Annotated in this window: 53 protein-coding genes, 1 tRNA gene and 1 pseudogene; 21 read left to right on the forward strand and 34 right to left on the reverse strand. The window is 70.8% G+C overall.

Features of this window, described 5'->3' with window-relative positions; genetic code table 11:
* Positions 1–91: 91 nt before the first annotated feature.
* The gene (locus AB0C25_RS13180) at positions 92–631 is read right to left on the reverse strand and encodes a type 1 glutamine amidotransferase domain-containing protein (RefSeq protein WP_357372762.1); all 540 of its coding nucleotides are present in this window, start codon (positions 629–631) and stop codon (positions 92–94) included.
* 154 nt (positions 632–785) lie between these two features.
* Between AB0C25_RS13180 and rfaE2 the strand changes: the two genes are divergently transcribed.
* Both rfaE2 and AB0C25_RS13190 read left to right on the forward strand, forming a co-directional pair.
* Positions 786–2,606 carry a D-glycero-beta-D-manno-heptose 1-phosphate adenylyltransferase gene (gene rfaE2 / locus AB0C25_RS13185; RefSeq protein WP_357372764.1) on the forward strand — a complete coding sequence of 607 codons (1,821 nt, stop codon included), beginning with the start codon at positions 786–788 and terminating at the stop codon, positions 2,604–2,606.
* Complete coding sequence (locus tag AB0C25_RS13190; RefSeq protein WP_357372766.1) at positions 2,603–3,481, forward strand: glycosyltransferase family A protein; 879 nt, start codon at positions 2,603–2,605, stop codon at positions 3,479–3,481. The genes rfaE2 and AB0C25_RS13190 overlap by 4 nt, the downstream gene beginning before the upstream one ends.
* A 1-nt stretch (position 3,482) precedes the next feature.
* On the opposite strand, the gene AB0C25_RS13195 is transcribed toward AB0C25_RS13190, so the two are convergent.
* From AB0C25_RS13195 to AB0C25_RS13205, 3 genes are read right to left on the reverse strand one after another with little or no spacing between them, the layout of a single operon-like run.
* On the reverse strand, positions 3,483–4,583 hold the full coding sequence (locus AB0C25_RS13195) for a glycosyltransferase family 9 protein (protein WP_357372768.1): 1,101 nt from the start codon (positions 4,581–4,583) through the stop codon (positions 3,483–3,485).
* A 7-nt stretch (positions 4,584–4,590) separates the two neighbouring features.
* Positions 4,591–5,142 (reverse strand): Hsp20/alpha crystallin family protein, encoded by a 552-nt coding sequence (locus AB0C25_RS13200; RefSeq protein ID WP_357372770.1) that lies wholly within the window; start codon positions 5,140–5,142, stop codon positions 4,591–4,593.
* Positions 5,142–5,645, reverse strand: a complete 504-nt coding sequence (locus AB0C25_RS13205; RefSeq protein ID WP_357251767.1) for a DUF2231 domain-containing protein — start codon at positions 5,643–5,645, stop codon at positions 5,142–5,144. The genes AB0C25_RS13200 and AB0C25_RS13205 overlap by 1 nt, the downstream gene beginning before the upstream one ends.
* 167 nt (positions 5,646–5,812) lie before the next feature.
* Here AB0C25_RS13205 and AB0C25_RS13210 point away from each other — a divergent pair, with 167 nt between their 5' ends.
* Positions 5,813–6,430 (forward strand): pyridoxamine 5'-phosphate oxidase family protein, encoded by a 618-nt coding sequence (locus AB0C25_RS13210; RefSeq protein ID WP_357372772.1) that lies wholly within the window; start codon positions 5,813–5,815, stop codon positions 6,428–6,430.
* 61 nt (positions 6,431–6,491) lie between these two features.
* On the forward strand, positions 6,492–7,376 hold the full coding sequence (locus AB0C25_RS13215) for a class I SAM-dependent methyltransferase (RefSeq protein WP_357372774.1): 885 nt from the start codon (positions 6,492–6,494) through the stop codon (positions 7,374–7,376).
* 85 nt (positions 7,377–7,461) lie between these two features.
* Here the strand turns inward: AB0C25_RS13215 and AB0C25_RS13220 are convergent, their stop codons facing one another.
* The 3 genes from AB0C25_RS13220 to AB0C25_RS13230 form a co-directional block, all read right to left on the reverse strand.
* Positions 7,462–8,052: a hypothetical protein gene (locus AB0C25_RS13220; RefSeq protein WP_357372776.1), complete on the reverse strand. Its 591-nt coding sequence runs from the start codon at positions 8,050–8,052 to the stop codon at positions 7,462–7,464.
* Positions 8,053–8,163: 111 nt separating this feature from the next.
* Positions 8,164–8,493, reverse strand: coding sequence for a hypothetical protein (locus AB0C25_RS13225; RefSeq protein WP_357251751.1), 330 nt, complete (start codon positions 8,491–8,493; stop codon positions 8,164–8,166).
* 665 nt (positions 8,494–9,158) lie between these two features.
* Entirely contained in the window at positions 9,159–9,983 is an 825-nt protein-coding gene (locus tag AB0C25_RS13230) for an SGNH/GDSL hydrolase family protein (protein ID WP_357372778.1), read from the reverse strand.
* Positions 9,984–10,293: 310 nt separating this feature from the next.
* On the opposite strand from AB0C25_RS13230, the gene AB0C25_RS13235 reads away from it, so the two are divergent.
* The 3 genes from AB0C25_RS13235 (at position 10,294) to AB0C25_RS13245 (ending at position 12,679) form a co-directional block, all read left to right on the forward strand.
* Complete coding sequence (locus AB0C25_RS13235; RefSeq protein ID WP_357372780.1) at positions 10,294–10,689, forward strand: helix-turn-helix transcriptional regulator; 396 nt, start codon at positions 10,294–10,296, stop codon at positions 10,687–10,689.
* Between the two features lie 66 nt (positions 10,690–10,755).
* Complete coding sequence (locus tag AB0C25_RS13240) at positions 10,756–11,667, forward strand: aminopeptidase (protein WP_357372782.1); 912 nt, start codon at positions 10,756–10,758, stop codon at positions 11,665–11,667.
* Between the two features lie 247 nt (positions 11,668–11,914).
* Positions 11,915–12,679, forward strand: coding sequence for an LPXTG cell wall anchor domain-containing protein (locus AB0C25_RS13245; protein ID WP_357372784.1), 765 nt, complete (start codon positions 11,915–11,917; stop codon positions 12,677–12,679).
* 77 nt (positions 12,680–12,756) lie between these two features.
* Here the strand turns inward: AB0C25_RS13245 and AB0C25_RS13250 are convergent, their stop codons facing one another.
* The gene (locus tag AB0C25_RS13250) at positions 12,757–13,278 is read right to left on the reverse strand and encodes a hypothetical protein (protein WP_357372786.1); all 522 of its coding nucleotides are present in this window, start codon (positions 13,276–13,278) and stop codon (positions 12,757–12,759) included.
* Positions 13,279–13,611: 333 nt separating this feature from the next.
* On the opposite strand from AB0C25_RS13250, the gene AB0C25_RS13255 reads away from it, so the two are divergent.
* A complete protein-coding gene (locus AB0C25_RS13255) occupies positions 13,612–14,184 on the forward strand; it encodes a GNAT family N-acetyltransferase (protein WP_357372788.1) in 573 nt (190 codons plus the stop codon).
* 181 nt (positions 14,185–14,365) lie between these two features.
* Here AB0C25_RS13255 and AB0C25_RS13260 read toward each other — a convergent pair whose 3' ends face one another.
* Positions 14,366–15,337, reverse strand: a complete 972-nt coding sequence (locus AB0C25_RS13260) for an EamA family transporter (RefSeq protein ID WP_357372789.1) — start codon at positions 15,335–15,337, stop codon at positions 14,366–14,368.
* 88 nt (positions 15,338–15,425) lie between these two features.
* Between AB0C25_RS13260 and AB0C25_RS13265 the strand changes: the two genes are divergently transcribed.
* The 6 genes and pseudogenes from AB0C25_RS13265 to AB0C25_RS13290 all read left to right on the forward strand — a co-directional run bounded on the left by AB0C25_RS13265 (position 15,426) and on the right by AB0C25_RS13290 (position 19,605).
* Positions 15,426–16,343 carry a LysR family transcriptional regulator gene (locus AB0C25_RS13265; RefSeq protein WP_357372791.1) on the forward strand — a complete coding sequence of 306 codons (918 nt, stop codon included), beginning with the start codon at positions 15,426–15,428 and terminating at the stop codon, positions 16,341–16,343.
* 959 nt (positions 16,344–17,302) lie between these two features.
* Positions 17,303–17,659, forward strand: coding sequence for a hypothetical protein (locus tag AB0C25_RS13270; protein WP_357372793.1), 357 nt, complete (start codon positions 17,303–17,305; stop codon positions 17,657–17,659).
* Between the two features lie 140 nt (positions 17,660–17,799).
* Positions 17,800–18,288, forward strand: a pseudogene (locus AB0C25_RS13275) (replication initiator); the annotation flags it as partial.
* The gene (locus tag AB0C25_RS13280; RefSeq protein ID WP_357372795.1) at positions 18,285–18,470 is read left to right on the forward strand and encodes a helix-turn-helix domain-containing protein; all 186 of its coding nucleotides are present in this window, start codon (positions 18,285–18,287) and stop codon (positions 18,468–18,470) included. The pseudogene AB0C25_RS13275 and the gene AB0C25_RS13280, both read left to right, overlap by 4 nt.
* A gap of 485 nt (positions 18,471–18,955) precedes the next feature.
* On the forward strand, positions 18,956–19,129 hold the full coding sequence (locus AB0C25_RS13285; RefSeq protein WP_357372797.1) for a hypothetical protein: 174 nt from the start codon (positions 18,956–18,958) through the stop codon (positions 19,127–19,129).
* A gap of 50 nt (positions 19,130–19,179) precedes the next feature.
* A complete protein-coding gene (locus AB0C25_RS13290) occupies positions 19,180–19,605 on the forward strand; it encodes a site-specific integrase (RefSeq protein WP_357372799.1) in 426 nt (141 codons plus the stop codon).
* A 17-nt stretch (positions 19,606–19,622) separates the two neighbouring features.
* Here the strand turns inward: AB0C25_RS13290 and AB0C25_RS13295 are convergent.
* Positions 19,623–19,696: transfer RNA gene (locus AB0C25_RS13295), tRNA-Thr, on the reverse strand.
* Between the two features lie 143 nt (positions 19,697–19,839).
* Between AB0C25_RS13295 and AB0C25_RS13300 the strand changes: the two genes are divergently transcribed.
* Complete coding sequence (locus AB0C25_RS13300) at positions 19,840–21,576, forward strand: metallophosphoesterase (protein WP_357372801.1); 1,737 nt, start codon at positions 19,840–19,842, stop codon at positions 21,574–21,576.
* Between the two features lie 13 nt (positions 21,577–21,589).
* Here the strand turns inward: AB0C25_RS13300 and ricT are convergent, their stop codons facing one another.
* The 6 genes from ricT to tmk form a co-directional block, all read right to left on the reverse strand.
* The gene (ricT, locus tag AB0C25_RS13305; protein ID WP_357372803.1) at positions 21,590–22,429 is read right to left on the reverse strand and encodes a regulatory iron-sulfur-containing complex subunit RicT; all 840 of its coding nucleotides are present in this window, start codon (positions 22,427–22,429) and stop codon (positions 21,590–21,592) included.
* 275 nt (positions 22,430–22,704) lie between these two features.
* On the reverse strand, positions 22,705–23,376 hold the full coding sequence (locus tag AB0C25_RS13310; RefSeq protein WP_357372805.1) for a hypothetical protein: 672 nt from the start codon (positions 23,374–23,376) through the stop codon (positions 22,705–22,707).
* Positions 23,376–23,681, reverse strand: coding sequence for a hypothetical protein (locus AB0C25_RS13315; protein ID WP_357372807.1), 306 nt, complete (start codon positions 23,679–23,681; stop codon positions 23,376–23,378). Before AB0C25_RS13315 ends, AB0C25_RS13310 begins: the two co-directional genes overlap by 1 nt.
* Position 23,682: 1 nt before the next feature.
* Positions 23,683–24,012, reverse strand: coding sequence for a YbaB/EbfC family nucleoid-associated protein (locus AB0C25_RS13320; protein WP_355027350.1), 330 nt, complete (start codon positions 24,010–24,012; stop codon positions 23,683–23,685).
* A gap of 122 nt (positions 24,013–24,134) precedes the next feature.
* On the reverse strand, positions 24,135–25,424 hold the full coding sequence (locus AB0C25_RS13325) for a DNA polymerase III subunit delta' (RefSeq protein WP_357372809.1): 1,290 nt from the start codon (positions 25,422–25,424) through the stop codon (positions 24,135–24,137).
* Positions 25,424–27,487: a dTMP kinase gene (gene tmk / locus AB0C25_RS13330; protein WP_357373352.1), complete on the reverse strand. Its 2,064-nt coding sequence runs from the start codon at positions 27,485–27,487 to the stop codon at positions 25,424–25,426. Before tmk ends, AB0C25_RS13325 begins: the two co-directional genes overlap by 1 nt.
* A gap of 344 nt (positions 27,488–27,831) precedes the next feature.
* Between tmk and AB0C25_RS13335 the strand changes: the two genes are divergently transcribed.
* Positions 27,832–29,037 (forward strand): amino acid deaminase/aldolase, encoded by a 1,206-nt coding sequence (locus AB0C25_RS13335; protein ID WP_357372811.1) that lies wholly within the window; start codon positions 27,832–27,834, stop codon positions 29,035–29,037.
* Positions 29,038–29,050: 13 nt separating this feature from the next.
* Here AB0C25_RS13335 and AB0C25_RS13340 read toward each other — a convergent pair whose 3' ends face one another.
* A complete protein-coding gene (locus tag AB0C25_RS13340) occupies positions 29,051–29,653 on the reverse strand; it encodes a TetR/AcrR family transcriptional regulator (protein ID WP_357373354.1) in 603 nt (200 codons plus the stop codon).
* Between the two features lie 226 nt (positions 29,654–29,879).
* Between AB0C25_RS13340 and AB0C25_RS13345 the strand changes: the two genes are divergently transcribed.
* Positions 29,880–31,196, forward strand: a complete 1,317-nt coding sequence (locus tag AB0C25_RS13345; protein ID WP_357372813.1) for a D-arabinono-1,4-lactone oxidase — start codon at positions 29,880–29,882, stop codon at positions 31,194–31,196.
* Between the two features lie 174 nt (positions 31,197–31,370).
* Here the strand turns inward: AB0C25_RS13345 and AB0C25_RS13350 are convergent, their stop codons facing one another.
* The 7 genes from AB0C25_RS13350 to AB0C25_RS13380 form a co-directional block, all read right to left on the reverse strand.
* Entirely contained in the window at positions 31,371–32,336 is a 966-nt protein-coding gene (locus AB0C25_RS13350) for a DUF559 domain-containing protein (protein WP_357372815.1), read from the reverse strand.
* Positions 32,337–32,454: 118 nt separating this feature from the next.
* Entirely contained in the window at positions 32,455–35,334 is a 2,880-nt protein-coding gene (gene topA / locus AB0C25_RS13355) for a type I DNA topoisomerase (RefSeq protein WP_357372817.1), read from the reverse strand.
* A 397-nt stretch (positions 35,335–35,731) separates the two neighbouring features.
* The gene (locus tag AB0C25_RS13360; RefSeq protein ID WP_357372819.1) at positions 35,732–36,469 is read right to left on the reverse strand and encodes a hypothetical protein; all 738 of its coding nucleotides are present in this window, start codon (positions 36,467–36,469) and stop codon (positions 35,732–35,734) included.
* A complete protein-coding gene (locus AB0C25_RS13365) occupies positions 36,460–36,999 on the reverse strand; it encodes a hypothetical protein (RefSeq protein WP_357372821.1) in 540 nt (179 codons plus the stop codon). The genes AB0C25_RS13360 and AB0C25_RS13365 overlap by 10 nt, the downstream gene beginning before the upstream one ends.
* A gap of 103 nt (positions 37,000–37,102) precedes the next feature.
* Positions 37,103–39,460 (reverse strand): sodium-translocating pyrophosphatase, encoded by a 2,358-nt coding sequence (locus AB0C25_RS13370; protein WP_357372822.1) that lies wholly within the window; start codon positions 39,458–39,460, stop codon positions 37,103–37,105.
* A gap of 317 nt (positions 39,461–39,777) precedes the next feature.
* Positions 39,778–40,215, reverse strand: a complete 438-nt coding sequence (locus AB0C25_RS13375; protein ID WP_357372824.1) for an ATP-binding protein — start codon at positions 40,213–40,215, stop codon at positions 39,778–39,780.
* Complete coding sequence (locus AB0C25_RS13380) at positions 40,212–40,568, reverse strand: STAS domain-containing protein (protein ID WP_357251696.1); 357 nt, start codon at positions 40,566–40,568, stop codon at positions 40,212–40,214. Before AB0C25_RS13380 ends, AB0C25_RS13375 begins: the two co-directional genes overlap by 4 nt.
* 140 nt (positions 40,569–40,708) lie before the next feature.
* Between AB0C25_RS13380 and AB0C25_RS13385 the strand changes: the two genes are divergently transcribed.
* From AB0C25_RS13385 to AB0C25_RS13395, 3 genes are all read left to right on the forward strand, one after another.
* Complete coding sequence (locus tag AB0C25_RS13385) at positions 40,709–43,129, forward strand: DEAD/DEAH box helicase (RefSeq protein WP_357372826.1); 2,421 nt, start codon at positions 40,709–40,711, stop codon at positions 43,127–43,129.
* Positions 43,130–43,227: 98 nt separating this feature from the next.
* Positions 43,228–43,437, forward strand: coding sequence for a hypothetical protein (locus AB0C25_RS13390; protein WP_357251693.1), 210 nt, complete (start codon positions 43,228–43,230; stop codon positions 43,435–43,437).
* Positions 43,438–43,593: 156 nt separating this feature from the next.
* Positions 43,594–44,172, forward strand: a complete 579-nt coding sequence (locus tag AB0C25_RS13395) for a hypothetical protein (RefSeq protein WP_357372828.1) — start codon at positions 43,594–43,596, stop codon at positions 44,170–44,172.
* Between the two features lie 78 nt (positions 44,173–44,250).
* On the opposite strand, the gene AB0C25_RS13400 is transcribed toward AB0C25_RS13395, so the two are convergent.
* From AB0C25_RS13400 to AB0C25_RS13445, 10 genes are all read right to left on the reverse strand, one after another.
* Complete coding sequence (locus AB0C25_RS13400; RefSeq protein WP_357372830.1) at positions 44,251–44,649, reverse strand: Rv3654c family TadE-like protein; 399 nt, start codon at positions 44,647–44,649, stop codon at positions 44,251–44,253.
* Positions 44,649–44,963, reverse strand: a complete 315-nt coding sequence (locus tag AB0C25_RS13405; protein WP_357373356.1) for a TadE family type IV pilus minor pilin — start codon at positions 44,961–44,963, stop codon at positions 44,649–44,651. Before AB0C25_RS13405 ends, AB0C25_RS13400 begins: the two co-directional genes overlap by 1 nt.
* 122 nt (positions 44,964–45,085) lie before the next feature.
* Positions 45,086–45,253, reverse strand: coding sequence for a DUF4244 domain-containing protein (locus AB0C25_RS13410; RefSeq protein ID WP_081883916.1), 168 nt, complete (start codon positions 45,251–45,253; stop codon positions 45,086–45,088).
* A 22-nt stretch (positions 45,254–45,275) separates the two neighbouring features.
* Positions 45,276–45,917: a type II secretion system F family protein gene (locus AB0C25_RS13415; protein WP_357372832.1), complete on the reverse strand. Its 642-nt coding sequence runs from the start codon at positions 45,915–45,917 to the stop codon at positions 45,276–45,278.
* Positions 45,914–47,209 (reverse strand): hypothetical protein, encoded by a 1,296-nt coding sequence (locus tag AB0C25_RS13420; RefSeq protein ID WP_357372834.1) that lies wholly within the window; start codon positions 47,207–47,209, stop codon positions 45,914–45,916. Before AB0C25_RS13420 ends, AB0C25_RS13415 begins: the two co-directional genes overlap by 4 nt.
* Positions 47,206–48,417, reverse strand: coding sequence for a TadA family conjugal transfer-associated ATPase (locus AB0C25_RS13425; protein WP_357372836.1), 1,212 nt, complete (start codon positions 48,415–48,417; stop codon positions 47,206–47,208). Before AB0C25_RS13425 ends, AB0C25_RS13420 begins: the two co-directional genes overlap by 4 nt.
* Positions 48,414–49,517, reverse strand: coding sequence for a septum site-determining protein Ssd (gene ssd, locus AB0C25_RS13430; protein WP_357372838.1), 1,104 nt, complete (start codon positions 49,515–49,517; stop codon positions 48,414–48,416). Before ssd ends, AB0C25_RS13425 begins: the two co-directional genes overlap by 4 nt.
* A gap of 404 nt (positions 49,518–49,921) precedes the next feature.
* Complete coding sequence (locus tag AB0C25_RS13435) at positions 49,922–51,187, reverse strand: glycosyltransferase (RefSeq protein WP_357372840.1); 1,266 nt, start codon at positions 51,185–51,187, stop codon at positions 49,922–49,924.
* A gap of 8 nt (positions 51,188–51,195) precedes the next feature.
* Positions 51,196–51,828 carry a tetratricopeptide repeat protein gene (locus AB0C25_RS13440; protein ID WP_357372842.1) on the reverse strand — a complete coding sequence of 211 codons (633 nt, stop codon included), beginning with the start codon at positions 51,826–51,828 and terminating at the stop codon, positions 51,196–51,198.
* Positions 51,825–52,184 (reverse strand): hypothetical protein, encoded by a 360-nt coding sequence (locus AB0C25_RS13445; RefSeq protein WP_357372844.1) that lies wholly within the window; start codon positions 52,182–52,184, stop codon positions 51,825–51,827. Before AB0C25_RS13445 ends, AB0C25_RS13440 begins: the two co-directional genes overlap by 4 nt.
* 84 nt (positions 52,185–52,268) lie before the next feature.
* On the opposite strand from AB0C25_RS13445, the gene AB0C25_RS13450 reads away from it, so the two are divergent.
* On the forward strand, positions 52,269–53,342 hold a 1,074-nt coding region (locus AB0C25_RS13450; protein ID WP_357372846.1), incomplete at its 3' end, for a hypothetical protein.

Below are 53,342 nucleotides of genomic sequence, written 5' to 3' on the forward strand. Positions count from 1 at the left end.
GCCGCCTAACCACCGCCACACCACGACCCATCCCACGCCGCTTCGCGACGCGGGATGCTGCCGCGTGTCTACGCACGGTTCGATTTTCGAGTTAGGTGGCGAAGGTTTTGGTGATTTCTTCGCAGAAGGCGGGGAGGTCGTCGGGGTTACGGCTGCTGGTCAGGTTGCCGTCGGTGACGCACTCCTCGTCGACCCAGGTGGCGCCGGCGTTCGTCAGGTCGGTACGCAGGCTGGGCCACGACGTGATCCGTCGGCCGCGCACCACGTCCGCCTCGATCAGGGTCCACGGACCGTGGCAGATCACCCCGACCGGCTTGCCCGCCTCGAAGAACGCCTTCACGAACTGCACCGCGTCCGGGTCGCTCCGCAGGAAGTCCGGGTTCGCGACACCTCCGGGGAGCACGAGCGCGTCATAGCCGTCGGCGTCCGCCTTGTCCGCGGTCACATCCACGTCGTACGTCTTCGACTGGTCCAGGTGGTTGAAGGACTGGATGGACCCAGGCTTGAGCGAGACCAACTCGACGGTCGCGCCGGCGTTCTCGACCGCCTCACGCGGCTGGACGTACTCGACCTCCTCGACGCCGTCGGCGGCCAGGAAGGCGATCCGCTTGCCCTGTAGTTGCGCTGCCATCTCGGGACATCTCCTTTCCGGGGTTACCTCATTCCCTTCCCGCCTCCGGACGGCCGAAACGACCCAGCCGGGCGCTAAGGGCACGGTGGGGACACAGCCGCAGGTCAGGCGCGGGTCAGGTTTGGCCCGGAGGGCGCTGGGGACCCGGGGAGGCATGGCAGGAGCAGCAGCGGAACAGCGCCGGCTCGCCACCGTCGTGGAGAGCTGGCTCGAACGCCCAGTCCTGATCGTCGGTGACGCCATGTTGGACGAGTGGCGGTTCGCCGACTCCGACCGGCTCTGCCGAGAGGCGCCCGCACCGGTCCTCACCCTGCGCCGACGGATCTCCGCCGCCGGTGGGGCCGCGAACACCGCGGTGAACGTCGCCGCCCTCGGCGGCCGGGCGGTGCTGGTGGCACCGGTCGGCGCCGACGTGGCCGGTGACGAGTTGCACGACTGTCTGGACCGCGCGGGCGTCTGGGACCGCACGGTCAACCAGCCCGGACGGCCCACCCCGGTCAAGCGGCGGATGTTGGCCGGCAACCAGATCCTGCTCCGCGAGGACTCCGGAGACCCGGACGACGCGCTCGACCCGGAGGGCGTGACCCGGCTGCTCACCGCCCTGAGCTGCGCGACCGAGGAACTGCGCGCCGCCGCCGGTGGGGAGGCGCCGACCCTGGTGGTCTGCGACTACGGCCTGGGGGCGCTGCCCGCGCCGGTCCGCGCGTGGCTGGTCGAGCAACGCGAGCGGTACGCCACCGTCGCGTTGGACGCCCACGACCTGGCCGACTGGCGGGGCCTCGCACCGACAGTCGTCACGCCCAGCTTCGCCGAGGCGACCCGGCTGCTGGCCCGGGCCGGCGCGCCGACCCGACCGACCACCGGCATCGACCTGCACCTGGAGCACCCACACGGCGACCCGTCCGACGGCCCGTCCGAACTGAGCGTGGGCGCGGCCCCGGGCGGGGTACGCGCCGACGACGTCACCGAGAACCACCCGGGACCGGTCGGTGAGCCCACCCCGGGCGAGGGCCGGGTGGCTCTCACCGGCGACGGGCTCAGCGTCACCGGCACCGGCGTCACCGTGAACACCCGCGCCGGGGAGGGCGTCGACCGGGCCGTCCTGGCGGAGTCGCGCCTCGCGGAGCTGCGCGCGCACACCGGCGCCGACGTGGTCGCGGTGACCCTGGACACCGAGGGGGCGGTGGTGGGTGGCGCCGACGGGGAGCCGCGGCGCAGTCACAGCACGCCGGTCCCGGCGAGTCACGCCGTGGGCGCCGGCGACGCGTACCTGGCGGCGATGACGTTGGCCCTGGCCGCCGAGGCGCCGCTGACGACCGCCGCCCAACTCGCCCAGTTGGCGGCCACCATCACCGTCTCCGACACCGGCACCTGCGTGTGCCGGCGCGAGGATCTGCTCACCGCGCTCGGCCAGCCGACCGAGACGATGAGCCATCCCGCGCTGGTCGGCACCGACGAGTTGGACGCGATCGTCGCCGAGTACCGCGAGGCGGGACGATCGGTGGTCTTCACCAACGGCTGCTTCGACGTGCTGCACCGGGGGCACGTGCGCTACCTGGAGCAGGCCCGCGCACTGGGTGACCTGCTGATCGTGGCGGTCAACTCGGACGGCAGCGTACGCCGGCTGAAGGGTCCGGACCGGCCGGTCAACCCGGTCGAGGACCGGGGTGCCCTGCTCGCCGCGCTCGCCTGTGTGGACCACGTGGTGGTCTTCGAGGAGGACTCACCCGCCGCGCTGATCGAGGCGGTCCGGCCGGACATCTACGTCAAGGGCGGGGACTATCCGCCGGAGCTGGTGCCGGAGGCGCCGCTGGTGCGCCGGCTGGGCGGCCAGGTGCACACCCTGGGGTACGTGCCGGACCGGTCCACCTCGGCGATCATCGAGCGCATCCGGTCACACAGCCAGGACCCGTCGCCGCCCACCGGTGAGCGGGAGCCCGACCCGTCGCTCAGCTCCCGTACCCAGGCGTCGTGAACCGCCCCCTCGACCCCGGCACCCCGGCGGAGTTTCGCACCGACCGGTTGGTCGACGTGCTGATTCCGACCCGGAACCGGCCCGCCGAGTTGGCGGTCACCCTGGGCGGACTCGCCGCCCAGGACGGGGTACCCGGCTTCGGGGTGGTGGTCAGCGACCAGTCCGACGGGGATCCGGCGTACGCGCATCCCGCCGCGGCCACCATGGTCCGGGCGCTGCGGCACCGGGGGCACCCGGTGCTGCTGACCCGCCGGTTGCCCCGCCGTGGGTTGGCCGAACACCGGGCGTACCTGCTCGCCGCGTCGACCGCCCGGTACGTCCTCAGCCTCGACGACGACATCTGGCTGGAACCGGGGACGCTGCACCGGTTGGTGACGGCGATCGGAGAGCTGGGCTGCGGATTCGTCGGCAACGGAGTGCACGGGCTCTCGTACACCGATGACGTGCGGCCGGACTCGCACGGGCACTACGAGGAGTGGGCCAGCCCGCCCACGCCGGAGCGGATCCGACCCGACACCCCGGAGTGGAACCGCGCCCGGATCCACTCGGCGGCGAACCTGCTGCACATCACCGAGCGGCTGGCGCTGCCGCCGGGGGCGTGGCGGGCGTACAAGGTGTCCTGGATCGGCGGCTGCGTGCTCTACGACCGGGCCAAGCTCGTCGACGCCGGCGGCTTCGACTTCTGGCGTCGGGTGCAGGAGAAGCACCAGGGTGAGGACGTGGCCGCGCAGCTCGCGGTGCTGGCCCGGTACGGCGGTGCGGGCATTCTGCCCAGCGGCGCGTACCACCTGGAGTCCCCCACCACGGTCGTCGACCGGGACGTGGAGGCGTGGGAGGTCGTCCTCGCCGACGAGGACAGCCCGCAGCCGGCCTGAACTACGGGGTGAGCAACTCCCGGGCGGCTTCCAGCACCTCGATCACCGGAACGTCGGCGACGAAGGAGTCCCGATGCGGGCACTCACCGTCGCCGGGCCGGTGCGGATAGATGCCCGGTGTGCAGTCCACCCCGCAGACCGGGCAGTGCACCGTCCACGAGCTGATCGGCCGGTGCCGGCCCCGCAGCGGGCTGGCCCCGTTGATCAGGTTGCCCACCCAGAAGATGCCCACCGTGGGCGCGCCCACCGCGGCGGCCACGTGCAGCGGGCCGGTGTCGTTCGAGATGACCAACGCGCAGTCGGCGTAACAACCGACCAGCCCACCCAGGCTGAGCGTGCCCACCTGTGGGCGCACCGGCACCCGAGCCGCGGCGACGACCCGGTCCACCACCTCCTGCTCGGCGGGCGTGCCGGTGACCAGTACCTCGTAGCCGTCCCCGTGCAGCGCACGCGCCACCTCGGCGAACTGCTCGGCGGGCCAGCGGCGGCGGTTGTCGGTGGCGCCCGGGTGCAGCGCCACCCGCGGACGGTCGGTCGGGCCGAGCACCCGGGCGGCCTCGGCCCGATCGGCGTCGGTCACCGCAAGCGTCGGCGTGATGGTGGTCGCCGGCGCTCCCACCAACCCCACCACCTCCAGGTAGCGGATCACCTCGTGCTGGTAGTAGACGTAGCGGAGCCAACGGTCCAGCGGCGGCGCGTCGTCGGCGCGCAGGCCGACGGTCACCCGGGCGCCCAGGCGACTGATCAGCGGGTTGGAGTTGGCGCCACCGCCGTGGATCTGCACGGCCAGGTCGAACCCGGTCGCGGCGGCCAGGAAGTCGTCGATCGACGACTCCGGCTCGCCGGGCTCGGGAACACGGATGCCGGGCGCGGGCGGCACCACGAGCACCCGGTCCACCGGGCCCGGCCGGTCGCGCAGGAGCTTCGCGTGCCACGGCGCTCCGAGCAACACGATCTCCGCCGCGGGGTACGCGGCACGCAACGCGTCCAACGCCGGCAGGGCGAAGATGAAGTCGCCAAGGGCGTTGGCGCGCAACACCGCGATGCGGTGCACGTCTTCGACGCGCCCGGCCGTCGGGCCGAGCAGGGACGGAGTGACCACGCAGCCGCTACGTTCGGTCGACCTCGCCGGCGGTGTCCGGGCGGTGCAGCTCCCGGTCCGCGGCGGGGTCGGCCGGCATCGGCGTACCAGTGGAGAGGTCGCCGGAGCGCGGCCCGGTGCGACCGACGGTGATGGTGCGCGGCGCTGGTCGGGTCGCCCGGGGCAACCGGACCCGGAGCAGGCCATGGTCCATGACCGCGTCGATGGCCTCCGGGTCGACCCGCGATGGCAGGTTGATGCGGTATTCGAAGCCTCGCGTCTCGAAGCCGCCAGGAATGCCCTGGTCGGCGTTGACCTCCGCCTCGGAGCGGGCCCGTACGCACAGTTCGAGGTCGTCCAGCTCGACCGCCACCTCCTCCGGCGCCACCCCGGGCAGCCGGACGACGGCCTCCCAGCCGTCGGCGGTCTCGGTCAGCTCGACGTCGGACGCACCGGCCCGGCCACCGACCAGGCGGCTCAGCTCGGCGCGCAGTGACTGCAGCTCCCCCATCGGATCCCAGCCCTGCTGCCGGCCACTTCGCCAGCCCCGACCGAATCCGCCGTTCTGCTGCTCACTCATCACACCTCTCCGATCCGCTGCGTGGCCGTGGGCGGCCGTAGTGAGCTGGGCGCGTCCAGGCCGGCGTCCCGGTCGACGCCCACACCGAGCCGGTCGACCAACTCGCCGCCCAGCCAGGCGCTGATGCCGAGGATTCCTACGGCGACCACCTCGATGGCGACAAGAGCGCCGCCCGCGGCCCGGGAGTCGGCGTTCAGCCGGACGGCCCACACGGCGGCGAAGAGCAGGATCACCGCGACGTTGGCGGCGGCGTGCAGCAGACCCACCCGCTTGGCCCGGGTGCCGGTCGGGATGGCCAGCAGGTCGAACGAGCCGGCCGCCGCCGCGAGGAGACCGCCGATCAGGCCGACGGTGATGTTCCAGTACGCGACCTCGCCGAGCAGGTCGGGGCCACCGACGGTGTCGACCACGTCGAACAGCACCGCGGTGGCCAGCAGCGCGACCGGGAACATGACGAGCATCGGATGGACTGGGTGACCCAGTACCTTGAGTCGGCTCTCCATCTCCGGGCCTCCACGTGTCGGCGTCCTGCGGAACGGTTCTCGTGCGGCGGGCGCGTCGGGTGAGGCCCTACCCCCGGCGACCGGGCACAAACCTCACCCTGGTCACGGCGGCCTAGGCTGACAAGCGGCGGTGCCCGCCAACGGGTCAACGCCTGAGGGAGGATCACGTGACGGTGGAGATCACTTCGCACGAGGAGCTTCGCGACCTGCTTGGGGAACCGACCGCTCGGGCAGCCAACAAGGATCGCCGTCGCCTGCACGAGCGGGACCGCGAGTGGCTCGGCGCGTCGCCGTTCTGCCTGCTGGCCACCGCCGGCGCGGACGGCAGCTGCGACGTCTCGCCCAAGGGCGACCCGGCCGGCTTCGCCCTGGTGCTGGACGACACGACAATCGCCGTGCCCGAGCGGCCGGGCAACAGGCGCGCCGACGGTTACCGCAACATCCTGGACAACCCGCACGTCGGGATGCTCTTCCTGATCCCGGGCCGCACCGACACACTGCGGATCAACGGGCGCGCCCGCCTGGTACGCGACGCTCCCTGGTTCGACGACATGATGGTCAAGGGGCACCGGCCGGTGCTCGCCGTGGTGGTGGAGATCGAGCAGATCTTCTATCACTGCGCGAAGGCGTTCCTGCGGTCCGCGCTGTGGCAGCCGGAGACCTGGCAACCCGACGTGCTGCCGTCCCGCGCCCGCCTGATCAAGGAGGTCGAGGCGCCCATGGTGAGCCTGCAGGATCTGGAGCGGCACTACGGCCCGGAGTACGCCAAGAACATCTACACCTGATCCCGTCAACCTGCGCTCACCGAGGGTCACGGTGATGAGGCTCGCCTGGTAGCTTCCGTCGATGAGCTCGTCAACTGAACGAGGCGCGGCGGGCCACGTTGATCGCGTCGCCGACTACTACGACAACAACACGCGTCGGTTCCTCCTGGTTGCCGAGAGCCCCGGCAGTGACGCGATCCACCGGGGCGTCTGGACTCCGGATGCCGTGACCTCCGCAGATGCCATGGACACCGTCAACCGCCTGCTGATCGAGCGTTTGCGCGGGCACGTGCCTCCGGGAGACGCGAGGGTGCTCGACGTTGGCTGTGGCGTCGGCGCGACGATGGTTCGCCTGGCCCGGGAGGTGGACGGCTTGATCTCTGGCGTGACCATCAGTCGGGTGCAGGCCGAGATCGCAGCGAAACGGTTCGCCCGCGAGGGACTGACCGACCGTTGTCAGGTGATCTGCGCCGACTTCGCCGAACTGCCCGCGGAACCGCACTACGACGCCATGGTCGCCGTGGAGGCGGTGGTCCACTCGCCGTCGCTGAAGGATCTCCTCCCGTCCCTTGCGGACCGGCTGCGCCCCGGGGGGCGCCTGATCCTGTGCGACGACTGGCTGACCGACAAGGATCGCGGGCTCGCCGCGCGTGAGCGCTGCCTCGACCAGTTCCGCGCCGGCTGGCGGATCGGGAGTTTGCACACTGTGGCCGAGCTGGACGCCATGTCTGAGCACGCTGGGTTGCGCGTGGTCGAGGACCTGGATCTGACCTCGTATCTGCGCCTCGGTCGACCCCGCGACCGCGTGGTCAAGCTGGCCGTGGGCGCCACAGCCGTCGTGCCCCGCCTTCGCGACCGTCTTGTCGAGATACCCCTGTGGGCCAACATGGTTGGCGGGTCCGCGTTGCAGGCTGGATTGGCGCGGCGTTGGCTGGAGTATCGCCTGATCGTGCTCGAGAAGGCCTGAGCTTCGGTCAGGCCGACAGCGCCATCGCGAGGATCGGTACGACGAGAGCCCCTGTCAGCCCCTCGATCGCCGCTGCTGGCCCGAACTACGTACCGGCACGAACCAGCAACGGCCTCTGCTCCGGATACGCCGGGTCCGGCGCCGCACGACGCCACCGAAAGAAGGCGTTGGCGGATGGGAGCGCGAGCAGGATGATGGCGACCAGCAGTGCGGGCGACGCCACGAGCCCCGAAACGGTGCTCACCGGCTCGACCCACCCGGGCATCAGTTGGTCCGCGATGTCATTGACCCGGTCCCAGTCGGTGCTGTCCGGGACGTCGCTGGTGTCAATCGGGAGGAGGCCCAGGATCAGCCACCCGGCCGAAAACGCCACCGTCACGCCACCCAGGACCCAGGTGACGATCCGGGTCCAGTTCCGGCCGGCGAGGTTGGCCAGCGCCAGCGCCAGGATGGCGAGGGCGGTCAGCGCAACGACCAGGCCGACACTCATTTGGAACACCATCGGCAGGGCACCGAAGCCGCTTGGCGTGCCCGCTTTCTCGTGCGCCCTCTGGTAGGTGTTCTGATCCACCGCCTCGGCGGCTACCTGCGCGAGCCGGGCCAACCCACTCAGCCCCAGCAACACACTGGACGCGGTGACGACGCGCACCCCTGGCCTACTGACCCCCGTGTTCATGGTCGGATGCTAGCGCCGGTCGCCGCCCGTCCGCTGTCCGTAGCGACGTCGGCCAGGGGCTACACCAACGGCACCGGGACCACGTCAGGACGGCGCGTCGTACGCCCGAGGTCAGTAGCCGATGCTCATCAAATCGGGGGTGTCGTCGTCACCACCACCGGGTCGCGTGTCGGTGCCCCGGTCCTGATAACCCCGCCAGTACGCCTGCTGGGGTGCCCGGGCCACCGAGATGACCACGACCTTGATGCCTCCGGCCAACTGCCGACTGTTGACGATGACGGCGGCGACCGAAGCGGCGGCGGCGATGGCCCCAACGGCGAAGGCTCGGCCGGACACCGCGCCGTCCCAGTCGATCGCGGCGACCAGCACAGTGGCCAGCCAGCAGAGTCCGGCGACGGCGATGACGACATTCGCGGCCTTTGACTGAGTGCGAGTATCCACGAGGGGCTCCGATCTGCGCTGGGGCGGCGGTACGAGGGGATCTGAGGTCGGGTCACCTCCAGCCGGGCGCACACCGGGCGGCTGGCATCGGTCACGCCACCCGTCACGCGGCGGGTGAGCCACATCGGGCCGGGAGAGGACCCAGGTCCGGTCCTGCCACCTACGGGACATCGGAGCGGGGCAGCAGTCGGCAGAGACGCTGCGCGAGGGACGGAACGTACGCAGCGACCTGGATGCTCGGCGGGTGCGCGGCGCGGTCACCGTGCCGCCCACCCCCGGTGCCCGGGCAATGGAACGACGGCGCACCGCGAGGGCTGGGGTCAGACCAGGCCGCGGCGGCGATGCCACACCAGAAGGGGCGATGCCACCCTGTTCGAGCCACATGCAGCCTCCCCCCGGTAGGCGTCGTTCCGATCCACGTGAGGTACCGATCTGCCGCACCTGACCTGCCCGGATTGGGCCGGAGGAAAGATCGGCAGACAAACATGATCTCGCACCCGTCCAGCCGAAGCGAGCCCACTGCACGGACACACGCTTTCGTCAGCGGGCTGGTTGCGCTCATCGACCAACGACGAAGCCGGCCCTACCCAGGACGGGCAGAGCCGGCAGAAGGTGGTCGCTGCCCGGTGGCGCGTCGGGTCACCACCGTGACCGGACCCGCCTCGTCAGTTGAGGTTCATCCTGGCGCAGGGAACCCAGTGGCCGACCGGGTAGCCCGGCCGCCGGCCCACCAAGCCGCACGGCAGCGGTGCCTGCGGGACGCCCAGCCGGGGGGCGATCGCGTTGTAGGCCAGCCGACCCATCACGTCGTAACCGCCCGGCGTGGGATGCACGCCGCACTGGTCCAGATAACCCTCGGGGATGGACTGGTTGTCGATGAAGTTTGGTACGCGGTCGCCGTACTCGTCGATCACCCGGATGCTGCGGTAGATCGCGTCGTTGACCTTGGCTTCGCTCGCGGGGAGCCAGGCAGGGCTTGGACCGGGTGGGGTCGTACAGCCGTCGGTGCCGTGTCCGGAGCTGTACTGCACCCAGGACGGGTACATGATGACGTTCGGGTCCAGATCCAGTGCCGTGTCGAAGAGCGCCCGGTAGGTGGCCTCGAAGGCGGCGATCTGCGCCGAGGTGGCGTTCGACAGGTTGTTGTTGGTCCCGCAGTTCAGCAGGATCAGGTTGGGTCGGTACGTGGTGACCAGGTCCGCCATCCGCGCTAGCCAGAAGTTGCAGGTCGTTCCTCCGACCGCCGAGACGACAAACTCGTACGGTACGCAGAACTGGTCGAGCAGTCCCCCCAGCTCCTTGCGGTAGCCGATGGTCACCGACTCGGTCATCGTCGAGCCCAGGGTGATCGAATCGCCCACGGTCAGAATCTTCACCGTGGGTCGCGCCGGCTCGGGGCAGGCGGCGGCAGCCGCGGCCTGGGCGGCGACCGGTGTCCCCGACGGAATGGACAGGCCGACTGCCACGAGGACAAGGGCGGTTGCACTCACCAACACAGGACGTAGTTTCATCGGCTCTCCCCCGTCACGCACGCGGCGACTCGCTCACCACAGACCAGTCATGGCACTGGTAATGCCATGCGTGGCACTGACGGTACCGCGTCCACCACTCAGTGCCAAGTATGGCACTGGGACGTACTTTCGGTTCGTGGTGTTGGATCCTTGCTGGCGGCACTGCTCTCCGTAATCGCAGCAGGAAGGGGCCCCTCAAGCCGCCCCACCGACCAATAGCCGGAGCCGAATCTGGCACTACAGTCGGGTCCGGCAACGGAGTCCCACACGCGGCACTTACGATCACCCTGTGTCAGCGAGTGCCAGCCAGGATCCCCGCGTCATCGCGTTCGCGCGGTTCATCAAACGCGCCCTCGATGAGGCTGTCCGAGAACGCGCCATGTCCATCGAGGACGTCGAACAACGCACCGGCATCGGCCGATCGACGATCTACCGATGGCGCCGGGCCGAGATAGCCAACCCGCAGCGCACCCAGGTCCAACAGTTCTGCGACGGCCTCGGCATCCCGCGCTCGGTGGCCTCGCAGATACTGGGCTGGGACGGCGCGCCGCCATCACCCACGCCCGACCCGAGCACCGACCCGGACCTGCGGGCGGTCGCACGCATCCTGATGGACCCCAACGTCTCGACGGAGGAGAAGACCGTCATCCGCGCGACGCTGCAACACCTGGCCCGCCGAAGGTAGCTCCGGTCGACGGGTGGGCCTCCCGCCGGGCTACGCACGCCCGACTCACGTGTCACGATCTCGGCCATGCGTCTTCCGTTCGGCCTACTCGTCGCATCCGTCGCGGGCGGTCTGCTCTCGGCCACGGCGGCGCTGCTCGCCATGCGAGCCGCGTCGTTGCAGTTCGGCCTGGTGATGCTGCTCGCCCTGCTCGGCTACGTCCTGCTGGATCGCGGCGCGCGCCGGGTGCGGTGGGCCGTCGCCGCCGGTGTCGGGCTCCTCGCCGTGGTGGCGGCCATGAGACTGCTCTGGCATCAGGAGCAGGTCGTCGACGTGGGCTGGGTGACCTACGGGCCAGCGGCAACGGAGACGTCCATCCTGGGGCCGTGGCGGGACTCCATCGACAGGCAACGGCTCGCCGCGCTTGGCGTGGCGCTCGGCGTTGTCTGTTTCGCGGCCGGCGTGTTGGCACTACCGTCCCGCGGCAGACGGCGAGGTGCGGCGACGGCGGTCCTCGCGCTGCTGCTGCTCGCCTGGTTCGGGCTGGACTCGACCCGGGAGTTCGTCGACTATCCGCTGCCGGACCTGCTGGGGACGGTGTGGCCGGCGCTGCTCGCCACCCTCGTGAGCATGTTGGCGCTCGCGCTGTCCGGATGGCGGGCCGACCGCCGGTGGCTGCTCCCGGTGGGGCTGTTCCTGCTGTCGCTCGCAGCGGCGAACGCGTACGCGGATCTCGCCGGAGCGTGGTCCGGGTGGTGGGAGATGGACCACCCTCACCAGACCGCCTTCCTGCAAATGGGGATGGCGGTGGGCACGTCGTGGGAAGACTCCCTTCAGGTGTCGTCGGCCGCGGAGACGGCGATCGCGCTCGCCGGGGCGGGGCTGACGACCGTCGGCGCGCTGCACAGCTCCAGCGGGGCCACGGATCGGACGGGTTTCCCGCTGACCAGCGACGAGGGCCTGGACGACGCCGACGGTGACGATGCCTTCCCGGCGTAGCGCACCTCGATCAACGCTGTTGATCACGAAAGTAGGGAAATCAGACTCTGGCCCTTTTTCCTACCGAACCCTCAGCCCCATTGGGTCAGCGCATGAATGCGAAGCGTAACCATGGCCCGCCCTTTTTTGCGGTCTATAGGTGCGGCCTTCTCTATTGCACGGTCCACAGCGGCCAGCGCTTCTTGCGCTCCCGCTCGCCGTCGATAATATCTTCATGTTTTGATCTGTTACGGGGAGGAAGACCATCATGCGATTGAAGTTCCCGGCCGGCGCCCTCATAGCGCTGGCGCTTTTGGTTCCGGCGGCACCGGCGGCGGCTCAAGCTGGGTCGCCCGGGTCGAGCGCGACCTGCCAGACGGTCGAGCGCAAGGTGTACAAAGATATCCGCGAGCTTGTCACCATCGATCTGGACACCGCCACCGTTGTCCAGGTGCGGGTGCTGGCCTCTCAGATACTGGCAGCGGCAGGAAAGGACAAGCTGCCCACTCTGGAGGACGCCCTCCAGAAGCCGCTGGATGGCACCTCGGCAGAGCTGCGGGCCTTCCTCAAGTCGAACGTTTACACGGCCTGGTCAGTGGCTCTGCGGATCGCGGTGAACCAGACGATGACGGACGCTGGCGCCAACGTGAAGGAGGCCGCGCAGAAGACGCTCGGCACCGATTCGGTCGACACCTACCTGGCCTACCTGAACAACGGCCTGTACGCCGCACGTGCGGCTGACTGCGCGTCTCAGCCCACGCCGACGCCGAGCGCCACGTCCAGTGTCACGCCGATCGCGACGCCGAGCGCGACTACCACCGCCACGCCGAGCGCGACTACCAGCGCGACGACGACCGTTGCACCGACCCCGACGTCCTCCGCCAGTGGGGCCGCTGCCGGCGGTGACGGCGGCGGGCTGCCCGTGACCGGTGCCAACACCATGATCGTGGCCAGCGTTGGCGCTGCGCTTCTGCTCCTCGGCGGCGCGGGCTACCTGATCGGGCGCCGGCGCCGTGCCCGCTTCGTGGCATAACTAGTTCAACGCGCCCGGCTCGATGATTCGTCGAGCCGGGCGCGATCGGCGCCGGTCGCGCCGAGGCCGGAGAGTGTTCAGAAACGCCCACTGATGGAGGCGGCGATAATCCACTGGACGTCCGATTCGGAGATCTGGTATGGAGCTGGCAGAGGCCGCCACAGCAGGACGAAGTACGTCCGATTGCGGATCCACTCCGCCTGCTGAACGCCCTCGCCGTCGGCCGTTCGGTAGACGCGAACCTCAACGCCGTTGACACGCAGATACTCCGGCGCGACATCGTCCACGCGATCCCGCAGCGTCGTGATGGCGGGATCCCGGACCAGGCTTAGGAAGCCACCGCGTTGGTAGGTCGAAGGCAGTAACTTGTCGCTGATGTCCGACTGATATGCCCCGTCGAATGGCTTCTCGCGGCCCCTGACGAAGCGCTTCGCCGGCTCCAGGCGCGCGATCGGGCTCGCGGCGGTGGAGGCCACCGGTCCAGGCGACGTCGCCGCAGCCGTGGGGGCCGCTGGCTCGCGCGGCGGCCGTGACTCCGGCGAACGATTCGACGGCGCGGCATCGAAGCCCAGGATGACCGCGACGGCAGCACCGACCACCAGCAAGGTGCTTCGCCCGCTGCGGGGTCGCTCCCCGTACGCCAGGATGGTGGAGCCGTCAGATGACGCAGTGGTGGCGTCCCGCGGAGCAGGCTGCATGTGGGCCATATTGGCATCAAGTCGCAGCTGCGGTGGTCCGCACGGCGGGTCGGCGGGCGTTTCCGCGTGCTGGTCTTTGGCGGGGGCGACTGCACGCCGAGCGCCCTGAGTCCGAGCACGAGGGGTGCCCGCCCGGAGCGGCAACGTCCGACATCGGGGACGGTAGGTCGTCCAGCCGGTGATGAGCCCACCAGACTGGTAGTCGTTGCGCGGGTTAAAAGTCTTCGCACGCTGATGGCGCAATACGCGATACTTCCCGTCATGAACCGCCATGACCTTGTGGAGTTCAAGCAGATCTGCCACCCGTCCGAGATCAGTGGCCGCCAGGCACGCGAGTTGGTCGAGTGCTGGATCGCGGTGGCGAACATGGGCGGTGCTGTGGGTTTCGCGTTCCCACCCGTCGGATCGGAACAGGTCGCACCCGTGGCCGAGCGCCTCATCGCCGACCTTGACCCTCAGCGCAGCAGGCTCCTGCTGGCGGTGGTCGACGGGTCACTGGCAGGTTGGCTGCACCTGTCCCGTCACGAGGATCCGCTCGTGGCTCACTGGGGCACCGTCAACCGCGTTCAGACACATCCCGACCACCGCGGTCGCGGGATCGGCGCAGCGATGATGCGTCGAGTTCGGCAGATCGGCCGGGACGAGATGGGGTTTGAACAACTGCACCTCAGCGCGCGAGGTGGGGCCGGCCTGGAAGACTTCTACGGTCGGCTCGGCTGGAAGGAGATCGGCAGGTGGCCTGGGGCGCTGCGGTTTGGCGAGGGCGATGACCGGGACGAGATCCTGATGATCCTCACGCCGCTGTGACGTGTTCGGATCACAGTGTCAGTGGTGCCACTCCGGCCGTGACACCAATTGCCGAGCTGACTACGTGGACGCAGTCGTCAATCGGCGGGACGGCGGTTCCGCCGAAGAACCGCGGTCGGTGCTCCCACCGCGGTGTCAACGGACTCGGCGGGATCCCTCCGCTGACCCTCCCCCGACCGAGCTAGGGCCGGTGACGCGCCGTGAGGGCCGGCACGGGTTCGTCCGTGCCCGCGAGCGCCGCGGTGTCCCCGGCCGGGGACCGTCTGCGCCGGCGCACCGCACCGAGCGCGATTCCGGAGATGATCAGTACGCTGGCCAGGATCGTCACGGCGGTCATGGGCTCACCCTGGAAGACCGCCGCGGCACCCAGACCGAACACCGGGATCAGCAACGCGTACGGGGCCACTGGTGTGGCTCCGTGGACCCGGATGAGGTAGCCCCAGACCGCGTAACCTAGCAGCGTGGCGGCCCAGGCCACGTACACGGCGGCGACCACACCTGTGACCGACAGGGAGCGCAGCGCGGCGAGGTCTTGCTCGACGCCCTCGAAGAGGGCCGACAGGATGAGCAGTGGCAGGGGAGGGACCACGCTGACCCACACCATGAATCGGAACATGTCCGGCGGGTTCGCCTTGCGGGTCGCGATGTTCGCCAGCCCCCAGCAGACGGCGGCGGCCAGCACGAGTAGGAAGCCTGCGACCGGCGTCGTCCCGCCGAGACGCGTACCAACCAGGACGATCCCGGTCATGGCTACTCCCATGCCGGCCAACTGCACCGCCCGGGGCCGCTCGCGCAGCAGCAGAGTGGCGAAGACGACGGTGAAAGCCGCCTGGCTCTGCAGCACCAGCGAGGCGAGGCCGGCGGGCATGCCGACGTGCATTCCAACGAAGAGGAAGCTGAACTTCAGCACGCCCAGCACTATTCCGACGATGAGGACCCATCGCCACGCCACACGTGGCGAGCCCACGAAGAACACAGCCGGAATTGCGGCCAGGATGAAGCGCAGTGCGGAGAAGAGCAACGGCGGGAAATCTTGCAGGCCGACGTCGATGACGACGAAGTTCACACCCCAAACCGCAGCGACGCAAATGGCCATCGCAACGTGACTCGGCTTCATCCAGCAACCCCCGACCGGCATCCTTTCACCCGGCATGCGTCGCCGGATCCCGACACATGATGTCGTGTCCGGCGACCCTGTCGAGGATCCGGAGGCTGACACTTACTAATGGGAGCTCGTTAGCGTGGCTTCACTACACGATCTGAGCAGGCTGCGCGCACTTCATGCCGTGGCTGCCTTCGGTTCCATCAGCGGGGCCGCGACGGCGCTGGGCTATACGCCGTCCGCCGTGTCCCAGCAGATCGCCAAGCTGGAACGGGAGGCCGGGGCAACCCTTCTGGACCGCGAGGGCCGCCGTGTCGCCCTGACGCCGGCGGGCCAGATCCTCGCCCGGACCGCGGGGGAGGTGCTGGCCACCCTGGAGCGTGCGGAGGCCCTGCTGGAACTCCAGCACGGGACGCCGAACGGCCGGCTCCTGCTCGCCACTTTCCCGACGGCCTGCCGCGGACTCCTGCCGGACGTGCTCGTGGACCTGACCCGCCGTCATCCCGCCCTGGACCTCCGGGTGCTCGAGGTCGACCCGTTCCGGGCTATCGAACTGCTGGCTGAGGGCGAAGTGGACGTCGCGGTGGTGCACGACTGGCACAACACGCCCTTGGTGCTCCCCGAAGGAGTGCACTGCGCCACGCTGGGTGACGACGTTGCCGACGCGGTCCTGCCCGCAGGGCACCCACTGGCCTGCCGGGATAACCTCTCGGCCGACGACCTGGCCGCCGAGCGGTGGATCAGTCAGCGGCCGGGGTCGATGTGTTACGCCTGGCTGATGCGGACCTTCGCCGAACAGAGCCGGGAACCCGAGGTCATCTGCCATGTCGACGAGTACCAGTCCCAGCTGTCGCTGGTGGCTGCCGGGCTGGGCGTCGCCCTGCTCCCCCGGCTCGGCCGCGGGCGCCTGCCCGCGGAGGTCGTGGCCTTGCCGCTGCGGCCCGCCAGCTCCCGCCAGATCATGGCCGCCTGGCGAGCCAACACCTCGGAGCGGCCGGCCATCACCGCGGCACTCGCCGCGCTGCGTGATGCGTGGGCCGCCCACACCCGGCCGTGATCGATCTCGGAATGTCGTGCACGTCGTCGCGACGGTTCACCGGCGGGGTCGACCAGGAGGCTTTCGGCGATTTCCGATAGGTCGAGGTGATGCATCGGCCATCGATTCGCTCGGAATCCGAGACGGTGGGCTGTCCACCTCGGCCGGCTACTCCATTGTGGTGATCGGACTGGTCGGCGGACGGGATGGCAATTGGGGTTCGAACACACATGAGCCTTGGTCAGCGGCCGTTCCGGGAGAACTTGACCACGCCGCGCGATCCGCCCTGCCCGTGCGCCTTCGACGACGCCTCGCAGGAATCGTTGCTGCCGGCTGCGCGCGACCGGATCACATACTTGTCGAGAGATTTCCGAGGACCGGGTGCGCGGTGTCAGGCGGGACTCCACTCGTCGTGGGTGTCGAACTCGCCGAAAGGGTCCTCGGCCCAACCCCAGATCACCCGCGGCGATCTCCGCCCGCCATCGTTGCACCCCTTGACCTGCCTGTCCTTCGGCGACCGCCATGGCCAGTTCTGTTCTCCCCAGCGCTCGCGATTTGGATGGACCACTCGTTGACGGCGGCGAGCAGGTGTCGGGGCTCGGCCTGACGGCGGCGAGCAAAAGGCCCAGGTCATGATCGGCGATCAAGCCGGTGACCTGGGCCTTTCAGTGGAGCCGCCTGACGGAATCGAACCGTCGACCTACGCATTACGAGATCAAGATGGGCGTTCCGGCGACCTGGACACTTGGGCCTCTACCAGCGGAAACACCTCTCGACATCTCTCACCACTCCCCCGCCGTCCGTCGACCTCTTGCGGACTGGATGCGGACCGCTAGGACCAGCTGACGGCCTGGGGATTAGAAGAAGATCGCGGATGACTGATCGGGCGTCTTGGCTCCTGGTCAGCCCGTCCGTCGTTGTCAGGCAGCGTCGGCGTCAGCGGGCCGGCTTGGCTGTACGGATGGCTGTACCGTCACTGCGTGGAGCGCGAGGAATTGATATCTCTGCTTGCTGGACAAGGTCCAGTCACTGAGGCGTGCCGACAGGCCCTTGAGCAGGGCGCATCCTTCAATATCTGGGACGGATTGGTTCCTGCGAGCAATCTTGCGCCCACCTACCGGGTGCGGGAGGCGATCACCAGGGATCGGGGCATCACCACGCTCGGTTTCGCAGCAGCCGTCGAAACCCTTCACGCGCTCGGGGAACAGCCTGTGCGGATTGGTCGCGTGACGCAGCTCGATCCCCCATACCACTTCCAACTCTTCTTGGCAGCCGATGCGGCCTCGGTGCTTGCGTGCATTGGTGTGGATCAACAACATCAGGTGCGAAGGAGCTGATCTCCTCGTCGGGCAGTTGTAGACCGTCCAGCCTCCCCGGACGGGGACAAGGTGGAGCGCCCTACTGGACGAACGACCTTGGCCCCGTCCGGGGAGGCTGGTAGCCCTTGTGGTGCCCGACGAGGTGATCCGTGGCGGCATCTGGCCGGCAACGGGCGCACCTGGAACGGCTCTGGCAAGAGCTGCGGCACACGCCATGCTCGGAGCGGTGCGCCAACTGGCTGCTCTACGGCGTACAGCCCAAGAAGGCAAAGCAAGGGCTGCGGCCGGGGAACTGCAAGAACAAGGTCCACAAACGGGAAACCCTCGGCATCGGCGGCCGACGCGTCCTCATCTCCCGCCAATGGTCCGGCAAAACCCTCACCGACCACCGCGCCGACCGCCGCGAATGGGTCAAGGCGCTCCTGGGCGTCACCACCGACGCCGATACCGCGCCGGCCGGTGGCGAGCAACGGCACGCGTGGGAACTCGCCAAGCCAACCGATCCTGACGTTGCGCCGCTCGGGCATCGGGTCCTACGGGCGATCTCCGAACGCATCCAATGGCGCGTCCAGCTCGACACCGCTAGACGCAACCAGGCACCGCCCGATGTTTCGGCAACCGTCACGACGCAGGAGGGAGCAGCATGAAGACTCGGACCATCGAACCGCTGTGGACGGCTGAGGGCGTATCGACCTTCCTCGGCATCCCGGTGAGCACCCTCTACCAGTGGCGGTACCGCAGGATTGGGCCGAAGGCGTCTCGGGTGGGCCGGCACCTGCGGTATGACGCGGCCGACGTGCGGGCGTGGCTCGCCAAGCAGGCGGGGTAACGTGAGCATCGAGAAGCGGCCGAACCGGAATTGGCGGGCGCGGGTCCGGGATGCCTCGGGCAAGGAGAGCGCTCGGCACTTCGATGGGAAGTCGGACGCGGAACGGTGGGAGGCATCTACCAAGGCAGCTATCTCGCGGGGCGACTGGTTCGACCCTGCTCGGGCACGGGTGACGGTGGGCACGTGGGCTACGCAGTGGATGGCCGCTCAGGTGCAGCTCAAGCCGACAACCCGCGCCCGGTACGAGGTGGCGTTGCGGCGGCAGGTCTTTCCGACGTGGGAGGGCTTCCCGCTTTCGGCAGTCTCGTACACGGAGGTCGCGGCCTGGGTTCAGCGGCTCACCGCGTCCGGCCTCGCCCCGGCAACGGTCCGGTACGCGCATCGGGGTGCTGTCGCTGGTCCTGGCCCACGCCGTGCGGGATGGCCGCATCTCTCGGAATCCGGCAGATGGCATCCGGCCGCCTCGGGTGGTCAAGGAGGAACCGGTGTTCCTCAACCACGACCAGGTGGCGATGCTCGCGGAGGCGTGCGGCCGGTACGGCTTGCTGGTCCGATTCCTGGCCTATACCGGGTTGCGGTGGGGTGAGGCGTCGGCGCTGCGGGTGTCGCGGCTGGATCTGCTGCGGCGTCGGGTGACGGTGGCCGTGGCCTTCGCGTAGGCGGCGGGGATCTGGTGGAGGGCACACCGAAGAATCACCAGCGGCGGTCGGTGTCGATTCCGCGGCTCCTCGTCGACGAGCTGGCCGCGCACGTCGCCGGGAAGCGCCGCGACGATCTGGTGTTTACCGCACCCAACGGTGGGCCGCTGCGGAACACCAACTTCCGACCATGGGTCTTCGCGCCGGCTGCGGCGTCGGTCGGGCTGGCCGGTGTGACTCCCCACGACCTGCGGCACACAGCAGGGAGTCTGGTCGTGGCGGCTGGTGCCAATGTGAAGGCTGTGCAGCGGATGCTCGGGCACGCGTCGGCGTCGATGACCTTGAACGTGTACGCGGGCCTGTTCGGGGACGACCTGGACGCGGTCGCCACCCGACTGGACGAAGCGTTCACGGCGCGGCGTGCGGACTATCTGCGGACCGGCACCACCGATGGCGGTGTGATCGACCTTGGGAAACGGCGAAGCCCAGGTCGATGACCTGGGCTTCTGTACCGAGCCGCCTGACGGAATCGAACCGTCGACCTACGCATTACGAGTGCGTCGCTCTAGCCGACTGAGCTAAGGCGGCAACGATCAGCAAGTGTACGGCACCCCGTTGGCCCGCACCGAACGGGATACCCCCGCGCTTCCAGCATCGTCAACCGGACAACGACTGCCATCTGAGCCGTTACCGGACAGCGCCTCGCCGGATCCGGTACTACGCTGCGCCGGGTGAGCGACGAACGCGACGACCGGGCTCCGGCGGCCGACGATCATCCCGACGGCGAGCGTGTCCGGCCTCGGCCACGCTCCACCGATCCGCTGGAGCTGGGCTTCACCCCGCGCAAGCCGGTGCCGTGGCTGGCGCCGTTCCTGCTGATCAGCACCGGCATCCGGACGCTGCTGGCGATCCTCTTCGGCGCCTACCTGGACAAGCGCGAGTTGCAGAACGCCTTCGGCGACGACATGTTCCGCCAGGCGGGACCGGATGGTGGGCTGTGGCTCGACTACGTGGCCGACCTCGGTGACGGCTTCCACGCCACGTACTCGGTCGCGTACCTGCTGGCGCAGCCGGAGCTGACCGTGGACGGACACCGGCTGCCCCGGGCGCAGACCCTGGTGATGGGCGGCGACCAGGTGTATCCGTCGGCGGCCTACGAGGAGTACGAGAACCGGTGCAAGGGGCCCTACCAGGCTGCCCTGCCGCTGACCCCGCCCGAACGTCCCACGTTGTTCGCGGTGCCGGGCAACCACGACTGGTACGACGGACTGACCGCCTTCCTGCGGCTGTTCGTCCGCTCCCGGGACCGCAACTTCGCCGGCTGGCGTACCGGGCAGTCGCGGTCGTACTTCGCGGTGGAGTTGCCGGCCGGCTGGTGGCTGCTCGGCGTGGACGACCAGTCCGGCTCGTACCTGGACGACCCGCAGTTGGCCTACTTCGACGAGGTGGCCCGACGACTCGGCCCGGAGTCGAAGGTGATCCTGGCCGCGCCGTCGCCGACCTGGGTAAAGGCCGCCGACAGCCCCGCGGCGTACGACTCGATCGACTACTTCATCCGGACGATCATCGACCCAACCGGGGCGCGGGTGCGACTGTTGCTCTCCGGCGACCTGCACCACTACGCCCGCTACGCCAGCCCGGACCGGCAGTTGATCACCTGTGGTGGCGGCGGGGCGTACCTGTACCCCACCCACAAGCTGCCGGAGCGCATCGAGGTGCCGCCGCGCGACACGCTGGCCCGCCGGGCCAGCCGCACACAGCCGTACGACCTGGTGGCCCGCTATCCCGACGCGGCCCGCTCCCGCCGCTACGGCTGGGGCATCTTCGCCCGGCTGCCGTTCCGCAACCCTGGCTTCACCACCCTCCTCGGCATCCTGCACACCCTGCTGATGCTGGCCATGGCGGGCGCGACGGCGAACTGGGCCGACAGCACGGATCAGCGACTGTTCAGCGTCCCGCTGGTGCTCATGGTGCTCGTGACGGTGTCGGCGGCGGTGCTGTTCGCCAAGCCGCCCAACGCCAGCGGTAAGCGGCACGCCCGGCACTGGCTTCTCGGCGTCGGCCACGGGGTGGCTCAGGTGGCGCTGGCCGCCGGCGGCACCTGGGTCTGGTTGGCGCTCCCGTTCTACGAATGGCCGTGGCCACTGCCGGCAGTCGCCGCGACGGTGGTCTACGGGCCGGTGATCGGCCTGGTCGCCAGCCAGTTGGTGGCGGCGTACCTGCTGGTGGCGGGCTCGTGCGGGGTGAACGTCAACGAACTGTTCGCCGGGCAGGGCATCGAGGACGCCAAGGCGTTCCTGCGGATGCGCATCGACCCGGACGGCACACTGACCATCTACCCGGTCGCGGTGGACCGGGTTTCCCGCGACTGGCAGGTGAACCCCGACCGGTCCCCCACGGCAAGCTGGCTGACCCCGAAATCACGCCTGACCGCCCACCTGGCCGAGCCGCCCATAGTCCTGCCCTGATCGAGGGGTTGCGTCAGGGGGTGTAGTGCTGGTCGTGGGCCTGGCGGGGGGCGCAGACGGAGGCGCGGGAGCAGGAGCAGCGGGAGCCGTCCGCGTCGAGGCGGACCGTCACCGCGTCCCGGGGGACGCTCTGGCCGACGACCCGGCCGTCGCCCTCCGGGGTGGAGACCCGGCTGCCGACCGCCGGGGCGGTCTCCTGAAACCTGGCGTACAGGGGGTGCTCGTACTTGAGGCAGCACATCAACCGGCCACACGCGCCGGAGATGCGCAGCGGGTTCAGGGGCAGGTCCTGGTCCTTGGCCATCCGGATGGTCACCGGCTCGAAGTCGGTGAGGAACGTCGCGCAGCACAGGTCGCGACCGCAGGAACCGATGCCGCCCTGCACCCGCGCCGAGTCGCGCGCGGACAGTTGCCGTAGCTCGACCCGGCAGTGCAGGGTGGCACCCAGATCACGGACCAGGGAACGGAAGTCCACCCGGTGCGGGGCGGTGAAGTAGACGGTGCTGCGCTCGCCGCCACTCTCGGCGGAGCCGAGCACGTGGTCGACGGCCACCACCTTCATCGGCAGGCCGTGCGAGCGGATCAGCCGCTTCGCGGCCACCTTCGCCTCGGCCTTACGACGCCGCAACTCCTCGTCCCGGCGCAGATCGTCGTCGCCGGCGACCCCCACCAGCCGGGGAAAGCCGTCGGTCTCCTCGGTGACCCACTGCGCGGCCCACACGCACTCCGCCACCTCGGGCCCGTCGTCGGTGGGCACCAGCACCTTGTCGCCCACCTGCGGACGCAACTCGCCGGGATCGAGGTAGTAGAGGCGCCCGTACCTGTTGAAACTGACCGCGCAGAGCATCCCCATCCCCCCACCCTACGACGGATCACCGCAAAGAACGCGCCAGCCAATCCCTCAACTGCCATCCATGAGCGTCGACTCGACGGATTGCCGGGCGGCCCGTCGTGCCGTTGCGCCTCGCCCGGACGGTTGATTCCGGGCCCGGGCAGCAGACAAGTACGCCCCCGGCGGCGTTGAGTGAAGGCAGACCTGCGGGGGTGCAGGGGAAGAGACCACGGCGTCGCCGTGGGCGCCGGCTCCGGTCCGACGCCCGCGAGCGACGCCGTGGCCCGTGCGAGCGACTACCAGCCGACGCGGGTGGGCTGGTCGTAGTGCGGCTGGCCGGCCACCGGCGGACGCCACGCGGTCTCGGCGAGGCTCGGTGCCCACTGACGCAGCAGTGTCTCCGCACCGTCGTACGCGACGCAGAGCACCGCCAGCACCCGCGCGGCGATCTCCGCCGCGTCGGCCACACCCGGCCCGGGGCGGGTCGACGGACCCGGGGCGGTGGCGGCGACCACGGACACCGCCTCGGCCGAGCGCAGCACGTCGGCCAACGTCCGGGCCAACGCGAGACGGCTGCCCTCCACCCAGTCGGCGAGCGCGTCCGCGTATCCGGCTGTGGATTCGAGCCGCCCGACCAGGCTGTCCGGCCCCTCGTCGAGGTGGCGCAGCAGCGCGGCACGCTGTTGCCCGTACGCGGTGGCTGCCGGGCCGGACCAGAGCACCGAGTCGGTGAGCGCGGCGGAGACGTCGTCGTACCCCCGGACCAGCCGGCGCACCGCGTGCCCGGCGCTGGCCAGTGGCGCGGGGTGCAGGTCGAGGAAGCCGCGGACCGCGTCGCCGGGCAGCACCTGCATCCGGCGCAGCAGCGGCCAGACCCGATGCCCCTCCGGGACGCCGGCGGCGATCAACCGGTCCACCCGGCGCAGCAGGTCGAGGCCGGGTTCGGCGAGCCGGTCCAGCGGGTCCATCAGGGCTCCCCGGCGAGCCGGCGGCGGGCTGCCCGGTCGACCTCGGCGTAGCGGTCGGCGGCCTCCCGCACCGCCGACGCGGCGGCGGCCAGCCGACCGGCGGCGGTGCGGGCCTCCCGGGCGCGGTCGTCGGTGGCGGTGACCCACTGCCGGTGCAGCGCGCGACCGATCTCGCCGGGGCGGCCCGGAGCGTCGGCGCCGAACGCGGCCTGAGCCGGGTCGCTGGCGGTGACGGTGTGCGCGATCGTGGTGAGCGTGGCGCTCGCCTCGTCCAGTCGGGCGGAGAGCGCGCCCAGTGTGTCCATCTCAGGCCCCCGCGAGCGGTCGGTAGGCGGCGAAGGTCTCGTTGTGCAGCTTCTCCCGCGCCCACTCGGCGGCGTCGGCGGCTGCGGTGACCGCCGCCTGCACGGAGCCGGCGACGTCCCGTGGGTTGCGGGTGTGCAGTGGGCCGAGGAACCGGACGTGGGTGATCCGCCCTCCGGCGGTGACGACGACCTCGACCAGACCGTCAGGTGACCGGACGGTCACCTCGACGGTCGACACCGCCTGGTCGAACTCCGCCTGCAGCTGCTCGATCCGGCGGTATCGCCGCACCGCCTCCTCGATCCAGGCTTCGTCGATCTCCCCCCGTGGCATCGGCCGACTCCTCCCGGATGAGCCATCACTGAGCGTGCCGCCGCCGTCACCTCGGCACACCGGACCGTACCGCACCGCAATCGGGCCTGTCGATGCCTGTGGACAACGCCGGAAGCTGCGGTTCAGCCCTTCCAGAGGGCGAGCATCATCGCCTCGACCGCGATCCGCGGCTTGACGTTCGTCTCGATCGCCGCCCGGCAGGCCAGCACGGCTTCCAGCCGGCGCAGCGACCCCTCGGCGTCCCACTTCTGCGCGCCGGCGCCGGCCAGTGCGGCGGTGTCGGTGTGCACCGGGGCGACAGGCGCGCGCAACGCCATGGTGAGCGCGTCCCGGTAGAAGCCGGCCAGGTCGACGAGCGCTCGGTCCAGTGCGTCCCGCTGGGCGCGGGTGGCGCGAGACTTCTGCCGCTTCTCCAGCTCCTTGAGCTGCCCGGCGGCGCCGCGGATCGCGCCGGCCGCGCCCCGACCGGTGCCGCCCGCGCCGAGCGCGGTCTCCAGCGCCGCCCGCTCGGTCGCGTCGGCCGCGGTGACCGACGCCTCGGCTTCCGCCTCGGCCGCCTCGATCAGCGCCGACGCCGCGTCGAACGCCGCGCCGACGCCCGTCAACCGGCGCGGCACCGCGAGCACCGCCTCCCGCCGCTTGCGGGCCTCCGGGTCGCGGGCCAGCCTGCGGGCCCGACCCACGTGCCCCTGCGCGGCCGCCGCCGCCCACCGCGCCACGTCGGGCGCGATCCCGTCCCGACGGGCCAGCACCTCGGCCACCGCGTCGGCCGGCGGCTGCCGCAGGGGTACGACCCGACAGCGGGACCGGATGGTCACGGAGATGTCGTCCGGGTGGGTGGACGGGGCGCAGAGCAGGAAGACCGTACGCGGCGGAGGCTCCTCGATCGCCTTGAGCAGCGCGTTGCCGGCGGCCTCGGTGAGCCGGTCGGCGTCCTCGATGACCACCACCTGCCAGCGCCCGCCGGACGGGGTGCTGGCCGCCCGGAGCACCAGTGCGCGCATCTCGTTGACGCTGATGGACAGCCCTTCCGGCACCACGAGCCGGACGTCGGCGTGCGTGCCGCCCATCGTGGTGTGACAGCCGGGGCACTCGCCGCAGCCGGTGCCGTGTACGCACTGGAGTGCGGCGGCGAACGCCCGCGCGGCGACCGAGCGACCGGAGCCGGGCGGGCCGGTGAAGATCCAGGCGTGCGTCATCCCGGCCGACGGGTCCACCCCGCCGGGTTCGGCGGCACCGGCCGGGCCGGCGGACTCGGCGGCACCCGCCGTCTCGGCGGCACCGGCGGTGAGCAGCGCGGGTGCCCGGTCGGCCGCGCCGGCGCGCAGCACGGCAGCCGCGGCGGCGGCGGCCCGGCGCAGGTCGACGACCGCCTCGTCCTGACCGACCAGGTCGGCGAAGACGTCCGGCATCAGGTCTTGTGCTCCATCGTTACCAACTCCGCGTCGGATAACTCGGGCTGCACCGACGTGTCCGGGCCCTGCGCCGGCCGGGGGTGCACGACGCCGCCCGGCTTGCCGAGCATCTCCTCGACCCGGCGGACCACCTGCCGGTTGATCTCCTCGACCGACCGGGACGCGTCGAGCACCAGGTAGCGCTTCGGGTCGGCGGCGGCAAGGTCGAGGAAGGCGTACCGGACCCGCTCGTGGAAGGCGATCGACTCGGCCTCCAGCCGGTCGGTGCCGGTGTTGCGTGAGACCACCCGGGACAGGCCGGTCTTCGGCTCGACGTCCAGCAGCACCACCAGGTCGGGCTTGAGCCCGCCGGTGGCCCACGAGGAGAGCCAGGACACCTCGTCGACCGGGAGTGTCCGGCCGGCGCCCTGGTACGCCAGCGACGAGTCGACGTACCTGTCGCTGATCACCACGCCACCGCGGACCAGCGCGGGCCGGACGACGGTGGCCACGTGGTGTGCCCGGTCGGCGGCGTAGAGCAGCGCCTCGGCGCGCGGTGACGGCGCGTCGTCGCCGGAGGTGTCCAGCACGAGCGACCGGATCCGTCGACCGACGCCTGTCGCCCCCGGCTCGCGGGTGACCACGACCTCCCGTCCGTGGCCGCGCAGCCGCTCGGCGAGCGCGGTGAGCTGGGTGGACTTGCCCGCGCCCTCGCCGCCCTCGAAGACCACGAAGAGCCCGGCGGAGACGAACGGCTCGGCCGGCATCAGCGGACGACCCCGAATGGATCCCCAGAGGTCGGCGAGGACCGGCACGCCCTTCTTGTCGTCCATCTGGCCGAAGGCGCTGATTCCGGCGAAGATGCCTGCGGCACCGGCGGCGAGCAGCAGCAGACGGGTCGACGACACGGAAATGCCTAGGTCGGCGATCGTCAGCTTGCGGGAGCCGCCGACGCCGACCAGCAGGCTGCTCAGCCCGATGGCCAGGATCAGCACCAGCCGGGTGCCGATCTGCACCACGGCGAAGACCCGGCCGCGCACCTCGTCCTTGATCTCGCCGCCGAGCAGGGTGGTGCCGGCCAGGAAGGCCATGCCGGCACCGGTACCGACAAGTACCGCGCCGACGATCGCCATGGACAGGTGGATGGCGAAGGCGAGGGTCATCACGGCGGCGCTGGCCAGCACGATGCTCATGCCGAACCACCGCCGCCGGGACATCTCCTTGACGACCATCGGGCCGAGGCCGATGCCGAGAGCCAGGCCGATGAAGATGGCGCCGAAGAGCAGGAAGAAGGCGGCGTCGCCGGCGCCGAGCGAGGCGGCGAAGAACTTGGCAGTGCCGATCACGATGCCGCCGCCGGCGAACGCGCCGAAGATGCCGAGCACCAGGCCACGGACGAGCCGGGTCTGGCCGATGTACTTCCAGCCCTCGGCGAACTGCCGGAACATGCTCTTTTCGGCACGCTCGGCCTCACCGCGTTGCGCCTGGCTGATCTCCTTGATCCCGAACGCCACCACGAGGGCGGTGGCCAGCCGGGAGAAGGAGTTGACCCAGAGCGCGAGTTGGGCGGGCTCCGCCCAACCGAGGTCGCCGCCGGGGACGAGCGCCCGGACGCTGCGGTCGAGCGCCGCGGCCACCAGCGCCGCGAGGATCGGGGTGAGGCCGTATGTGGTGATCAGCGTGAGCTGGTTGGCCGCCTCCAGCCGGGCGCGCGGGATCAGGTTGGGAACCGCGGCCTCCTTGGCCGGGATCCAGATCAGGGTGATCGACTCGATCAGGAAGGTGGCGACGGTCGCCCACAGGACCACGAGGCCACCGTTGGCGCCGGCCAGCGCCACGATCGGGATCGAGGCGAAGAGCACGAAGCGGAGCAGGTCGCAGATGACCATCGTCCAGCGCCTGTCGAACCGGTCGGCCAGCACGCCCGCGATCGGCCCGAGAACCAGCGCGGGGAGCAGGCGGATCGCGATGACGACACCGAAGGCGGCACCCTTGGCTGTGCTGCCCTGGACCTGGGACGCGGCGAAGACCGACGTGGCCAGCAGGCCGAGCCAGTCGCCGAAGGAGGCGGCGCCGAGCACGATCCAGAGCCGCCGGAACGGCCTGATCCGCAGTACCGAGCGGATCGCTGCGTAACCGGACGGATCGACCTGGCCGGAGCTGGACTGGTTGGCGGCGTTCTCCGACTGCTCTTCCGAGCGCGACACGCCGTGCGACTCGCCGCCGTTCTGGCTTTCGATGGCCGTACCTCCACGTGCCGGCCCATCGCTGGGCGCCTCCGGTGGAACACTCTAGACCGGGTGGGGGGCGGCCCCACCGATGACATTCTCCTGCTCGCTGAGCCTAGGCCGCCGGAGGCACCGGCCGCAGCCCGGACGTACGCGAGGGTATTTCGCATTTACCGCCGGACAGTTAGCGTGCACACGTGGCCATCGAAAGCGACAAACTTCGCGAGCGCCTGGATCGGGCGACCGCCCACCTCGACCCGCCCTACGCCGTGGTCGACATCACCGCCTTCGACGCCAACTCGGTCGCTCTGGCCGCTCGCGCCGCAGGCAAACCGGTCCGACTGGCGAGCAAGTCGGTACGCGCCCGCGAGTTGATCAGCCGAGCCCTCGCCCGACCGGGTTGGCAGGGCGTGATGGCGTTCACCCTGCCCGAGGCGATCTGGCTGGTCCGGGCCGGAGTGAGCGACGACGTGCTTGTCGCGTACCCGAGCGTGGACCGGGCCGCACTCGCCGAGCTGGCCGCCGACCCGACACTCGCCGCAGCGATCACCTTGATGATCGACGGCACCGGGCAGCTCGACCTCATCGACGACGTCCGCGCCCCGGGGCAGCGCGCCGAGCTGCGGCTCTGTCTGGACCTGGACGCCTCCTGGCGACCGCTGCGCGGGGTGCATGTCGGCGTCCGCCGCTCCCCCGTGCACAGCGCCCGGGCGGCCGGCGCGCTCGCCGCCACCGTCGCCGACCGGGCCGGCTTCCGGCTGGTCGGGCTCATGTCGTACGAGGCGCAGATCGCCGGCCTGGGCGACGCGCCGCCGGGGAAGACGCTGCTGGCGGGCGCGATCAGGCTGGCCCAGCGCGGGTCCTACCGCGAGTTGCTGGCCCGCCGGGGCGCGGCGGTGGCCGCGGTACGCGAGCACGCCGACCTGGAATTCGTCAACGGCGGCGGCACCGGCAGCGTGGCCGCGACCAGCGCCGATCCCGCGGTCACCGAGGTCACCGCGGGATCGGGCCTGTACGGGCCGACACTGTTCGACGCGTACCGCGCCTGGCGGCCCACCCCGGCGGCCTTCTTCGCCTGTGCGGTGGTCCGCCGGCCGACGCCGGAACTGGCCACCGTGCTCGGCGGCGGTTGGATCGCCTCCGGCCCGGCTGCCGACAGCCGACTGCCGCGGCCGTGGCTGCCGGCCGGGCTCAAGCTGGTCGGCACCGAGGGTGCCGGTGAGGTGCAGACTCCGCTGTCCGGCGCGGCGGCGGCCACCCTGCGGGTCGGCGACCGGGTGTGGTTCCGGCACGCCAAGGCTGGCGAGCTGTGCGAACGGGTCAACGAGCTGCACCTGGTCGAGGGGGACGTGGTCGCGGCGACCGTACCCACCTACCGGGGTGAGGGGCAGGCCTTCCTCTGAGGCGCGCGCCGACTCAGGCCGGCTGGGCCGCCTCGGCCTGCCCGACGGTGGACCGGTCACTGTCCGGGCCGTCGACCTGGCGGTGCAGGTACTCCCGGATCAGTGCCTTCGCCTCCAGCAGCACCCGCTCGTCACCGTCGGACTTGCGTCGGAACGCGAGCTTGATCAGCGCGTCCGCCGCCTCGACCGCGATCTCCAGGACGAAACGGAGCTTCGGTACGTCGGTGAGCCCGAAACGCTCGGTCAGCACCTGGGCCAACTGGTCGGCGATCACGCCGTTGTTGTCCCGCTGCTCGTCGAGCAGGTGCAGGTCGACCACGTCGCCGAAGTGCAGGGTACGGAAGCCGGGGACGGTGCGGTGCATCGTGATGTATTCGTCGATCCCCGCGTCGACGCCATCCCACCAGTGGGTCATCTTGTCGGAGGCGAACCGCTCGTCGAGGCGTTGGAGATAGGACTCCATCGTCCGCAGGGTCAGCGCCTGCACGATCGCCCGTTTGTCCGGGAAGAACTGGTAGACCGACCCGATCGCCACTTCGGCGCGCTCGGCGAGCAGGGTCGTGGTCAGCCCCTCGTACCCCACCTCGTCGACGAGCTCGGCGCAGGCATCCAACATGCGCTGGACCCGCGCGACACTTCGACCCTGCACCGGAACGCGGCGCAGCGGCCCGGTCGTGGCGGCTGGTGTGGACACTCGGCGCCACCCCCCTTCGACGGATGAACATATCTCCACGTCACGAGTCCGTGACTACCGGTACAACGAGCGGATCGCAATTGCGGTATTTACCAGGCACAACGTTCCTGATATGAAGTCAGTTCATATTCATGAATGAGGAGTGCGCATGGTCGTCACCGCACCGCTCGCCGCTGACTGGTCCAACTGGGCCGGCAACCAGCGTGGCAGCGCCACCGCGATCCTGCGCCCCGGCTCGCCGACAGCTGTCGCAGAAGCCGTCCGATCGGCCGCGGCCGACGGTGCCCGGATCCGCGTGACCGGCAGCGGCCACTCGTTCACCGCCGTCGCGCTCGCCGACGACCGCCGGATGGAACTGTCCGAGCTGGACACCATCGTCAGCGTCGACGTCGCGCACCGACTGGTCACCGTCCCGGCGGGAATGACCCTGCACGCACTCAACGGCCTGCTCGCCCGGCACGGCCTCGCGCTGCCCAACCTCGGCGACATCGACGCGCAGACAGTGGCCGGGGCGATCTCCACGGGCACCCACGGCACCGGAGCCGGCTACGGCTGCCTGTCCACCTTCGTGGAGGCGATCACCCTGGTCACCGGCACCGGTGAGGTGCTGCGCTGCTCCGCCGACGAGCATCCCGACGTGCTCGCCGCCGCCCGGGTGTCACTCGGCGCGCTCGGCGTCCTGGTCGAGGTGACCCTGCGCTGCGTGGACGCCTTCGTGCTGCACGCCCACGAACGTCCCGCCGAACTGGCCGACGTCCTCGGCGACCTGCCCGCGTTGATCGGCTCGCACGACCACGTCGAGTTCTACTGGTTCCCCTACACCTCGCGAGTACAGGTCAAGACCAACGACCGGGTACCGGCCAACGACCGGCCACTGCCCCGCTGGCGCGGCTGGCTGGACGACGACTTCCTGGCCAACAGGGTCTTCGCCGGCGCCTGCCGACTCGGCCGGGCCGTGCCCGCGCTGGCCCCGGGCATCAGCGCGGTCTCCGCCCGCGCCCTCACCGAACGCCGGTACACCGGCCGCTCCGACCGGGTCTTCTGCACCCCGCGTCGGGTCCGCTTCCTGGAGATGGAGTACGGCCTGCCCCGCGAGGCGCTACCCGAGGCACTCGCCGCGCTCCAGCGGATCGTGGACGGACTGCCGTTCAAGGTGCTCTTTCCGGTGGAGGTGCGATTCACCGCCGCCGACGACATCTGGCTCTCGCACGGCTACGGGCGGGACAACGCCTACATCGCCGTCCACCAGTACGTCGGCATGCCGTACGAGCCGTACTTCCGGGCCTTCGAGAAGGTCACCGCCGGGCTGGGTGGCCGCCCGCACTGGGGCAAGCTGCACTACCGCGACGCCGCCTCGCTGGCCACGGCGTACCCCCGCTTCGCCGACTTCCAGACCATCCGCGACCGCCTGGACCCCAACCGCGTCTTCACCAGCCCTCACCTGACCCACGTCCTCGGCGCCTGACCGGCCCCGCCGGCCCCGCCGGCCCAGCCGGCCCCGGCCCCGCCGGCCCCGGCCCCGCCGGCCCCGGCCCCGCCGGCCCCGGCCCCGCCGGACCCGCCGGACCCGCCGGCCCCGCCCAGATCTTGGAAGGAAAGTGCCCCGGGAGGGGCGGTTTCCTTCCAAGATCTCTGAATGTCAGCCCGACCAGCCTGCGGCTGCCAGGGCCGCGCGGAGTTGGGTGACGACCTCGTCTGGTTTGGCGCGGATTGCCCAGGCGGGAAACCGGAGTATGCGGTCGCCTTCGATCCACAGACCGTTCTGCCGGCGCATGTCCGCCCACCAGGCGCGCGGATCGGCGTGTTGGCCACCGTCGATCTCGACGTGCACCCGCCACTGCTCGAAGTAGGCGTCCAGGTAACGGCGTCGCCCGGTCTCGTCATAGCGGATCTTCTGGCGCGTCGGTTCGGGTAGCCCTCCACGCCGGATCAGGCTCAGGAAGTCCAACTCCGGCAACGAGTGTGACCCACCCGCCGCGTCCGCTGCCGTGGCCAGGATCAGCTGGCGACGGCGGACCCGGGGCAGCCGTTCGACGACCATGTGCAGGTCGTCGGCGGCCACGAGCCGTTGTTGGAATGCGGCGGCGACGATCGCGCGTGCCTGCTGGTCATCGCCCGCCCACTGGGCGGCGTCGACGATTGAGCGAGCCGGCATGGTCCGTCGAGGTTGGCCGACCGCCAGCACATCCTGGTCCGTCAGTGTCGTGGTCCGGTGCGCCACCACACCGGCGGGCAGCGACCCACGCCGGCAGGAGGCGGGGAGCAGGAGGTGGATCGGGCGGCCGGAGAACCCTCGTACTCCTCCGGCCTGTGCGGCGGTCAGACCACCCAGGATCGCCTGCGGTCCCGCGGCGAGGACGGCCACCCAGCGGAGTTGACCGGCGCTGACCGGTCCGTTGTGCGCGACCAGCACGGCGCGGTGGACCTGTCGCCACCTGCCGGTGGTCAACCGATGCCGGATGGCCTTGGGCGACAGGTGCCGCCTCGCCTGGGCGAGGCTCAACACGTCGTCCTGGTGGAAGAGCAGCCAGCTCAGCTCGTCCGCGTCATCGCTCGGCAGCCGGCGAGCCCAGGCAGCCGGCGACGACGCCCTCCGGAGACTCATGACCGTCAAGTCTCCCGATGGCCGACCCGAACGGCAGCCCCTGTGGACAACGACGAGATCTTGGAAGGAAACGGCCCTTCCAGGGGCACATTCCTTCCAAGATCTCGCAGATCCAGGGTTACTCGGTGCTGGTCGCGGCCTTGCGCGGGGCGGCCTTCTTCGCCGGGGCCTTCTTCGCCGCGGTGGTGGCCTTGGCCGTCGTGGTGGCCTTGGCCGTCGTGGTCTTCTTCGCGGCCGTGGACTTGCTGGCCGCGGCCGTCTTCTTGGTGGCCGTGGCCTTCTTCGTGGCCGTGGCCTTCTTGGCGGGCGCCTTCTTCGCCGCCGCCTTCTTCCGCGGCGCCGGACCCTTGGCCCGCTTCTCGGCCAGCATCTCGGACGCTTCCTCGATGGTCAGCGCCTCCGGAGTCTGCCCGCGCCGCAGCGACGCGTTGAACTCCCCGTCGGTGACGTACGGGCCGAACCGACCGTCCTTGATCACCATTGGCTTCTCGGTCGCCGGGTCGACGCCCATCTCCCGCAGGGGCGGCGCCGCTGCCCGCCGACCACGGGCCTTCGGGGCGGCCAGCAGCGCCAGCGCCTCGTCCAGGCCCACCGTGAACATCTGGTCTTCGGACTCCAGCGAGCGGAACTCCTCGCCCCGCTTCACGTACGGGCCGTAGCGGCCGTTGTTGGCGAAGACCTCGACACCGTCCGGCGCGACACCGATCAGCCGGGGCAGGCTGAGCAGCTTGAGCGCCTCCTCCAGGGTGAGCGAGTCCGGGGTCTGCGTCCGCAGCAGCGACGACTTGCGCTCGCCGCTGGACACGTACGGGCCGAACCGGCCCGACTTGAGCACGATCGGCTCGCCGGTGCCGGGGTCGTCGCCGAGCTTGCGCTCGCCGCTGCCGCCGAGGAACAGCTCGTGCACCTTCTCCGGGGTCAGCTCGTCCGGGGCCAGGCCCTCGGGGATCGGCGCACGGTCACCGCCCTGGGTGCCGCCCTCCTCGCCCTCGCCCGAGGCTGCCGGTGCCGGCTGCTCGCCGCCGGGCAGCTCCCGTTGCAGGTACGGCCCGTACCGGCCGACCCGGACGACGACCTCGCGGCCCTCGTCGTCGGTGAAGAGCGGGATGGAGTTGACGCTGCGGGCGTCGATGTCGCTCAGGTTTTCGGTGACCAGCTTCTTCAGCCCACCGGAACGGGCGATGTCCTGGTCACCGGCACCGTTGGAGCTGCCGAAGTAGAACGCGGTGAGGAAGTCGACAGCGGCGTGGTCACCGCCGGCGATCTCGTCCAGCTCGTTTTCCATCGTGGCGGTGAAGTCGTAGTCGATCAGGCGCGGGTAGTGCCGCTCCAGCAGCCCGATCACCGCGAACGCCAGGAAGGTCGGGATCATCGCCTGCCCGCGCTTGGTGACGTACCCCCGGTCCTGGATCGTCTGCATGATCGACGCGTAGGTGGACGGGCGGCCGATGCCCAGCTCTTCCAGGGCTTTCACCAGCGACGCCTCGGTGTAGCGCGACGGCGGCTGGGTGTGGTGGCCCTGGGCGGCCAGCTCGTCGGCGGTCAGCGGCTGGTCCTTGACCAGGGTGGGCAGCCGGCGCTCGGCGTCCTCGGCCTCGGCGTTCTCGTCGTCGCTGGACTCCACGTACGCCCGCAGGAAGCCCGGGTCGGTGATGGTCTTGCCGGTCGCGCCGAAGTCGGCCTCCTCCTGCGAGGTGGAGACCGCCCGGATGCGCACCGACACGCTGGAGCCGACGGCGTCGGTCATCTGCGAGGCGATGGTGCGCCGCCAGATCAGCTCGTAGAGCTTGAACTCCTCGGCGGACAGCTCCTTGGCCACCTCGCCCGGGGTACGGAAGTTGTCCCCCGCCGGGCGGATCGCCTCGTGCGCCTCCTGCGCGTTCTTCACCTTGCCGGTGTAGCGGCGCGGCTCCGGCGGCACGCTGCGCTCGCCGTACAGCTCGACGATCTGCCGGCGGGCCGCCGAGATGGCGGTCTCCGACAGGTTGACCGAGTCGGTACGCATATAGGTGATGTAGCCGTTCTCGTAGAGCCGCTGCGCGGTGCGCATCGTCTGCTGCGAGGACAGGCGCAGCTTGCGAGCCGCCTCCTGCTGGAGGGTCGAGGTGATGAACGGCGCGTAGGGGCGGCGACGGTAGGGCTTCTCCTCGACCCGGGTGACGGTGAACGGCCGCCCGTCGAGGCGGGCCGCGAGACCCCGGGCGCCGCTCTCGTCGAGGTGGACGACCCCGGCACCGGCCCGGACGCGACCGGTGGTGGGCTCGAAGTCCTTACCGGTGGCGATCCGGTCGCCGTTCAGGGCGATCAGGGTGGCGTTGAACGCGCGCGGACCCTCGCCGGCGTTCGTCACGGCGAGGGTGGCCAGGATGTCCCAGTACTCGGCGGTGCGGAAGGCCATCCGCTGCCGTTCCCGCTCGACCACGATGCGGGTCGCCACGGACTGCACCCGGCCGGCCGAGAGCCTCGGCATGACCTTCTTCCACAGCACCGGGGAGACCTCGTAGCCGTACAGCCGGTCGAGGATCCGGCGCGCCTCCTGGGCGTCGACCAGATCGCGGTCGATCTCCCGGGGGTTGGCCACCGCCGCCTGGATCGCCGGCTTGGTGATCTCGTGGAAGACCATCCGCTTGACCGGGACCTTGGGCTTGAGCGTCTCGACCAGGTGCCAGGCGATCGCCTCGCCCTCGCGGTCCTCATCCGTCGCCAGGAAGATCTCGTCGACCTCCTTGGCCAGCTTCACCAGCTTGCTGATCTGCTGCTTGCGGTCGGCGGAGACGACGTAGAGCGCCTGGAAGCCGTTGTCCACGTCCACCCCGAGCCGGGCCCAGGGCTCCTTCTTGTATTTGGCCGGCACATCGGCGGCGTTTCGCGGCAGGTCGCGGACGTGACCGAAGCTGGCCTCCACGACGTACCCCGGGCCGAGGTAGCCCGAGATCGTCTTGGCCTTCGCCGGTGACTCGACGATGACCAGACGGGTGGTTCCAGCTTTGCTCGGCACGTCTCTCCCCGACCTCACTCCTGCTCGTGGCCTGCCAGCGCCCGGACAGCGACCGCCTTCGACCCCCGCCGTCGCACCGGCGGTCCGGATGTCCAACGTAACGCGCCGCACGCGTTTCGGGTTTCGCGGGCGGCAAACCGCCACCGCGCGACGGTCAACTCTCGCCCCGCCGCGCTCGGCACTGCCGGACGGCGCCACCGTACACCGTGGGTAGGGCTCGAAGAGGGTCACTGTGACGATGGCGGGCCTACGACCGAGGGTCGACCCGCCCGTTTTCCGCCTGGATGGGCCTGTCGGCTGTCTGGCACCGGACACCCCGCCTCGCCGCCGAATCCCGTCGATCATGGACTGGTGACGGGCGTTACAAGCCCGAACGAGTGATTCGTCCAGGCGGGGTTCAGGGTCGGGTCGGCCAGGCGGTGGCGGGTGCCGTCGGGGGCGGGCCACCGACCAGTTCGGCGAGCCGGTCCACCCGTCGCCGGCCGCTGATCAGGTAGGCCGGGCCGCCCGCAGCCGGGCTGAGCAGCGTGCCAGCGAGCCCGGCCGCGGCGAGCACCACGCCGATCGGCTCCCAGCACTCCCGGTCGTCCGCCCCGAGCCGCAACCGGAAGCCATCGGGCGGCTCCGGCGTCCCGGCCGCGGCGAGCCACAGCCGCAGCCGCCGGCCGGTCAGGTGGAAGGTGGCCGGCGGGCGTTTCGCCGTACCGTGCAGCCAGGCCGCCGCGAGCGGCTTCAAGACCCGGGTGTACGACGTGCGCACGGCGTGTCGCTCACCCTCGGTCGGCTCCCAGCTCGCCGCCAGCCCCCGCGACGCCAGTTCGGCGACGAGCACGTGCACCCGCCACGCGGCGTCCACCTGCACCGAGAGCCGGGCGGTGCCGCCCATGCGGACCACCTCGCCCGGCCCGGCGAGCAGCCCGGCCAGGTCGGCGATCGTCGGCTCGGCCGCCTCCGCGCCGAAGAAGACAAGTTGCCGATCCACCTCGGCACCCTGGATCGACTCCTGCCGCGCCGAAGAGGACTGGGCTGGGCCGCCGCGTCGCCGCACCGGTGCGGGTACGGGCGCGTCGGACTCGGGGGCGGGGAACAGCGCCGGTGGCTCCGCCGCGGTGTCGTCGAGCCCGCTCAGTGACACTCCGGCACCTCGTCGAAGGCTTTTTTCAGCTCCTCGGAGTTGAGCTTGCTGGTGTCCAGCGCGCTGGCGTCGTACTCCGTGTTGAGGGTCGCCACGGCGGCCCGCACGCCGTCGTAGAAGGCGGCCGGCTCGCCGGTGCCCAACCCGTCGATGGTGTCCCGGGCGCGGCCGTAGGCGTCCCGCATCTTCCCCAGTGAGCTGCGGAAACCGGCGGAGATGGCCTCACCGTTGTCGGCCTCCGGGACGCCCGCCTTCTCCACCTTGCGGCGGGCGGCCTCGCTGGCCCGCTCCGCCCCGTCGAAGAGCCGCACCAGGTTCTCCTTGGCCTGCGCCGGCGTGGTCTGCGCGGTCATCTGCTCGTCGGTGCTGCTGGTCAGCTTGTTGATCTCGGAGCGCCACGGGGTGAGCGCGCCGCAGACCGAGGCCGCCCAGGCCCGTGGGCTGGGGCCCCCGCCGCAGCCGGCCAGGACGACGATCGTGGCCAGGACCACCGTGAACTTTCCGGCGGCAGACGCCCGGCACGTACGCATGCGTTGCAGCGTACGGCCTTTGGCCAGGTGTGGCATCGGGCCGGACGGCCGGGGTCCCCGGTCGACGGGCTACGTCGACCGGGGACCCCGGACCGGTCCAGGATCAGGCGTTGACCGTCTCCGGGCGGTGATCGCTGCTGCCCGCGCCGGTGTTGCCATCGGCGTCCGAATCGGACATCGCGATGCCCTTGCGCTTGCTGAACACCACCGACGCCACGATGATCAGCGTCGCGACCAGCGCGATGCCGACCCGCAGGCCGACGTTGCGCTCGTCGCCGACGCTCCAGGCCACCACGGCGGGCGCGATCAGCAGCGAGACCAGGTTCATGACCTTGATCAGCGGGTTGATCGCCGGGCCGGCGGTGTCCTTGAACGGGTCGCCGACGGTGTCACCGATGACCGTGGCGGCGTGCGCCTCGGAGCCCTTGCCGCCGTACGCGCCGTCCTCGACCAGCTTCTTGGCGTTGTCCCAGGCCCCACCGGAGTTGGACAGGAACACCGCCATCAGGGTGCCGGCACCGATCGCACCGGCCAGGTACGCCGCGAGCGCACCGGGCCCGAGGCCGAAGCCGACCGCGATCGGCGCCAGGATGGCGAGCAGGCCGGGGGTCATCAGCTCGCGCTGCGCGTCCCGGGTGCAGATGTCGACGACCTTGCCGTACTCCGGGCGCTGGGTGCCGTCCATGATGCCGGGCAGCTCACGGAACTGCCGGCGGACCTCCATCACCACGGCACCGGCCGAGCGGGACACCGCGTTGATGGCCAGCCCGGAGAAGAGGAAGACCACCGCCGCGCCGATGATCAGGCCGACCAGGTTGCGCGGGTTCGCCACGTTCAGCGCGTTGAGGATCTCGTTGCCGACGTCGCCCACGCCAGCCGTCGCGTACGCGCTGCTGAGCGAGTCGGTGTACGAGCCGAACAGCGCGGTCGCGGCGAGCACCGCCGTGGCGATCGCGATGCCCTTGGTGATCGCCTTGGTGGTGTTGCCGACCGCGTCCAACTCGGTCAGCGTGCGCGCGCCGTGCTCGTCGATGTCGCCGGACATCTCGGCGATGCCCTGGGCGTTGTCGGAGATCGGCCCGAAGGTGTCCATCGCGACGATCACGCCGACCGTGGTGAGCAGGCCGGTGCCGGCGAGAGCCACCGCGAACAGCGACAGCGTGATGGAGCTGCCGCCGAGCAGGAAGGCGCCGAAGACGCCGGCGCCGATCAGCAGCGCCGAGTAGACCGCCGACTCCAGCCCGATGCTGATGCCGGCCAGGATCACGGTCGCCGCACCGGTCTGCGAGCTCTTGCCGATGTCCTGCACCGGCCGCCTGTTGGTCTCGGTGAAGTAGCCGGTCAACGCCTGGATCGCGGCGGCCAGCACGATGCCGATCGCGACCGCGCCGATGGCCACCAGCCGCGGGTTGCCCGGGGCGTCGGTGAGGCCGCTGTCGAACTCGCCGAAGGTCGCCGGCAGGTACGCGAAGGCGGCGATCGCCACCAGCACCGCGGAGAGCGCCGCCGACAGGTAGAAGGCCCGGTTGATCGCGGTCAGGGCGTTGCGGTCGGACGCGCGCAGCCGGGTGATGAAGACGCCGACGATCGCGATCAGCACGCCGATGGTGGAGATGATCAGCGGGAAGACCAGACCCTGCTCGCCGAAGGCGGCGCGGCCGAGGATCAGCGCGGCGACAAGCGTCACCGCGTACGACTCGAACAGGTCGGCAGCCATGCCGGCGCAGTCACCGACGTTGTCGCCCACGTTGTCGGCGATGGTGGCGGCGTTGCGCGGGTCGTCCTCGGGGATGCCCTGCTCGACCTTGCCGACCAGGTCGGCGCCGACGTCGGCGGCCTTGGTGAAGATGCCGCCGCCGACCCGCATGAACATCGCGAGCAGCGCGGCACCGAAGCCGAAGCCCTCCAGCACGGTGGGCGCGTCACCCCGGTAGACGAGGACGACGAGCGCGGCGCCGAAGAGGCCGAGGCCGACGGTGAGGAAGCCGACGACGCCGCCGGTCCGGAAAGCGATCTTCATGGCGGCTTCGCGGCCACCTGCTCGCTCCCTCGCGGCGGCGGCCACGCGCAGGTTGGCGCGGGTGGCCAACCACATGCCGGCGCCGCCGATGAACGCGCTGAACAGGGCACCCACCACGAAGAAGAGGGAGCGGCCGATCTTCACCGCAAGCTCACTGCCATCGGTGTCGTGCACCGGAAGCAGGAAGAGCAGCACGACGGCGACGACGACGAAGATCGCCAGGGTGCGGAATTGACGGAGCAGGTAGGCCGAGGCGCCCTCCTGGACCGCCGCCGAGATCTCCTGCATTTTCTCGGTGCCCTTACCAGCGGCCAGCACCGTTTTCGTCAGGGCGGCAGCGAAACCGAGTGCCACCAGCGCGACGACCGCAGCGATGACGACGTAGGTGACATTGCTATCGGTAAGGGAAAGCCCGCCGTCGGCGGCCAAGGTCTCGGACATCTGTGTCCTCCTGTTACCGAACAATCGCGCCGGTGAGTGGAGACGCACCGACCGACGCCTGGATGCGGAATTCGCAAGCGAGCGCCAACCCCAGCGGACCAGCGATGACCACCCATACCCGCTGGCTGCGGGATGGATCACTTGCTGACAACCCGGGTACTGTAGCCCTCCGCAGTGTCGGAGGTCACACGCAGGTGCCACCGTGTCGCGATGATCTTCATCGCTGTGTTATGAAACGAAATCTGATATAGGGCCCGATCCATGCGAAGAAGGCCACATCCCCGGCAGGGGACACGGCCTACGCAGCGGAACTGGGGTCAGCGGCCGACCGGCCACACCATCCGCACCTCGGTGCCGATGCCGTCGTCGACCGGGCGCACCTGCAGGTCCTCGACGAAACCGGCGAGCAGCGCGAACCCGACGCCGGTGGTCAGCGCCTCATCGGTGAGCGACTCGTTGGCCAACGCGTCCGGCGGCAGCGCGGTCAGGCCGATGCCCGCCTCGATCGGCGCCCGGTCCACCACCCGCACCGCGTACGAACCGCCGTCCGACATCTCCACGAGCACCGGGTCGGCCAGACCGTACTGCCGGTGCAGGGCCACCGCGCGGGTGCACGCCTCACCGATGGCCAGGCGTACCTCGTCCAGCAGGTCCTCCCGGACCCCGGCGCGGCGCGCGACGGCCACGCCGACCAGCCGGGCGGTGCGCACGTGCACCGGGGCGGGGGAGAACGAGAGCTTGACGGTCGCCATCACGCGCCGGCGCCCGCCGAGTCGGCGCTGATCGCCGCGTCGACCGTCGGGTGCAACGGGAACACCTGGTCCAGTGCGGTGATCCGGAAGATCTTGAGCAGGGGCTCCTTGTCACAGACCAGGGCGAAGGAACCGCCGGCCGACCGGAGCCGCTTGAGCGCGCCGACCAGCACACCCAGGCCGGTGGAGTCGAGGAAGTCCACCCGGTCGAGATCGACCACCACGTGCCGGGCGCCACCATCGATCAACTCGAGGAGTCGTTCACGGAGCCGGGGCGCGGTGTAGACGTCCACCTCACCACCGACCTCGAGCACCGTGTGCTCGCCCTCGGTGCGGGTCGCCAGCGACAGCTCCATCGGTCCTCCTCGCCAGAGCCGTAAACTCTCGTGGGCATCTAACCACTACCGCCGGGGCGGCCTGCGGACGCCAGCGGAGGCTTCCCCTTACCCCGGTGTCCGACTTTTCATCTCCGAACACCAGTGCGAGAGTGCAGGGCGTGACCTCCGACGACTTCAGCTCCGCGCGCGGCACGCCGCGCCACGACCTGGAGTCGTCGTCCGCGGCCACCGTATCCGCTGGTCCCGGCCTCGGGCCAGCGCCGGTCGACCTGCTGCGCCGGCTTCGCGCCCGGGGCGCCGGCGACCCGGTCACCCACGTCGAGCGGGTGCCGGCCCGCGCCGGGGTGCCCGCGCCCTGGCCGTCGTGGGCGCCGGAGGAACTGCGGGCGGCGTTCGCCGGACGCGGCGTGACCGCGCCCTGGCAGCACCAGGCCGAGGCGGCCACCCTGGCGTACGAGGGTCAGCACGTGATCGTCGCCACCGGCACCGCGTCCGGCAAGTCACTGGCGTACCAACTCCCGGCGCTGGCCACCCTGCTCGCCGACCCTCGGGCCACCGTGCTCTACCTCGCGCCGACCAAGGCGCTCGCCGCCGACCAGCTACGGGCCGTCGCCGCACTGGAGCTGGAAGGGGTACGCCCCGCCTGCTACGACGGGGACACGCCGCGCGCCGAGCGGGAGTGGATCCGCCGGCACTCCCGATTCGTGCTGACCAACCCCGACATGCTGCACCACGGCATCCTGCCCGGCCATGCCAAGTGGTCCGGTTTCCTGCGCCGACTCGCGTACGTGGTGATCGACGAGTGCCACACCTACCGGGGGGTGTTCGGCTCGCACGTGGCGCACGTGCTGCGTCGGCTGCGCCGGCAGTGCGCCCGGTTCGGGGCCACCCCGGTGTTCGTCCTCGCCTCGGCGACCTCCGGCGACCCGGCGACCGCCGCCGGGCGGCTGACCGGCCTGCCGGTGACGGCGGTCACCGAGGACGCGTCGCCGCGCGGCGGGGTGACCTTCGCACTCTGGGAGCCGCCGCTGCTGCCACCCGACACCGGCTCCTCCTCCCCGGTGCCCCCACAGACGACAGGTGAGCACGACGACCTCCACCAGGTCCGCCGGTCGGCGCTGCGCGAGACCGCGGACCTGCTCGCCGACACGGTCGCCGAGGGGGTACGCACCCTCGCGTTCGTCCGCTCCCGCAAGGGCGCCGAGGTGGTGGCGGCCAACGCGCGTCGAGCACTGGACGACGCGGTGCCGGGGCTCGGTGACCGGGTGGCCGCCTACCGGGGTGGCTACCTGCGCGAGGAGCGGCGCGAGCTGGAACGGGCCCTGCTGCACGGCGACCTGCTCGGCCTGGCCTCCACCAACGCGTTGGAGCTGGGCGTGGACCTGGTCGGGCTGGACGCGGTGCTGATCTGCGGCTACCCCGGCACCCGGGCGTCGCTGTGGCAGCAGGCGGGCCGCGCCGGGCGTTCCGGGCAGGAGGCCCTCGCCGTGCTGGTGGCCCGGGACGACCCACTGGACACCTACCTGGTGCACCACCCCGAGGCGATCTTCGGCGCCCCGGTGGAGGCAACGGTGCTCGACCCGGCCAACCCGTACGTGCTGGCGCCGCAACTCGCCTGCGCCGCGGTCGAGGCGCCACTCACCCCCGCCGACCTGGTGCTCTTCGGTGACGGGGCGAAGGAGGCCGTCGACCAACTGGTGGCCGCCGGGGCGCTGCGACAGCGGCCCACCGGCTGGTACTGGCGGCACCGGGAGCGGCCCGAGGTGGACCTGCGCGGTGAGGGCGGCGCCCCGGTGTGCGTGGTGGAGTCGTCGACCGGCCGGCTGCTCGGCACCGTCGACGGTGGTTCCTCGCACTTCCTGCTGCACTCCGGTGCGGTGTACCTGCACCAGGGCGTCTCGTACGTGGTCGACGACCTCGACCTCGCCGACGGTTGCGCGCTTGTGCACGCCGAGGAGCCGGACTGGTCCACCCACGCCCGCGACGTCACCGACGTTTCCGTGGTGTCGGTGCGCTCGTACGTGGACGCCGGGCCGGTCGGCATGTTCCTCGGCGAGGTGGACGTGACCAGTCAGGTCGTGTCGTACCAGCGGCGACGGATCGCCACCGGCGAGGTGATCGACACCCGGCCACTCGACCTGCCCACCCGGGAGCTGCGCACGGTGGCGGTCTGGTTCACCCTGTCGCCGCAGTCGTTGACACTCGCCGGGGTCCAGCCGGCCGACGTGCCCGGTGCGCTGCACGCCGCCGAACACGCCGCGATCGGCCTGCTGCCGCTGATGGCCACCTGCGACAGATGGGACATCGGCGGGCTCTCCACCGCCGTGCACCCGGACACCGAGGCGCCGACCGTCTTCGTCTACGACGGGCACCCGGGTGGCGCGGGGTTCGCCGAGCGGGCGTACGGCACGGCGTCGGCGTGGCTGCGGGCCACCCGGGACGCGATCGCCGAGTGCGGTTGCGAGACCGGGTGCCCGTCCTGCGTGCAGTCGCCGAAGTGCGGCAACGGCAACAATCCGCTCTCCAAGCCGGACGCGATCCGGGTGCTCGACGTGGTGTTGGCGAACCTGCCCGAATGAGCGACTTGCATGAATCGGCATGACGCTGGGCACAATGTGTGGGAGCGCTTCCATCGATCCCTCTGTTGCTGATCGCCCCCCGTGCCCGAGGAGAAGCCGTGGCCGACACCATCGCCGAGACCGTCGACCTGCTCTATACCATCGACCAGGATCAACTCACCCTCGACCAGCAGATCGCGCTCGGGTCCGCGCTGGCCAACCTGGCTCAGGCCGAACGCCTGGATCAGATCAACGAACGCCTGCGCGTCATCCACCAGGTCCTCAACACCTGGGCGGTGCGCGCCGCGACCACCACCGACGGGCGCTGACCCACCCCCTTTCCACCGCACGGGCACCGGGATGTTGGGGTAGTCGTTCGACGACCCACGACGGCTACCCAGCATTCTGCGATCGTCGATGGCGAGGAGCGCGACAGTTGTCGGGCTGTGCGAGACTCCGGCGGACCAACCCCCTGAGGAGTTCAGATGCAGTTCGACAATTTGCAGAGTCAGCACCAGTTCCATGTCCGTCAGCGGCTGCGCATGATGGTCAACCAGTACGAGGTCCGTTCGGTCTCCCCGGACGGCACCGAGGGTGAGCTGATCGCGTTCGCGCAGCAGAAGCGGCTCGCCTTCAAGGAGCAGGTGACGATCTACACGGACGACTCGAAGCAGCAGCCCCTGCTCGGTTTCAAGGCTCGCCAGCGCATCGACCTCGGCGCCACGTACGACGTGACCGACGCCGCCGGGAACGCGATCGGCCTGTTCCGCAAGGACTTCGCCCAGTCACTGCTCCGGTCGACGTGGCACGTCGAGCAGGCCGGCCTGCCGCAGGTGACGGGCCAGGAGCGCAGCCTGCCCGTGGCACTGCTGCGCCGGTTCGTCGACTCCCTGTCGTGGCTGCCGTACCACTTCGACTTCACCGCCGGCGGCCAGCCGGTCTTCACCGTGGTCAAGAAGTGGGGCCTGCGCGACAAGTACATCGTCGAGGTGCAGCACCCGCAGATCGACCGCCGCCTGGTCATCGCCATGGCCGTCGCCCTCGACGCGCTCCAGGCTCGCTGACACCCTCGACCCCCGCTGCTCGGCCGCTGACCGGGACACGGCTCTCCGCCCCGGTCCCGGCCAGCAGGCCGCTGCCGATCAACCGCGCACCGGGCCGGCGCGGGCCGTCGATGTGGCGACCCGACTCAGTCCGGGGAGTGGTGTGAACGCCACCTCGACGGTCACCAACACGTCCAGTCCGTCAAGGCGACAGCCGACCATCCGACCAGCGTTGCGGCTGGCGATGTCGCCCGCTGACGCGCAGGCCATCGCCTCGCCTTCGAGTGGGCGGGCGGCGCCCGCCAGCGCGCCGAGATCGGCTGCCACGCCCGCCCGCTGACCCGCTAGCTGAGCCGCGGCGACGGCGGCGCCGAAGGTGCCGACCAACAGGAAGACCAGTCCGATCGCCAACACCAGGACGGTCGCACCACCCCGTTGCGAGTCCGGCGAGCCGTCCTCCCGTAGCTCGGAGTCCGGGCCGTGAGTCCGTCGCACCATCAACTCCTCTCGGCAGCGCCGGGCTCCACTGCGGCGACCGCGGTGGCGACCACGGTGATCCGAGGGAGCCGACCACCCAGCGCCCGGACCGGCGCGCGTACCGTCGTCCGCACCCGCTCGCCGTCGACGGACACCGACACCTCCGCCCCTGGCGGTGCGGCACGCTCACCTTCGGCTATGCCGTCCGCGCCGCGGGCGGCGGCCAGCGCCGCTTCCCGCGCCGCGTGCAGGCAGCCGGCCTGGGCGCTTACGGCATTGACGGCGGTGAGGCCGGCCAGCAGGAACAGGAGCAGCGCCGGCAGGCCAGCCGCCAGTTCGGCGGTGAACGACCCTCGATCCCCGTCGGCGGCCCACTCGACGGCGCGGACTCTCCGCCCGCCGCGCGCTCGCTCGGGATTGCCCGGCCTCCGATCGCGGCCAGCCTGCCGGCGCCCGATCACTTCAGCGCCCGGTCGATGACGGCGGTCAGCGCCGACTGGACGTTGCCGGACGTCAGCACCTTCAACAGGATCCCGGCGAAGGCGACTGCGGCGAGCGTGCCGACGGCGTACTCGGCCGTGTTCATTCCGGCGTCGCCGCGCAGGCGGGCGATGAGTTTACGCATTGCTGTTTCCCTTCTCGATGGGTCAGAGCACGTCGCCGAGAACGGCGACGATCACCGGCACCAGGCCGGCGAGAATGAACGCCGGCAGGAAGCAGAGCCCCAGCGGCAGGACGATGAGCACGCCCGCCCGACGGGCTGACGCCTCGGCAGCGGTCGCCCGGTCGGCACGAAGGTCGTCGGCGAGCCGGGTCAGTGCGCCGGCGAGGGCCGCGCCGCTGTTGGACGAGCGCAACGCCGCTGCGGTCAACCGCTCCGCGCCGGGCACTCCGTCCAGCGCAGACCACGCCTCCGCCGGGCCACCGCCGAGCAGCAACGTACGGCCGGCCCGGGCCAGGCGCGCCGCGAGCGGTCCGTCCAGAGCCTCGGCGACGGCCAGCACCGAGCGATCCACCGGAGCACCCGCCCGCATCGCGGCTGCCAGCAGGTCGACCGCGAGCGGTAGGTCAGCGGCCTCCTGAAGCCGCCGCGTGCGCACACCCGGCGACTCGATCCGCCGCAACAGAGAATCCAACAGCCACGCGGTCGGGACCGCACCGAGCAGCCCCAGCCAGCCCCCGGCGACCACGGCGACGGCCAGCCCGCCCAGCGCCGCGGCGAGGCGGATCGCGTCCGGCCGCAGCCCACCGCTTCGACTGCGACGGCTTGTCAGACTTCGCGACATCATCCGGCCCGTCCAGGCGTCGCGCCCAGCCGTTCCGTCCAGAGGAGGCCCACGACCTGCAGGGCGACCGCGACGACCGCACAGACCCCACCGACACTGCTGTGCAGCAGCACCGCCACCGGGTCGACGCCGATCCCGTACCCGAGCAGAATCCCGCCCACCGGCAGTGCGGCCAACAACCAGGCCGTGGCCCGGGCACCGGCCGCCTGGGCCGCCGCGGCAGCCAGCCCTCGGTCGGTCGCCCGAGCATCGGCCTCGATCCGCTCGACGAGGTCCGCCAGCGGCGCGCCGGTCCGGTCGGCCAGCCGCACCGCAGCTGCCGTCAGCTGACGCAGCCGGTCGGACCCGTCCCACCCATCGGTGGCGGCCTCGATCGCATGCTGAACGGGCAGGCCGGCCCGGAGGTCCGCCGCGAGGCCACACAGTTGGTCCAGCCCACGTCGCCGCCGTCGCTCGGCACCCCGGTTCACTCGCCAGCGCAGCACCGCCCGCCCGGTCAGCGCGGCGTACCCACCCGCCGCGACCGCTGCGACCGGGCCGCCGACCACCGCACCGACACCACCAGCCAGCAGCCCGACCAGCGGCAGCACCCGCCTCGACGACCGTCGAACCCGTCCCCGCGCCGCCACGGTCGGGACATCGGCCGACCCGACGAACCGGTCCGACCGCCCGACGACACCCCCGCGTCCCTCGGCCGTCGCCGGGCCGGACGCGCCACCCGGGATGCCCGCCACGTCGCCGTACCCAGCGGTCGTCACCGCGGCCGAAGCACCGTCCGGACGGTCCGCCCCCACATCGCCGCCGCCGATCGTCATCTCGGCCACGGAGGTGCCACCCCGTCCTTCGGCGGCCGGGATCCTGGCCTCGTGCCCAGTGGCGCCGGCCGGACGTCGGGGATCCCGACGGGTTGGGGGACGTGTCGGGCCTACGGGTCGGGCGCTGGCCAACGACCCGCCCGTCGCACCGGGCCGGATCGCGCTGCCGGTGACGTCCCGGCTGGGCCAGCCGAGCGCGGTAGGCCTCCCGCTCCGATTCGCACTGGTCCGCGGCCGGCACGGAACGCTGAGCGGGCCACCCGGGGTCAGCGGGTCGCCCGGCCCGTCGACCGGGCCGTCCGGCGTGCGGCCGAGTTCCCGGATCCACTCCACGAGCGCGTCGGTGGGATCGGTGCCGCCGCCTCGCCGTCCCGTCGACAACACCCGACGTCGGCGGGCCCGGATGCTGTGCACGGGCCATGCCACCAGGACTGCGGCGACCAGCAGCAACGTCGCCACCAGCACCGTCGCGCCGGTCATGCCGGGCCTGCCGAACCCGGCCACGGCTCGCTGAGGATCGGCGGCACCGCCACCCCGCGCTCGCGGAGCAGCGCCCCCAGTGCGCGGGCGGCCAACCCGAGACCACTGCCGCGTACCCAGGCGGGCACCACGGTCACCAACCGTTCCGGTCCGGCGGGCAGGAGCAGGCAGATCGACTCCAGAACGCGTCCCCGGTCGCCGCGCCGCACCTGGAACAGCACCTGCAACGCGGCGGCCACCTGGGCGTGCAGCGCGGCGCGCGGCAGCCCACCCAGCATGCCCAGCGCCTCCAGCCGGGCGGGCACGTCGGACGGAGAGTTGGCGTGCAAGGTGCCAGCGCCCCCGTCGTGGCCGGTGTTGAGCGCCGCGAGCAGGTCGACCACCTCGCCGCCCCGGCACTCCCCGACCACCAGGCGGTCCGGACGCATCCGCAACGCCTGCCGGACCAGGTCCCCGAGGCTGACCGTGCCCGACCCCTCCACATTGGCTGTACGCGCCTGGAGCCCGACCACGTGTGGGTGCCCCGGACGCAGCTCGGCGGCGTCTTCCACAAGCACGATCCGCTCGGTTGCTGGCACCATCCCCAACAGCGTGTTGAGCAGGGTCGTCTTGCCCGACCCGGTTCCCCCGCTGACCAGGTACGCCAGGCGGGCAGCCACGACGGCGGTGAGCAGCGGCGCCACGGGTCGTGGGACGGTCCCGTGGCGGACCAGTTCGTCGAGACTGAACGGCCGGTGCCGGAAGGTCCGCAGGGACAGGTAGGGGCCCTCGGTCGCCACCGGTGGCAGCACGGCGTGCAGTCGGGTGCCGTCGGGGAGCCGGGCATCCGCGTACGGGGAGCCGTCATCGAGCCGACGGCCGGCGTTGGCGATCAGGCGCTGCGCCAACCGGCGAACGTCCTCGATCGAGCCGATCGGGACCGCGACCTGTTGTAACCCCGAACCACGATCGACCCAGACCCGGGTCCCGTTGACGAGGACGTCGGTGACCTCCGGGTCGGCGAGCAGTGGAGCCAACGGCCCGGCACCCACGAGATCGTCGTGCACCCGGTCGGCTATCCGCAGCACGGCGTTGTCGCCGAGCACCGCGGCGGATGGCTCGGCCCGTACCGCGGAGACGATCGCCGCCGCCGTGACCGGGGTGGTGGCAGCGGCGATCCGTTGCCGCACGCGGGCGGCGAGGGTGCCGTCCTGCGACCGGCGGGTCATGCCGCACCCGTCGCCGGGACACCGGTGAGGTCGGTGACGATCCGCTGGCAGAGTGCGGCCAGCGGGCCTTTCCCCGCAGCGGCCGGGGCCTCGCCTCGTTCCAGTCCGCGGCACAGCCCCGGCTCGGGGCGCAGCGCGCCAGCCAACGGCAGGCCCAGAGCCCGTGCCACCTCGGTGGCACGTAGTCGGCCCGGAGCGGGCCCGCGCACCACCACCGAGAGCGCGGCGCAGTGCGGGGCAGCCGCGGCCACCACCCGAGCGGCCGCGGCGGTGGCACGCAACTCGGCGGGGACGACGACGAACGCCTGGTCCGCCGCCTGCAACGCCACCACCGCGGCGTCGTCCAACTGTCGGGGTACATCCGCCACCACGAAGTCCCGACCGCGTCGGGCGGCGTCGACGGTTGCCGCCATCGCCGCCGCCGGCAGCGCCAACATCTCGCCGCGGTCCCAGGAGAGCACCACCAGGTCACCCCGGTTGGGCAGGGCCCGCACCAACGCCGGGGCGTCCACACGCCCGTCGGCGCTGGTGAGCGACGGCCAGCGCAGCCCCTCCAACTGCTCCCAGCCCAGTACGAGGTCGAGACCACCCCCGAGCGGGTCCGCGTCGACAAGCAGCGTGCGCAACCGGGCCCGAGCGGCAGTCACGGCGAGGCCACCAGCGAGCACGCTCGCCCCGGCCCCGCCCCGGCCGCCGAAGACCGCGACGATCCGAGCGCCGACCCCGTTCGGACGGTCCGGACCCTGTTCGGCGAACCGATCCACCAGCCACGACTCCGCGGTGGGCAGCACGGCGACGTGTTCGGCCCCGATCAGCTCGGCGGTCTGCCAGCCGGGGTCGAGCTGACCGACCCGGCCGACCAGCACCAGCCGGGACCGCTGCGGCAATCGGGCACGCAGACACGACTGCGCCTGATCGGCGCCGAGCAACACCAACGGAGCGGGCTGCCAGCGAGTACGGGCGGCGGCCGGGTCGCGGGCCAACTCCACCTCGGTCCCGCCGGCGGCGGCGAGCCGGAGCAGATCATCGAGCAGATCGTCGTCGCCGGTGACCACCAGCGGGAGCGGGCGGATCGGCGGAACCGAGGTACGGGATGGCATCGCGGCCTCCAGCGGTCGGGCTCTGGTATGTCGCCGACCCTGCTCGGAAACCGCACGGCAAGCCGTCCGACCGTGCCCACCTGTGGACAACCTCGGGGGCTGTGGACAACGCCCGCCGGGACAGTTGATCTGCTACGCGCGCGGCCTGTCCGCCACCGCACGAGTTGCTCGAGACGGCAACGGGGCCGCTCCTTTCGGGAGCGGCCCCGCTGTCGCCGGTCGGCCAAGCTGGTCGGTCCAGCCGACGTCGAGGATCATCTGGTACGGACGGACCCGCACCGCCACGTCTTACGAGTAGGCCACGCCGTCACCCCCGCCGAGGGATTGATGATCGTCTCGGCAGCACAGGAAGCGGCCTACGCATCGGCTTCCGCACGTCGATGGCGACGCGACCCGTCCGAAAGTCATATGTTCAGCGGTCCGCCGTTACGCAGGGCGTCATCCTTGATCGCGATGAGATTCGCGGACACGTACGGGATGTTGTGCGCCTGGTGCCACTCGCTCGGGAAATACGTGACCAGACGCGACGTCTGGAAGCGGCACTTTATTTCAGGTACGAACCGAGAATAGTTGGCGTCCGTAAAATACCAGAACGAGTTCTCGTTGTAGAACGCCACGTGCGTCGGGTCCTGATAGGCACCTCGACCGTCGGTGCTGGGCGTCAGCGACAAGAGCATCCCGTTCGGTGCGAGCAGTCGGTACAGCTCGTTGAACAGCTTGATCTTGTCCGGGATGTGCTCCAGGAAGTCGGCGGCTCGAATGACTCCGACACTACTGTCCGGGAGGTCGACTCCCTTGGTTATGTCGCAGACCATGTCGACGCCCGACCCATCGTGGTAATCCAGGCCGAGATAGCCTTCCGGCTTGTTGTGGGCAGCACCGAGATCCAGCGCCAGGAGGCCCTGCCGCCGTGACCAGGCCAACGCGTTCTGCTGAATGTTCCGATCGTAGATCTCCACCGTACGCTGCTGGATGCGAGCGTTGACATCCGGAATGCGCTGCGTGTTCTTGGCGTGCATGCGCTGCAGGTACAGGCATTTCTGAATGTGATGGAACTCGCTCACCTGGTACATCCGAGCCATGAGGTCGGCGTCGTCCGCGACATCGAGCGACTCGTCGTATCCGCCGACCTTCTCGTAGATGTCCCGGCGGAAGGCCCGCACGTGGTTCGGTGCATACCAGATGTAGCTCACGTTGTGAGGTGTCGGGGGCAACGCGCGGCAGACCAACACCTCACGGCCGTCCACTTTCTCGTCGTAGTGCCGCCAGCCGAACGACGTCGCGAAACGGTCTTCACAGCGGCCGCCGTCCTCCTGGATCTGCGCGGTGTCGCTGTAGACGAATCCCACCTCCGGGTTGCCGTCGAAGGCGTCCACGATCTGTTGCAGACAGTCGGTGCTGAGCAGGTCGTCGTCGTCGAGCTCGACAAGTATCTCTCCGGCAGCCTCGGCGCAGGCGCGCCCCTTCACGGCACCGACGCCGTCCAGGTTGTCCTCGACAATGAGCCGGATCCGATCGTCGTGCCTCTCCGGCCGCCAACGAGACCCTTGATTGAGAATGACCACCCATTCCCAGTCGGTGAAAGTTTGCGCGACCAGCGAGCGGAAACATTCGTCGATGAAACGAGTGCGGTTGCTTCCGGTGAAGACTGTCACCCGCGGGGTGTTCATCGAGCCGCTCACCTACCCGCCGGAGCCGAGGATCGATTGGTCGGGGTCGGGGTCGGGCGGTACTTCGCCGGAACGGCAGAGGTGAGCCCCTTGTCCAGCCGGATCGCGGCCTTGAAGGCGTCCCGGGCTTTCGAGTCGTCGCCGGTCTGGGACAGCAGCATGCCCAGCCGGAGGTAGGCGGTTGACGACTTGTTGTCGATCGACACCACCTTGCGGTAGATGTCAATCGACGTCGTCGGGGCCTCACCTTCCAGTGCAATCGCCTTGTTAAACAGGGCCGGCTTGTAGTTGCCGTCGGCAGCCAGTGCCTTGTCGTAGTTGGTGATCGCCTCGTCGGGCTGGTTGCGCGACTGAGCGATGAAGCCCAGGTTGAACCACGCGAACTTGTTGTCGACCTCTGCCGCCACCACCTTCTCGAAGGTGGTCTTCGCCGCGTCGAGGTTCCCGGCTTGCCCCTGCTCGACTCCGAGCTTCAGCAGGTCCGCCGGAGCAGTCCCGGCGTTGGTGTCGCCGTTCGCCTTGTCGCTGTCGCCGGAGCTGCTCGTCTGCGGCTTCTCAGCAGGCTTGTCACTGCATCCCGCGACTCCGGTCAGCAGGACCGCACCACAGGCAAGTGACCCGAATATCTGACGCGTGTTCATTGCTCCTCCGTGAGGGTTACGGGGCGGCCCGACTCGCTGTTCGGCCGGTTGGAATTGCCACTGTTGGCCGGGGCCCGGCCCGATGAAGTGCCGGCAGGCGCGAACGCCACAGGGGTGCCGAGCGAAATGCAGGACACCCAGATATCCGCACCCCCACCGGTGAAGGTGAACTGGTAGCCACTTGTCGAGAGTGGCTGGATCAGCACCGGGTTCACGCCCGCACCCGAGAGCTGGTATCCGGTTCCGACGGCGATGTCTCCGGCCTGACAGCCGAAATTCACAGGAGTATCCGCAATCACGGTCAGCGGACCCTGAATGTAGGCAGCCTCGACTCCGTTGCCCGCCAATCCCTGCACGCCCTGAGCGCCAGTGGCGCCCTGCGGTCCTGGTACGCCCTGGGTACCCTGAGCGCCCACGTCGCCCTGGGCACCCTGGAAGCCTTGCGTGCCCTGAACGCCGGTCTCGCCCTGCGCGCCCTGAGCACCGGCCGCACCTTGAGCGCCCGCCTCGCCCTGAGCACCCTGAACGCCCTGGGCGCCTTGGAAACCCTGGGCGCCGATGTCTCCCTGAGGTCCTTGTACGCCCTGCGCACCTGGAATGCCCTGAGGGCCGGCGTCGCCCTGCGCACCTTGAACGCCTGCGTCGCCCTGTGCGCCCTGGAACCCTTGAGCACCCTGAGTGCCGGTCTCGCCCTGCGCACCCTGAGGACCAGCCGCACCCTGAAAACCTTGAACACCCTGGAGACCTTCAGCACCTTGCGCGCCTTGAGCACCCTGGACGCCGGTGTCGCCCTGCGCACCCTGAGCACCCGCGTCGCCTTGAGCACCCTGGACGCCAGCGTCACCCTGAAGCCCCGTCGCGCCCTGCACGCCCTGAAAACCTTGAGCGCCCTGAACGCCGGCCTCGCCCTGAACCCCGGCCTCACCCTGCGCGCCTTGAGCACCCTGAACGCCGGCTTCGCCTTGGGCGCCTTGAGCACCCTGAACGCCCGCCTCACCCTGAACGCCCTGCGCTCCCTGCAGGCCCTGCGCCCCTTGAGCGCCCTGGACACCCGCCTCGCCTTGAGCGCCCGCGTCACCCTGCGCGCCCTGAACGCCAACCTGACCCTGAGCACCTTGAGCGCCTTGAGCGCCTTGAGCACCTTGAGCACCTTGAGCACCTTGAGCGCCTGTGTCACCCTGCAAACCTTGGAATCCCTGAGCGCCCTGGACGCCGGCCTCACCCTGAGCCCCCTGAGCGCCCGACGCGCCTTGCGCGCCCTGAACGCCGGCCGGGCCCTGCACACCCTGAGCGCCTTGAGCGCCCTGAACTCCAACCTGACCCTGAGAGCCAGCGTCACCCTGCGCGCCCTGGAAACCCTGTGCGCCCTGAACGCCGGCCACGCCCTGAGCGCCCGTCACACCCTGCGCGCCCTGAGGGCCCTGAACCCCCGCTTCGCCCTGAGCTCCCGTGTCACCCTGCGAGCCTTGAAAGCCCTGCGCGCCCTGAGCGCCGGCCACGCCCTGAGCGCCCGT

Source organism: Micromonospora sp. NPDC048839 (assembly GCF_040649915.1).
Classification (GTDB): Bacteria; Actinomycetota; Actinomycetes; order Mycobacteriales; family Micromonosporaceae; genus Micromonospora.

Excerpts from the sequence above, each read along its gene's own strand:
- AB0C25_RS13310 (WP_357372805.1), bottom strand. The coding sequence starts at position 23,376 with ATGGACCCGCTGGACCGGCTCGCCGAACCCGGCCTCGACCTGCTGCGC.
- AB0C25_RS13415 (WP_357372832.1), bottom strand. The coding sequence starts at position 45,917 with ATGATGTCGCGAAGTCTGACAAGCCGTCGCAGTCGAAGCGGTGGGCTG.
- AB0C25_RS13200 (WP_357372770.1), bottom strand. The coding sequence starts at position 5,142 with ATGAGTGAGCAGCAGAACGGCGGATTCGGTCGGGGCTGGCGAAGTGGC.
- AB0C25_RS13340 (WP_357373354.1), bottom strand. The coding sequence starts at position 29,653 with ATGTTGGATGCCTGCGCCGAGCTCGTCGACGAGGTGGGGTACGAGGGG.
- ssd (WP_357372838.1), bottom strand. The coding sequence starts at position 49,517 with ATGCCATCCCGTACCTCGGTTCCGCCGATCCGCCCGCTCCCGCTGGTG.
- AB0C25_RS13220 (WP_357372776.1), bottom strand. The coding sequence starts at position 8,052 with ATGAACACGGGGGTCAGTAGGCCAGGGGTGCGCGTCGTCACCGCGTCC.
- AB0C25_RS13255 (WP_357372788.1), top strand. The coding sequence starts at position 13,612 with ATGGCGCAATACGCGATACTTCCCGTCATGAACCGCCATGACCTTGTG.
- AB0C25_RS13205 (WP_357251767.1), bottom strand. The coding sequence starts at position 5,645 with ATGGAGAGCCGACTCAAGGTACTGGGTCACCCAGTCCATCCGATGCTC.
- AB0C25_RS13345 (WP_357372813.1), top strand. The coding sequence starts at position 29,880 with ATGGTCGTCACCGCACCGCTCGCCGCTGACTGGTCCAACTGGGCCGGC.
- AB0C25_RS13420 (WP_357372834.1), bottom strand. The coding sequence starts at position 47,209 with ATGACCGGCGCGACGGTGCTGGTGGCGACGTTGCTGCTGGTCGCCGCA.
- AB0C25_RS13245 (WP_357372784.1), top strand. The coding sequence starts at position 11,915 with ATGCGATTGAAGTTCCCGGCCGGCGCCCTCATAGCGCTGGCGCTTTTG.
- AB0C25_RS13215 (WP_357372774.1), top strand. The coding sequence starts at position 6,492 with ATGAGCTCGTCAACTGAACGAGGCGCGGCGGGCCACGTTGATCGCGTC.
- AB0C25_RS13180 (WP_357372762.1), bottom strand. The coding sequence starts at position 631 with ATGGCAGCGCAACTACAGGGCAAGCGGATCGCCTTCCTGGCCGCCGAC.
- AB0C25_RS13425 (WP_357372836.1), bottom strand. The coding sequence starts at position 48,417 with ATGACCCGCCGGTCGCAGGACGGCACCCTCGCCGCCCGCGTGCGGCAA.
- AB0C25_RS13410 (WP_081883916.1), bottom strand. The coding sequence starts at position 45,253 with ATGCGTAAACTCATCGCCCGCCTGCGCGGCGACGCCGGAATGAACACG.
- AB0C25_RS13395 (WP_357372828.1), top strand. The coding sequence starts at position 43,594 with ATGCAGTTCGACAATTTGCAGAGTCAGCACCAGTTCCATGTCCGTCAG.
- AB0C25_RS13280 (WP_357372795.1), top strand. The coding sequence starts at position 18,285 with ATGAAGACTCGGACCATCGAACCGCTGTGGACGGCTGAGGGCGTATCG.
- AB0C25_RS13440 (WP_357372842.1), bottom strand. The coding sequence starts at position 51,828 with ATGAACACGCGTCAGATATTCGGGTCACTTGCCTGTGGTGCGGTCCTG.
- AB0C25_RS13435 (WP_357372840.1), bottom strand. The coding sequence starts at position 51,187 with ATGAACACCCCGCGGGTGACAGTCTTCACCGGAAGCAACCGCACTCGT.
- AB0C25_RS13315 (WP_357372807.1), bottom strand. The coding sequence starts at position 23,681 with ATGGACACACTGGGCGCGCTCTCCGCCCGACTGGACGAGGCGAGCGCC.
- AB0C25_RS13320 (WP_355027350.1), bottom strand. The coding sequence starts at position 24,012 with ATGCCACGGGGGGAGATCGACGAAGCCTGGATCGAGGAGGCGGTGCGG.
- AB0C25_RS13370 (WP_357372822.1), bottom strand. The coding sequence starts at position 39,460 with ATGTCCGAGACCTTGGCCGCCGACGGCGGGCTTTCCCTTACCGATAGC.
- AB0C25_RS13260 (WP_357372789.1), bottom strand. The coding sequence starts at position 15,337 with ATGCCGGGTGAAAGGATGCCGGTCGGGGGTTGCTGGATGAAGCCGAGT.
- AB0C25_RS13325 (WP_357372809.1), bottom strand. The coding sequence starts at position 25,424 with ATGCCGGACGTCTTCGCCGACCTGGTCGGTCAGGACGAGGCGGTCGTC.
- rfaE2 (WP_357372764.1), top strand. The coding sequence starts at position 786 with ATGGCAGGAGCAGCAGCGGAACAGCGCCGGCTCGCCACCGTCGTGGAG.
- AB0C25_RS13380 (WP_357251696.1), bottom strand. The coding sequence starts at position 40,568 with ATGGAGCTGTCGCTGGCGACCCGCACCGAGGGCGAGCACACGGTGCTC.
- AB0C25_RS13365 (WP_357372821.1), bottom strand. The coding sequence starts at position 36,999 with ATGCGTACGTGCCGGGCGTCTGCCGCCGGAAAGTTCACGGTGGTCCTG.
- AB0C25_RS13240 (WP_357372782.1), top strand. The coding sequence starts at position 10,756 with ATGCGTCTTCCGTTCGGCCTACTCGTCGCATCCGTCGCGGGCGGTCTG.
- AB0C25_RS13400 (WP_357372830.1), bottom strand. The coding sequence starts at position 44,649 with ATGGTGCGACGGACTCACGGCCCGGACTCCGAGCTACGGGAGGACGGC.
- AB0C25_RS13350 (WP_357372815.1), bottom strand. The coding sequence starts at position 32,336 with ATGAGTCTCCGGAGGGCGTCGTCGCCGGCTGCCTGGGCTCGCCGGCTG.
- ricT (WP_357372803.1), bottom strand. The coding sequence starts at position 22,429 with ATGGGGATGCTCTGCGCGGTCAGTTTCAACAGGTACGGGCGCCTCTAC.